We start from the raw sequence: 57,038 nt of genomic DNA on the forward strand, positions 1-57,038 counted from the left end.
TTTTTAATAGCCAAGCCGAATTTGCCCAAGATCTCGGCACTGGTTGATTACAACCCTAAAACACCATTGCGTATCTATACAGCTGACAAAGTTCTAATTGGGGAGTTTGGGGAGGAGCGCCGTAAGGTAATTCCTTTAAACGAAATCCCAATGAGTATGCGCAATGCAGTTTTAGCCATTGAAGATGATCGCTTTTACTCTCATGGTGGAGTGGATTACGTCGGCATCCTGAGAGCTACGCTCACCAATTTACGCGGCAATCTTTCCCAAGGTGCCTCAACCATCACAATGCAGGTGGCACGGAACTTCTTCCTCAGTAATGAGAAAACTTTCAGTCGTAAGATTTACGAGGTTCTCTTAGCCTGGGAAATTGAGTCCCAATTAAGTAAAGATAAGATTCTGGAGATTTATATGAATCAGATCTTTTTGGGGCAAAGAGCTTATGGATTTTCTAGTGCAGCCCAAATCTACTTTGGTAAAGAGTTAAAAGACATTACGATCGCTGAATCAGCGATGTTGGCCGGCTTGCCAAAAGCACCATCGGCATATAACCCTGTGAGCAATTTCCGGCGTGCCAAAATTCGACAGGAATATATTTTGCAGCGCATGCGTGATTTATCGTACATCACGCCTGAGCAATATCAAATCGCCATGGCTGAAGAATTACATATCCGCGGCCTTGGCAATGAATTTAGTACTCGCGCAGATTTTCCTGCTGAGATGGTTCGTCAGCTTCTGATTGCGCAGTATGGCGAGGCAATCTATTCGCAGGGAATAGATGTTTACACCACAATCTTGAAGGCGGACCAAGATGCCGCGTACAAAGCGGTACGACGCGGTATTTTTGAATACGACTTACGTCACGCATATCGTGGTCCTGAGGGATTCATTGATTTGCCAGAAGATACAGTGAAACGTCAACGTGCAATTGATGAAGCTTTGTTGGCTTACCCGCAATTGGATGATTTGCAGTCCGGCGTTGTGCTCGATATCAAGCCAAAAGAAATGCAGGTAATGATTTCTACTGGGGATACGATCACCATAAAGGGTGAGAGTATGAAGCTTGCCGCCGCCGCTTTAACTGATAGCACTCAACCAAAAAAACGTTTGCGTCCTGGTGCAATCGTTAGACTGCTTTCCGAGGGTGGGGTCTGGAAGTTGGCGCAGTTACCTCAAGTTGAAGCTGCCTTTGTTTCAATGAATGCCGAGACGGGTGCGATCCTCTCTTTAGTAGGCGGCTTTGATTTCCGCCGAAATAAATTTAATCACGTCACTCAGGCCCAGCGCCAACCGGGCTCCTCTTTCAAACCATTTATTTATGCCGCAGCGATCGAGAAAGGCTTTTCTCCAAGCACGATGGTGAATGATGCCCCGCTATCTATAGGCGGCCTAGAAACAGGGAGTCAAGCTTGGGAGCCAAAGAACTACGATGGCAAGTATGAGGGTTTAATGCGTTTACGCACTGCATTAGCAAAATCAAAAAACTTGGTTTCAGTGCGACTAATTCGTACTATCGGGCCATCTTATGCTCAAGACTATATTCAACGTTTTGGGTTTGAAGCAGAGAAGCATCCACCTTATTTGACAATGGCCTTAGGTGCAGGCTCCGTCACACCTTTGCAAATGGCATCTGCTTACAGTGTTTTTGCTAATGGGGGCTATCGTGTAGATCCTTACTTAATTAATAAGATGACAGACTCAAAAGGCGCGGTACTGTTCGAGGCCAAGCCTACTCATGCGCGTGAAGATGCTCCCCGCGTGTTAGATGCAAGAACTTCTTTTGTGATGGACAGTATGCTGCAAGAAGTTACGAAAACCGGCACTGCAGCCAGTGCGAGAGCAAAATTAGGCCGGAATGATATCGCTGGTAAAACAGGTACTACCAATGAGTCGCACGATGCTTGGTTCGCGGGATATAACCCGAAGGTAGTTGCAATTGCTTGGATTGGCTTTGACAAGCCTGCAAGTTTGGGTGATCGTGAAACTGGTGGGGGCCTCGCTTTACCAATGTGGATCTCCTATATGAGTACTGCCTTGAGGGATGAGCCACAACAAGCACGCGAAGTGCCTGCGGGCGTTACCCAAGTGGATGGTGATTGGTTTATCCCTGAATTTTCAAATAATGGCGGTGTGCGCGAACTGCAGTAGTTCGTTTTTGTAATGGCAAGGCAAGCGCGCACCATCATTCCCGGTCAAGCGATGCATGTCATGGTCCGCGGCAATAATCGAGAAATACTTTTTTTTGGTGATGCTGACCGCCGCATCTATTTAGATTGGTTAAGAGAGGCTGCCAAACAATTTGCTTGTTCGGTACATGCATTTGCCTTGATGCCAAATCATGTGCATCTCTTAATGACCCCCCAGAATGCAGACTCGCTTGCAAAAACAATGCAATCCCTAGGTAGGCGTTATGCCCAGTATTTCAATCAGCAGCAGCGGCGGTCGGGAACAATTTGGGAGGGACGCTATCGCTCTTCCTTAATAGATCCAGAGTATTTTTTACGCTGCCAACGCTTCATTGAACTCAATCCTGTGAGATCTGGTTTTGAATCAAGCTCACAGGCTTCGACATGGACTAGTTTTGCTTCCCACATTGGCGACAATGCAGAGCCTTGGCTGGTTGACCATCAGCACTTTTGGAGCTTGGGTAATACTCCTTTCGAGAGGCAAATGACTTGGGCTGCATTTGTGAAAGAGGGTGCGCCTCACTGGGAAGATCGCCAAATTACCGAGGCTTTGGTGAGATCTAAGCCGTGGATAAGCGATGCTTATGCAAAAAAGCTATTTAAAGACAATCCTGAGCAGGTATTAATACGGCGTCGTGGGCGACCTAAAAAATTAATTTCAACTAATTCAATAAGTTAGAGCTTATATAAGATGTTTTGCCTCTAGCCTAATCGCCAGCATATTATGACTATGTCCCTTTTATAGCGATTCCATTCGGATCCTCCCTAATTTAAATGGGACAGAGTTATTTTATTTCTATTGCTTCAATATGGGTATTCCCCTATATTAGATCCTCCAAAAGTAATCAGGCCCTTAGGGCAAGCGGAAATACTATGACTACACACATGAATACAGACCTTCGTCCAATCGCACAGGGTCTTTACGATCCACAAAATGAGCATGATGCTTGCGGCGTAGGATTCGTTGCCCACATCAAGGGTAAGAAGTCACATGAGATTGTTGCTCAAGGATTGCAAATTCTGGAGAACTTAGATCACCGGGGTGCTGTAGGTGCTGATCCGCTGATGGGCGACGGCGCAGGAATTTTGATCCAAGTGCCGGATACCTTATATCGCGAAGAGATGGCAAAGCAAGGTATAGAGTTACCGCCATTTGGTGAATACGGCGTTGGAATGATTTTCCTGCCAAAAGAACAGGCATCGCGTCTAGCTTGTGAACAAGAGCTAGAGCGTACAGTTCGCTTGGAGGGTCAAGTTGTTTTAGGTTGGAGGGATGTTCCGGTTGATGTAAAGCTGCCAATGTCTCCAACAGTGCAAATGACCGAGCCATTCATTCGTCAGATATTTATTGGTCGCGGCCGCGACATCATGACTACCGACGCACTTGAGCGTAAGTTGTATGTGATTCGTAAAACTGCAAGCCATGCAATTCAAGATTTGCATCTGAAGCACGGTAAAGAATATTTCGTTGCATCGATGTCAGCTCGCACCATTGTTTATAAGGGTTTGCTATTGGCTAACCAGGTAGGCGCGTATTACAAAGACTTACAAGACTCTCGCACTGTATCCGCATTAGCTTTAGTGCATCAGCGTTTCTCCACAAATACTTTCCCTGCTTGGGAGTTGGCTCATCCATATCGCATGATTGCGCACAACGGGGAGATCAATACTGTTAAAGGCAACGTCAACTGGGTCAATGCACGAGAGGGCGCAATCAGCTCCCCAGTACTTGGTGATGATCTTAAAAAATTATGGCCACTCATCTATCCAGGTCAATCTGATACAGCCTGTTTTGATAACTGTCTAGAGTTATTAGTCATGTCAGGTTATCCATTGGCACAAGCAATGATGATGATGATTCCAGAGGCGTGGGAACAGCACACATTGATGGATGAAAATCGTCGCGCATTCTATGAGTACCACGCCGCAATGATGGAGCCATGGGATGGCCCAGCAGCGATGGCCTTTACGGATGGTCGCCAGATTGGTGCTACCCTAGATCGCAATGGTTTACGTCCAGCGCGTTATTACGTCACAGATGATGACTTAGTCATCATGGGCTCTGAGGCTGGTGTTTTGCCAATTCCAGAAAGCAAGATCGTTCAAAAATGGCGCTTGCAACCGGGCAAGATGTTCATGATTGATATGGAGCAAGGCCGCATTATTGATGACGTCGAATTGAAGGATGCCGTCTCTAAAGCCAAGCCATATAAGAGCTGGATCGATGCAGTACGTGTGAAGCTCGATGAAGTCGATGCCAGCAAGGCAGATTTAGTAGATGAGAAAAATACTATTCGACCTGCGGCAAAATTATTAGATCGTCAACAAGCTTTTGGTTATACCCAAGAGGACATCAAGTACCTCATGGCACCAATGGCTATGAATGGTGAAGAGGCAATTGGCTCGATGGGTAACGATAGCCCACTAGCCGTACTCTCTAATAAGAACAAGCCACTGTATAACTACTTTAAGCAATTATTTGCACAGGTTACCAATCCGCCGATTGACTCTATCCGTGAAAACATGGTGATGTCTTTGGTGTCCTTCATTGGACCTAAGCCGAATTTGTTGGATACCAACAATATCAATCCGCCAATGCGCTTGGAAGTGAATCAGCCGATTTTAGATTTCGACGATATGACCAAGATTCGTCATATCGGTCACTACACCAACGGTAAGTTCCGCTCATATGAGTTGGATATTTGCTACCCAGCATCCTGGGGCAAGGCTGGTATTGAAGCTCGCCTAGCATCCTTGTGTGCTGAGGCTGCTGATGCTGTTCGCTCTGGTTACAACATCTTGATCGTGAGCGATCGTCAGGTTGATGAGCAGCATGTGGCTATTCCGGCATTATTGGCAACTTCAGCCATTCATCAGCACTTGGTTGAAAAAGGTTTGCGTACCAGTGTTGGACTCGTAGTTGAAACTGGTAGCGCGCGTGAGACACATCATTTCGCACTCTTGGCTGGTTATGGTGCTGAAGCGGTTCATCCGTACTTAGCAATGGAAACCTTGGCTGAGATGGCTAAAGGTTTGTCTGGTGACCTGTCGGCAGAAAAAGCGGTCAAGAATTTTGTGAAAGCGGTTGGTAAGGGATTACAAAAAGTAATGTCCAAAATGGGTATCTCTACTTACATGTCCTATACCGGCTCACAGATTTTTGAAGCGATTGGTTTAAATAAGGATGTGATTGATCATTACTTCAAAGGCACTCCATCTAACGTAGGTGGTATCGGTGTATTTGAGGTGGCTGAGGAAGCCTTGCGCATGCATCAGTCTGCATTTGGTAATGATCCTGTTTTGACCAACATGCTCGAGGCTGGAGGTGAATATGCCTTCCGTATCCGTGGTGAGGACCACATGTGGACTCCGGATACGATTGCGAAGTTGCAGCACTCCACCCGTGCCGGTATTGATAAGGGCTATCAAACTTATAAAGAGTATGCCAATCTGATTAATGACCAAACTAAGCGTCAGATGACCTTGCGCGGTTTGTTTGAATTCAAGATTGATCCAGTGAAAGCGATTCCATTGGACGAAATAGAGCCTGCTAAAGAAATCGTTAAACGTTTTGCAACCGGTGCGATGTCTTTAGGTTCTATCTCTACAGAAGCGCATGCTACTTTGGCAATTGCGATGAACCGGATTGGTGGCAAGTCTAATACCGGTGAAGGCGGCGAAGATCCAAACCGTTATGTGAATGAACTCAAAGGTATCCCAATCAAGAAAGGCGAAACCTTAGCGAGCATTTTGGGTGACGATGTTGTTGAAGCAAACATCCCTTTGTTAGACGGTGATTCATTGCGCTCCAGAATTAAGCAGGTTGCCTCCGGTCGTTTTGGAGTGACTACTGAATATCTGCGCTCTGCTGATCAAATTCAGATCAAGATGGCCCAAGGCGCGAAGCCTGGTGAAGGCGGACAATTGCCTGGTGGTAAGGTTTCTGATTACATCGGTAAGCTGCGCTTCTCAGTGCCAGGTGTTGGTTTGATTTCTCCTCCACCGCACCACGATATTTACTCGATTGAAGATATCGCCCAGTTAATTCACGATCTAAAGAACGTCAACCCAGCGGCTGACGTGTCTGTTAAATTGGTTTCTGAAGTCGGTGTCGGTACGGTTGCCGCCGGTGTTGCTAAAGCGAAAGCTGATCACGTAGTGATCGCTGGACATGATGGTGGTACAGGTGCATCACCACTCTCTTCTATTAAGCACGCTGGTTCTCCATGGGAATTAGGCTTGGCTGAAACTCAACAAACATTGGTGCTCAATGGTTTGCGGAGTCGTATTCGTGTGCAAGCCGATGGCCAAATGAAAACCGGTCGCGATGTAGTGATCGGCGCTTTATTGGGCGCAGATGAGTTTGGTTTTGCAACGGCGCCATTAGTTGTTGAAGGTTGCATCATGATGCGTAAGTGTCATTTGAATACCTGCCCAGTTGGTGTTGCTACACAAGATCCTGAATTGCGCAAAAAGTTCTCTGGTAAGCCAGAACACGTTGTGAACTTCTTCTTCTTTATTGCTGAAGAAGTACGCGAGATCATGGCTCAACTCGGCATTCGTAAGTTTGATGACTTAATTGGGCGCGTTGATCTTTTGGATACACGCAAAGGTATCGAGAACTGGAAAGTTCATGGCTTAGATTTCAGTAAGATTTTTGCTGAGCCTAATGTGCCTAAAGATACTCCCCGCTACCAGATCTTGACTCAAGAGCATGGCTTAGGTAGTGCGCTGGATAATATCTTGATTGAGAAGAGTGAGCCTGCATTACAAAGTGGCGAGAAAGTTTCCTTCATAGTTCCTGTGAAGAACGTGAACCGTACTGTTGGTGCAATGCTCTCCGGAGAAATCGCTCAGCGTTATGGTCATGCTGGTTTGCCGGATGACACTATTCATATTCAATTGAATGGTACTGCTGGTCAAAGTTTCGCTGCCTTCTTGGCACGCGGTATCACCTTGGATTTAGTTGGTGATGGTAATGACTATGTTGGTAAAGGCTTATCTGGTGGACGTGTGATTGTGCGTGCGCCACATGAATTCCGTGGCGATACATCCAAGAACATCATTGTTGGTAATACCGTTCTCTACGGAGCAATCGGTGGTGAAGCATTCTTTAACGGCGTTGCTGGCGAGCGTTTTGCAGTTCGTAACTCTGGCGCTACAACTGTTGTTGAGGGTACGGGTGATCATGGTTGCGAGTACATGACTGGTGGCACTGTAGTGGTGTTGGGTGCAACTGGTCGTAACTTTGCGGCAGGCATGAGCGGTGGTATTGCTTATGTTTATGACGAAGATGGTCTCTTTGAGAAGCGTTGTAATACCAGCATGGCAACTTTGGAAAAAGTATTGCCTTCCGCTGAGCAGATTGCCAAGATGCCTCAATCACAGTGGCATGCCCCTGTTGATGTGAAGGATGGTGGCGAGCGTATGACTGATGAGCAAATTCTGAAGGGCTTGATCGAGCGTCATTTCCGCCACACTGGTTCAGAGCGTGCAAAAGCACTCTTAGCCGATTGGGAAAATGCTCGCGGTCGCTTTGTGAAGGTGCTGCCTACTGAGTACAAGCGTGCTCTAGGTGAGTTGTGGGAGAAAGCACAAAACAAAACTATTGCAGCTTAATCAATATAGATATTAAGAAAAGATACTGAGGATTCGATATGGGTAAGGTCACTGGATTTATGGAGTTTGAGCGCGTAGATGAAACCTACGAAGCTCCCGTTAAGCGCCTCCATCATTACAAAGAGTTTGTTGCGGCACTGACAGATGACGAGGCTAAGGTGCAAGGTGCACGTTGCATGGATTGCGGCATTCCGTTTTGCAATAACGGATGTCCTGTAAACAACATCATTCCTGACTTCAATGATTTGGTATTTCATGATGACTGGAAGAATGCATTAGATGTTTTGCAATCCACCAATAACTTTCCTGAGTTCACTGGCCGTATCTGTCCTGCGCCTTGTGAGGCTGCCTGTACTCTGGGAATCAATAGCGATGCAGTTGGTATTAAGTCTATCGAGCACGCCATTATTGATAAGGGCTGGGAAAATGGTTGGGTTAAGCCACAGTTACCTAAAACTAAAACGGGTAAAAAAGTTGCTGTCGTTGGTGGTGGACCTGCTGGTATGGCGACTGCGCAGCAATTGGCGCGCGTTGGTCATGATGTCACCGTATTCGAAAAGAATGATCGTGTCGGTGGATTATTGCGCTACGGCATTCCTGATTTCAAAATGGAAAAATGGCTGATTGACCGTCGTGTAGAGCAAATGCAAGCTGAGGGTGTGAAGTTTGAGACGGGTGTATTTGTTGGTAAAGAGGCGATTGGTGCTGAAGTAAAAAATTACTCCACAAAAACAGTTTCACCTGATCAGTTGATGAAAGATTTTGATGCCGTTGTCATTAGTGGTGGATCAGAGCAGCCCCGTAATTTACCAGTGCCTGGTCGTGAGTTGAAGGGTGTTCACTATGCCTTGGATTTCTTGATTCCACAGAATAAAGAAAATGCAGGTGATTTGAAAAATGAAATTTCTGCAGCTGGTAAGCATGTGGTCGTGATCGGTGGCGGTGATACTGGATCTGATTGCGTAGGAACATCTAATCGTCATGGCGCTGCCAAGATTACCCAGTTTGAATTGCTACCGCAGCCACCGGAGACTGAAAATAAGCCTTTGGTATGGCCATATTGGCCAACTAAATTGCGCACATCCTCTTCGCACGAAGAAGGTTGTGAGCGCGATTGGTCTGTTGCGACTAAGCGTTTTGAGGGTAAGGACGGCAAACTTGAGAAGTTGATCTGTGTGCGCTTGGAGTGGAAAGACGGCAAGATGACAGAAATGCCAAACTCTGAATTCGAAATTAAGGCCGATCTAGTGTTCTTAGCCATGGGCTTTGTATCCCCGGCAGCCCAAGTTCTCAATGCCTTCGGTGTTGAAAAAGATGCTCGTGGCAATGCAAAAGCTACTGTTGATGGCCAAAATGCTTACCAAACCAATGTTCCCAAGGTATTTGCTGCTGGCGATATGCGTCGTGGGCAGTCTTTAGTGGTTTGGGCGATTCGTGAAGGCCGTCAAGCTGCCCATGCAGTAGACGAGTATTTAATGGGGTCATCCGTTCTGCCACGATAATATCGAGGATATGAACAGTGGCCACGCCAACTCGGTGGAAGTAAAGCAAAAAACCTCTAGCGGTGGCCATGGCGAAGTTGTCGTTTCAATTAAGGACGTCAACTTCTCTTATGCCCCTGGCGAGCGGCAAATTCTATCCGGACTCAATATGGAGTTCCGTCGCGGCCAAGTAGTTGCCGTGATGGGTGGCTCTGGTTGCGGCAAGACGACTATTCTCAGACTCATTGGTGGTCAGTTCACTGCACAGTCTGGGCAAGTATTATTTGAAAACTATGACATTGGCAAAATGAACGGTGCCCAATTAATGGCTGCTCGTCGTCGTATGGGTATGCTTTTTCAGTTTGGTGCACTCTTTACTGACCTCAGTGTTTTTGAAAACGTCGCCTTTCCCTTACGTGAGCACACGAATTTAAGTGAAGCGCTTTTACGCTCTTTAGTACTCATGAAACTCAATGCAGTGGGTCTGCGTGGCGCACGCGATTTAATGCCGGCTCAAATTTCCGGTGGCATGGCACGCCGAGTTGCATTAGCAAGAGCAATTGCACTTGACCCTCCATTGATCATGTATGACGAACCCTTTGCTGGCTTGGATCCGATTTCATTGGGAATTACAGCGCGTTTGATTCGGGATTTGAATCAAGCTCTGGGCGCAACCAGTCTTTTGGTTACGCATGATGTGGAGGAAACTTTTGAGATTGCCGATTACGTCTATTTCATTGCCAATGGTCGCATTGGTGCACAAGGCACTCCGGCAGAATTAAGCCGATCTACCGATCCCTTTGTTCGTCAGTTTTTAGATGCCTCGCCAGATGGCCCAGTGCCGTTTCACTATCCAGGACAAAGCCTTGAAGAAGATTTTGGGGTGAGCCTCAAATGAGCATACTGCGTAAAACTATGGATCTCTTTGGTGATCTTGGATTCTTCATTCGTGCAAACTTAACCAGTCTTGGGCTTGCTGCACGCATGTTTGCTGCAGTGATTTGGCGTTCTGGCTTGTTATTAAAGAGGCCTCGTTTAGTTTCTGACCAAATTTTATTTTTGGGTAATTACTCGTTTGTGATCATTGCGGTCTCTGGTTTGTTTGTTGGTTTTGTTTTGGGTTTACAGGGTTATTACACCTTGAATCGTTATGGTTCAGAGCAGGCTTTAGGTTTATTGGTGGCTTTATCGCTCACCCGAGAATTGGGTCCAGTGATCACTGCTCTCTTATTTGCTGGTCGGGCCGGTACATCGCTTACCGCTGAGATTGGCTTAATGAAAGCTGGTGAACAACTCAGTGCCATGGAAATGATGGCGGTAGATCCGCTAAGTCGTGTCATTGCCCCGCGATTGTGGGCGGGCATTATTGCGATGCCGATTTTGGCGACGATTTTTACGGCGGTTGGTGTAATGGGTGGCTACTTTGTTGGCGTGCCCCTCATTGGGGTCGACTCTGGCGCCTTTTGGTCGCAGATGCAGGGAGGGGTGGATCTATTCTCCGATATTGGCAATGGCTTAATTAAAAGCTTGGTGTTTGGTGTAGCAGTAACTTTTATAGCCCTGTATCAGGGTTATGAGGCTAAGCCTACGCCAGAGGGTGTATCGCAGGCAACTACCAGAACTGTAGTGATCTCCTCATTATCGGTTTTAGCATTAGATTTTTTGCTCACCGCGATGATGTTCTCGAATTAGAAAGAATAAACTGGGACTCTTATGAGAAAAAGTGCAATTGATGTTTGGGTCGGAATCTTTGTAGCCATTGGTTTGTTAGCTGCATTGTTTTTGGCATTGAAGGTTGGCAATATGAATGCGGTTTCGTTTGCGCCTACTTACAAAATTTCTGCGCGTTTTGACAATATCGGTGGATTAAAGCCTCGTGCGCCAGTAAAAAGTGCTGGTGTGGTTGTGGGCCGTATTGCGAATATCTCATTTGATGACAAAACGTACCAAGCAACTGTCACCATGACTATTGAGGATGCATATCAGTTTCCTAAAGATTCTTCTGCAAAGATTTTGACCTCAGGTTTATTGGGCGAGCAATACATTGGGCTTGAGGCCGGCGGCTCCGATGATATGTTGGTTGCTGGAGATAAGATTACCCAGACTCAGTCTGCAGTAGTTCTAGAGAACCTCATTAGCCAGTTCTTGTATAACAAGGCTGCCGATAGTGGTAAAGACAAAGGCGCTGAAAAATAATGCAGTGGCTTGTCAAACTGAAACGTTTCGTGCTACTTAGTTTGGTAGCGGGCATGGTGGGTTGTGCCTCCATTCCTGCCGGCGTAGAGCCTTCCCCGCATGATCCTTGGGAGCCATTTAATCGCTCTGTCTTTGAGTTCAATGAAGGCTTAGATACCTATCTACTCAAGCCAGTAGTGGCTGGCTACCGTTTTGTCTTGCCAGAGTTTGTGCGTGACGGTATTTACAACTTTTTTAGTAATTACAGCGATATCTACACTGCATTGCAGAATCTTTTGCAGGGCAAGCCCGACTATGCCTTTAGCGATCTGATGAGGGTGGTGGTCAATACCACCTTTGGTTTAGGTGGCTTAATTGATATGGCAACTCCAGGGGGTCTACCAAAGCATAAGGAAGATTGGGGTCAAACCTTTGGTGTTTGGGGTATTCCTTCTGGCCCTTACGTAGTTCTACCGTTCTTTGGGCCAAGCAATGTGCGAGATACCTTTGGTACTGCCGCTGACCTAGAGTCTGACTACCTATTTAGATTGCTGCCAGATGTTGCTTTGCGAAACAGCTTGACTGGCTTGCGTGTGGTTAACGCGCGTAATACCTATTACGAAGCGGGCGACTTATTAGATGGGGCTGCAATCGATAAATATAGCTTTGTGCGGGATGCCTACATTCAGAGACGTGCTTATCAGATCAATGAGGGGCGCGACGATGAAGAGCCTCTGATGCCAGTTTATGAGAACCCTTACCAATAAAACGTCTGAGCCTCACGGGATTTGCTGAAGGAGCTAAAATGAGCTTCAATGATTAGCGTTGATCGAGGACTCATGAAAAGCCATAAAACCATTCAAAAATATTTTTCTGCATTGCTATCAAGCTTGTTTTTGTTGGCTAGCAGCGCCTCTGCTCAGGCAGTAGATCAGTCCACGCCAGATGGTTTGATTAAGACGGTGGTTTCTGATGTAATGGCTTCTGTAAAGTCTGATCCAGAAATTCAAAAGGGGAATATCCCGCGCATTGTAGATTTGGTAGAAAAGAAAATTGTTCCCTATACCGATATGCGTCGTACTACTGAAATGGCCATGGGCCCTAATTGGAAAAAAGCGACTGCAGAACAGCAGGCTCAGTTAGTTTCTGAGTTCAAAAATTTACTGATTCGTACATACTCTGGCGCTCTAAGCCAACTGCGTGATCAAACAATCCAATTTAAGCCTTTGCGTGCAGCTCCCGACGATAAGGAAGTGGTTGTAAAAACTGTAGTCATTGGTCGTGGCGATCCGGTACCGCTTGATTACCGCCTTGAAAAAACAGCCAATGGCTGGAGGGTCTACGACATGAACATTATGGGTGTCTGGCTAGTTGAGGCTTATCGCAATCAGTTTGCCAATCAAATTAGCCAGAATGGCGTTGAGGGTTTGGTCAAGTTCTTGCAGGATCGCAACAAGCAGCTTGCTGCTGCAAAACCAGCAAACTAAAGACCGAACAAGATCAATCAAAGATAAATATTAGATGCCATTTTTATTACCCACTTCGGTGACGCAAGACAATGTTTTGCAGTTAGAGAAAGATGGCCTCTTAAATCTTGCGACATTAAGAGCAATAGATTGCCGCAATCTCCAGGATTTTGACTCTACCGTGCTAACGGTCTTGTTGGCATGGCAGAAGAAATTACAAGCCGATGGTCAGCAGATTGTCGTGCAAAATGCACCTGAAAAATTAATCGTATTAGCCGGCGTATATGGTGTAGCTCCGTTGCTAGGTTTGTCATAGCATGCACGCCGCAATATCAATTAAAAACGTATCTAAAAATTATGGCGCACTTCAAGCGCTAGATGATATTTCTTTATCTATTGAGCCAGGTGAGTTCTTTGGCCTGCTGGGTCCCAATGGTGCCGGCAAGACAACACTCATATCTATATTGGCAGGTTTAGTTACTGCAGATGGCGGTCACGCTGCAATCATGGGCGCGGATGTTCAAAGTCAATTCCGTGATGCTCGCCGGATGCTGGGCGTCGTGCCGCAAGAGTTGGTGTTTGATCCATTCTTTACGGTTAGAGAAACGCTGCAATTTCAGTCAGGTTATTTTGGGATTCGTCATAACGATGCTTGGATTGACGAGATCATGGCCAATTTGGATCTCACCAATAAAGCTGACAGTAATATGCGTTCCTTATCTGGTGGCATGAAGCGCCGAGTATTGGTGGCGCAGGCCTTGGTTCATCGGCCGCCAGTCATTATTTTGGATGAGCCTACTGCTGGAGTTGACGTAGAGTTGCGGCAATCGCTTTGGCAATTTATTAGTCGTCTCAACCAAGATGGTCATACCATCGTTTTAACAACCCATTACCTTGAAGAGGCTGAGGCATTGTGTCAACGCATTGCCATGCTCAAGCAAGGAAAGATTGTGGCTCTAGATACCACTGCTAATTTACTGAGTCAGCATGGCTCGGTTAAAAAAGATGGTGAAGGTAAGACGGATCTCGAAGATGTGTTTGTCAACATCATGTCGGGAGGTGCTCGATGAAACCTATTTTAAATAAACTACCAATCGCTTATGGGAGTGGTTTTCCAACGCTCTTGCGAAAAGAAATCAAACGTTTTTATAAGGTAGCTTTCCAGACGGTTGCCGCGCCAGTGCTTACTGCTGTTCTGTATTTAATGATCTTCGGACATGTGCTCGAGGGAAAAGAGGTGTATGGCCGCTTAAATTACACGGCCTTTCTGATTCCTGGCTTAGTGATGATGAGCGTGTTACAAAACGCATTTGCTAATACTTCTTCATCCCTCATTCAGTCTAAGGTAACCGGCAACCTAGTCTTTGTCTTGCTAGCCCCTTTTAGTCACTTAGAGTTTTATGCTGCCTATGTCTTGGCTGCAGTGTTTCGTGGAATTGTTGTGGGCGCTGGCGTATTACTAATTACCGCATGGTTTGCCATGCCATCTTTTGAATATCCTCTGTGGATCATGGCATTCGCTTTGTTGGGCGCCGCAATTTTAGGAAGTATGGGTTTAATTGCGGGCATCTGGGCAGACAAATACGATCAATTGGCAGCCTTCCAAAATTTCATCATCATGCCGGCAACAATGCTATCAGGTGTGTTTTACTCCATTCATTCTTTGCCGGCTGCGTGGCAAGTGGTATCGCATTTCAATCCATTCTTTTATATGATCGATGGCTTCCGTTATGGTTTCTTCGGAGTGTCAGATATCTCTCCTTGGAATAGCTTGGCGATTGTTGCCTGCTTCTTTGTCACAGTCTCAGTTATTGCTTTGCGTTTACTGCAAAAAGGCTACAAGCTTAGGAACTAAGTGCGTAAAGCTTGCTTCAAAATTAGCATTTAAGAATATTGAAAAATTAGAAATCAGGAGATTGTGATGTTGCCAACCCCAGAGCAAATTGAAGGCTATATTCAGCAAGGCCTCTCATGTACCCACGTTAATGTTGAGGGTGATGGTCAGCATTTTTTTGCGACGATTGTGAGTCCAGAGTTTGAGGGTAAGCGTTTGATTCAGCGTCATCAATTGGTATATGGCGCTATGGGTGATCGTATGAAGGCGGAGGTGCACGCTTTATCAATTAAGGCATTCACTCCTGAAGAGTTCGCACAAAACACCCCAACTTAAAATACGACATTAGATTGTTACTGGAATAGATTCATGGATAAATTACGGATGGTTGGCGGCACCCCCTTGATGGGTGAGGTACTGATTGCTGGCGCTAAGAATGCAGCCCTACCAATCTTATGCGCTTGCTTGCTAACGGATCAACCGATTACTTTGCGTAATGTTCCAGATTTGCAAGATGTGAGAACCATGCTCAAGCTCCTCCAAGAAATTGGAGTAACTGTCACTTTCCCAGATCCCGGCAATCGAAATCATGTAGTGCTTAACGCGGCCAATATTAAGAGCTCTGAAGCAACTTATGAGATGGTCAAAACCATGCGTGCTTCTATTTTGGTTTTAGGCCCATTGCTTGCCAGAATGCATAACGCTAAGGTTTCACTGCCAGGCGGCTGTGCTATTGGCGCGCGTCCAGTGGATCAGCATATCAAGGGCTTAAAAGCTATGGGTGCCACGATCAAGATTAAGAGTGGTTATATCCAGGCAGAAACCAAATCTGCCACAGGTCGCTTGCAGGGCGCTTCCATCTTGACTGACATGATCACCGTAACCGGTACAGAGAATTTATTGATGGCCGCTACTTTGGCTTCAGGCACAACCATATTAGAGAATGCGGCACGCGAGCCTGAAGTAGGGGACTTAGCTGAGTTGCTCGTCAAAATGGGCGCGAAGATTACCGGTATCGGTAGCGATCGCTTGGTGATTGAGGGGGTTGAAAAGCTCCACAGTGCAGAACATGCTGTGATTGCTGACCGGATTGAAGCTGGCACATTCTTATGCGCAGTTGCTGCTGCTGGTGGCGAGGTGCTGGTTAAGCACTGCCGCCCAGATACCCTAGATGCGGTGATCGTCAAACTCAAAGAAGCTGGCTTAGAAATGGAAGTTGGTCCTGACTGGATCAAGGCTTCCATGAGGGGTCGTCCCAAGGCGGTCAGTTTCCGCACCTCTGAATATCCAGCCTTCCCGACCGATATGCAGGCACAACTCATGGCAGTGAATGCGATTGCAGAGGGTAACGCCACTATTACTGAGACCATCTTTGAAAATCGCTTTATGCACGTTCAAGAGATGAACCGTCTTGGTGCGGATATTGCAATTGAGGGGAATACGGCAATTGCTCAGGGTGTGGAGAAGCTATCTGGCGCTATTGTGATGGCTACTGATTTGCGTGCTTCTGCCAGCCTAGTGATTGCCGGCTTGGCCGCCCAAGGAGAAACCCAGGTAGACCGGATTTATCACTTAGATCGGGGATATGACCGCATGGAGCAAAAGCTGACCCTCTTGGGGGCTAACATTCAGCGGATCAAGTAAGCCTGATGGATAATTAGTCCATGAAGTTAACTCTAGCCCTCTCGAAGGGGCGCATCTTCGAAGAAACCGCTGAGATCTTATCTAAGATCGGTATTCGTCCGCTTGAGGACCCAGAAAAGTCACGCAAACTCATTATTGAGACCTCCAATCCTGAGGTCCGCCTGATCATTGTGCGCGCTTCAGATGTGCCGACCTACGTTCAGTTCGGCGGTGCAGACTTTGGTGTTGCAGGTCTCGATGTCTTAATGGAAAACGGCACTGATGGTCTATATGTTCCATTCGACTTGAACATTGCAAAATGCCGTATGTCTGTTGCCGTTAAAGAAGGCTTTGATTACGCAGCAGCTGTAAAACAAGGCTCTCGTCTGAAAGTTGCAACAAAGTACGTTAATTGCGCTCGTGAACACTTTGCTAATAAAGGTGTTCATATTGATACGATTCATTTGTACGGCTCGATGGAGCTAGCCCCCTTGGTTGGATTGGCAGATGCGATTGTGGATTTGGTGTCTACCGGCAATACCTTGCGCGCTAACGGCTTAGTTGAGGTTGAGCCCATTGCTGATATCAGCGCACGCTTAGTGGTTAATCAAGCTTCTTATAAGCGTAAGCGTACACAGCTCCAGCCATTCTTTGAGTTGCTGAAGTAAAGAAAAAATTCCTATGTCAGCAGACGTCAAAGTAAAACGCCTTAATAGCAAAGATGCCGGGTTCAAAGAAACGCTACTGTCTAGCCTTTCTTTGCCGATGGCCGATGATGAGGCGATTGATGCTGCGGTAGTCAAAATCTTGGCACAAGTAAAAGCGAATGGTGATGCTGCGGTACTAGATTTCACAAAGCAGTTTGATCGTTTAAATGTAGCTAGCGTTAATGAGTTAGAGATTTCTCAAGCAGAATTAAAAAAAGCCTACGACGGTTTATCGGCTGAGCAAAAAAATGCGCTTGATATTGCCGCGCAGAGAGTGCGGGCATATCACGAGAAACAAAGAATTGAAGCAGGTTGTCACTCTTGGGAGTATGAAGAGGCTGATGGCACACGCTTAGGTCAAAAAGTTACTGCCTTAGATCGTGTTGGCATTTACGTTCCAGGTGGTAAAGCGGCTTATCCCTCTTCTGTTCTGATGAATGCGATTCCCGCAAAAGTTGCTGGTGTTAAAGAAGTCATCATGGTAGTGCCTACTCCAGATGGCGCTCGCAATGCTTTGGTCTTGGCTGCCGCCTACTTATCCGGTGTTGATCGCGTCTTTACGATTGGTGGTGCGCAAGCAGTTGGTGCTTTAGCTTATGGCACGCAGACTATTCCTGCGGTCGACAAAATTGTTGGCCCTGGTAATGCCTATGTAGCAGCTGCTAAGCGCAGAGTATTTGGTACCGTTGGTATCGACATGATTGCCGGCCCATCAGAAATTTTGGTTCTTTGTGATGGCTCCAGTAATCCCGACTGGATTGCAATGGATTTGTTTTCTCAAGCGGAGCACGATGAGTTGGCACAATCTATTTTGCTTTGCCCGGACAAGCAATTCATTGATCAAGTGCAAGCAAGCATTAACAAGCTATTGCCTGAGATGCCGAGAAAGAAGGTGATTGAAACATCACTTACCAATCGCGCTTTATTGATTCAGGTAAAAGATATGGGTGAGGCCTGTGAGATTGCCAATGCTATTGCTGCTGAGCATTTAGAGATTTGTGCTACTGAGCCGCGCAAGTGGGCTGAGTTAATCCGTCATGCTGGCGCCATCTTTATGGGCAACTACACCAGCGAATCTTTGGGTGATTATTGCGCAGGCCCAAATCATGTCTTACCAACAGCACGCACTGCGCGCTTTTCTTCTCCCTTGGGTGTGTATGACTTCATTAAGCGCTCGAGCATGATTGAAGTAAGTGAAGCAGGTGCTCAAACCTTAGGTGCTGTTGCTAGCACTCTCGCACACGGTGAGGGCTTAACAGCTCATGCCCGCGCTGCTGAGATGCGCCTAAAGAAATAATTTAAGCGCTAGCTAAAATTTCTTTCAGGGCGGCAATCAATTCATTCGTTTGATCATCGGTGCCGATAGTGATGCGTAGAAATTCTTCAATGCGTGGCGACTTGAAGTGGCGCACAATCATTCCACGATCGCGTAAAGATTGATAGAGCTTTGCTCCAGTATGTTTCGGATGACGCGTAAAAATAAAGTTCGCGGTTGATGGCAAGGTATCAAAGCCCAATGAAGCCAATTCTGAAACTAAGCGCTCGCGAGTTTGAATCACTTTTTTACTCGTCGATTCTAAATGGGCTTGATCTTGTATTGCAGCAATTGCTCCCGCTTGAGCTAAGCGACCTAGCGGGTAAGAGTTAAAACTATTTTTTACACGCTCTAGACCTTCAATGAGGGCTGGATGCCCCAATGCAAATCCAACGCGAAGTCCTGCTAAGGCGCGAGACTTAGATAAAGTGTGTATGACTAAAAGGTTTTCTGGGCAAGCACTACCACGAAGCAGAGGAACACAAGACTCCGTACCGTAATCCACGTAGGCCTCATCGATCACCACTACGGAATCTGTATTTCTGCTGAGTAGGGCCTCGATATCTGAACGGGGGATAGCTCGACCAGTTGGAGCATTGGGATTGGGGAAAATAATTCCGCCATTGGGGGTTTTGAGGTCTTGGGTTTGGATCTCAAAATCAGAACCTAGGGGCACTGTTTGATAGTCAATACCAAATAACTTGCAATAGACCGGGTAGAAGCTATAGGTAATATCTGGAAATTGGACTGGTTTAGCTTGTTTTAGCAGGCCTAAAAATACGTGAGCCAGAACCTCATCGGAGCCATTGCCTAAAAATACCTGCTTTGGGTCCAGACCATGTAAATCGGCAATGGCTTGTTTAAGAGCTGCTCCTTCAGGGTCTGGATAAAGTCTTAAATCATCGGTATTTTGCTGACTTATGGCTGCTAGGGCCTTAGGGGATGGGCCATAAGGGCTCTCATTCGTATTGAGCTTTACCAGCCGCGCCATCTGCGGTTGCTCCCCAGGAACATAAGGGGTCAGGGTCTTAACAACGGGGCTCCAAAAGCGGCTCATGAGGGACTCTAGTCAAAAATCAGCAAAAGTGAATAAACGCTAGCAATCAAAATCAGCATTTATATCTGTATTAGGAATGATATTATGAGGCTTCAATCAACACTTCGCCTCGCGGCGCACTGAAGCATGCGGCAAGCCGACGTTACCCGAAATACTTCGGAAACCAAAATTCAAATTGCTATCAATTTAGATGGCACAGGTAAAGCTGAGCTGGCCTCAGGCGTACCTTTCTTGGACCATATGCTGGATCAAATTGCCCGTCACGGCATGATTGACCTCAAAGTAATCGCAAAAGGCGATACCCATATTGATGACCACCATACCGTTGAGGATGTAGGAATTACTCTGGGACAAGCGTTTGCTAAGGCAGTTGGCGATAAAGCGGGTATTACCCGCTACGGCCACTCCTACGTCCCTTTAGATGAAACCCTGTCTCGCGTAGTGATCGACTTTTCTGGTCGTCCAGGGCTGGAGTTCAACGTGCCATTTACCCGTGCACGCGTGGGTGACTTTGACGTGGATCTCAGCATCGAGTTCTTCCGTGGTTTTGTAAACCATGCTGGAGTCACTTTGCATATTGATAACTTGCGTGGCATTAATGCTCACCACCAGATTGAAACCGTGTTCAAGGCCTTTGGCCGCGCATTACGTATGGCTTTAGAGATTGATCCACGCGCATCCGGTGTTGTTCCTTCCACTAAGGGCAGCCTCTAATCTAGAAAATTTCTAGCATTGAGTAGAAGACTGTCAAAAAACTACAGAACATAGGCAACCATTGGCGCAAACCATTGCGATCGTTGATTACGGAATGGGTAACCTACGTTCCGTATATCAGGCCTTTCATCATGTGGCACCCGATGCCAATGTTCTGATTGCGCACACTCCCGAAGAAATCCTCACCGCAGAGCGGGTAGTTCTTCCAGGTCAGGGTGCTATGCCTGATTGCATGAAACATCTAGAAGAGTCGGGTTTATTGGAAGCCTTGCTTGATGCCGCAAAAAATAAGCCTTTATTAGGTGTTTGCGTGGGTGAGCAGATGCTGTTTGATCAAAGTGCTGAAGTACGGGGAAATTCCAGTAGGGCCTGGACCCCTTGCTTGGGGTTGATTCCGGGTGAGGTGCGGCGTTTTGAGTTGGCCGGCAAACTACAGCCAGATGGTTCCGCCTATAAGGTTCCCCATATGGGCTGGAATCAGGTTCGTCAGGATCGCCAGCATCCGCTTTGGAGTGGTATTCCGGATTTGACCAGTTTTTATTTTGTGCATAGTTATTTTGTTGTGCCGCAGCGTAAGGAAGATGTTGCCGGCTCAACAGAATATGGCGATTGGTTTACTTCTGCTGTTGCAAGAGATAATATTTTTGCAACACAATTTCATCCAGAAAAAAGTGCAGAATACGGATTAAAGCTCTACAAAAATTTTGTTTCTTGGCAACCTTAATACTTCTCTAATCTACCGCTATGCTGCTCATTCCCGCGATTGACTTAAAAGATGGTCACTGTGTTCGACTCGAACAAGGTGACATGGACAAAGCCACTGTGTTTTCTGAGGATCCAGGCGCAATGGCTGCGCATTGGATTAGTAAGGGAGCACGGCGTTTACATCTGGTTGATTTGAATGGTGCGTTTGCTGGAAAACTCAAAAATGAATCTGCTATTAAATCTATTTTGAAAGCAGTGGGTGATGAGATTCCAGTTCAGCTAGGTGGCGGTATTCGTGATCTTGAAACTATTGAACGTTTATTAGATGACGGCATTAGCACGGTAATTATTGGCACTGCTGCGGTGAAGAGTCCTGGCTTTGTGCAAGATGCTTGTACTGCTTTCCCAGGCCAGATCATGGTTGGCTTAGATGCGCGGGATGGCAAAGTGGCAACCGATGGCTGGAGCAAGATTACGGGTCATGAAGTTATCGACCTTGCAAAGAAATTTGAAGATTACGGTGTCGAAGCCATCATCTATACCGACATTGGTCGCGATGGCATGATGAAGGGTATCAATATGGATGCCACGATTAAATTGGCACAAGCTATTCGGATTCCGGTAATTGCTAGCGGTGGTTTATCAAATAACCAAGATATTGAAGCCCTGTGTGAAGCTGAAGCTGAAGGCGTTATGGGTGTCATTGCTGGGCGCTCAATTTACGCTGGTGATTTAGATTTAACTGCAGCGCAAAAATATGCTGATGAGTTAACTCTCAAGTTTGCCAAGAAAATTATCTAAAGTGCTGACCAGTGCTAACTAAAAGAATTATTCCTTGCCTTGATGTCACGGCAGGGCGCGTTGTTAAAGGCGTGAACTTTGTTGGTCTGCGTGATGCAGGTGATCCAGTAGAGATTGCTCAGCGCTACAACACTCAAGGTGCTGATGAGCTTACCTTTTTAGACATTACTGCTACCTCTGATGGCCGTGATCTGATATTGCACATCATTGAAGATGTTGCCTCCCAAGTATTTATTCCTTTGACTGTGGGCGGCGGTGTGCGCGCAGTAGCGGATGTGCGTCGTTTACTCAATGCGGGCGCTGATAAGGTCAGCATGAACTCTTCTGCAGTGGCCAATCCAGATTTAGTTTCTGATGCGGCTGCGTATTACGGTTCACAGTGCATCGTAGTAGCCATTGATGCTAAAAAAACTGAAGCGGGTAATTGGGAAGTTTTTACCCATGGCGGCAGAACTGCCACCGGCATGGATGTAGTTGCATGGGCTTCTGAAGTTGCCAAACGTGGCGCTGGAGAAATTCTGCTCACCAGCATGAATCGCGATGGCAGTAAAGATGGTTTTGATTTAGAGCTAACTGCAGCTGTGAGTGATGCGGTAAGTGTTCCGGTTATTGCCTCAGGTGGCGTTGGTAACTTACAGCACTTAGTAGATGGCATTACCAAAGGCCATGCCGATGCAGTTTTGGCGGCAAGCATTTTTCATTATGGTGAATACACTGTAGGCCAGGCAAAAGAATTTATGGCGAGCCAAGGCATCCCTGTTCGTATTTGAGTCCAGATAGATCTACTAAGAAAATAATCCTAAGATGACCATCAAAAATACCTTTACTCCAATTGAGTCTCTAGAGGCGGGAGTATGGCTTGATACTGTTACTTGGAATGAGCAAGGTCTGGTCCCAGTAATTGCTCAGGAAGTCGGAAGTAAAGATATCTTGATGATGGCCTGGATGAACCGGGATGCACTATTGGCAACACTGCGCTTGGGCGAGGCAGTGTATTGGACCCGCTCAAGGCAAAAGCTATGGCATAAGGGTGAAGAATCTGGCCACATCCAAAAGGTAAAAGAAATCCGTCTCGATTGTGATGGCGACACCATTTTGCTCATGGTTGAGCAAAAAGACGGTATTGCTTGCCATACTGGCGAGCACAGCTGTTTCTTTCTGCGGTGGGATTCTGGTAAATCTGCCTGGGTGGATGAGTCTAAGGCTCACTAATAAGACCCCTTGAGTCTACCCGGTAATAAAAGACATAAAATCACTTAATGACTAGTCCAGCACAAAACCCTACTAATTTAGATTCCGCTTTGGCTCATTTGGCCGATGTGGTGGATCAGCGACGTGATGCGTTCAAGGCTGGGGAGGGAGATCCCAAGACTTCTTATACTGCTTTACTCTTTTCGAAGGGTGATGATGGGATTTTGAAGAAAATTGGTGAAGAGGCCACTGAAGCGGTGATGGCGGCTAAGGATGCGCGTAACTCCAATCTAGAGCCTGAACAGCAAAAGCTTTTGGTGGGTGAGATGGCCGACCTTTGGTTCCACTGCTTAATTGCACTCTCCCAGTTTGGCTTGCGTCCAGAAGATGTGATTGCTGAGTTAGAGCGCCGTCTCGGTACTTCAGGCATTGAAGAAAAAGCCGCCAGAAAAGCGGCTAATAAGGAGTAATTGATGTCACATGACCCTAATTGCCTATTTTGTAAGATTTCCCAAGGGTTAATCCCATCTCAGAAGGTCTATGAAGATGAAGAAATCTACGCTTTTAAAGATATCAATCCAGCCGCACCCGTACATTTTTTGATGATTCCTAAAAAACATATCCCCATGCTGGAGTCTGCAGAAGTAGCAGATGCGCCATTGCTAGGTAGAATGATGGAATTAGCACCGCGTCTAGCCAAAGAGCAGGGTTGCCGTCCCGGAAAAGATGGTGGCTTTAGATTGGTGGTGAACAATGGTGCAGATGGTGGGCAAGAGGTTTATCACTTGCATTTGCATGTGATGGGCGGTCCGCGCCCCTGGAAAAAATAGTCCGAGGAGATTAAAAATGGGTTCATTTAGCATTTGGCATTGGTTGATTGTTTTGGTAATCGTGATGTTGGTATTTGGTACCAAAAAATTGCGCAATATCGGTACAGACTTAGGTGGGGCTGTTAAAGGTTTCAAAGATGGCATGAAAACGCCTGAGGGTACTGAAGAGTCGCAAGATAAAGCCAAGGAACAAATTCAGAGCGCTGCTACATCAACGGAGAAAACTGTAGATGTTCAGGCAAAAGACATCAATAAATAATTGTTGATAGAAATAATGCGCAGCTGCAATGATTGATCTCGGAGTTTCAAAGCTTGCACTTATTGCAGTAGTTGCATTAGTGGTGGTTGGTCCCGAACGTCTTCCAAAAATTGCCCGTATGGCGGGTAATTTATTCGGACGTGCACAACGCTATATGGCCGATGTCAAATCTGAAGTTAGCCGACAGATGGATGTTGAGGAGTTCAAGAAACTCCGTGAAGAAAGTGTCTCCGCCTTTAAAGATGTTGAGAGCTCACTTCAGTCTACCGTTCAAGAGGCGGGCGCCAATCTAAGTGATCAAGCTGACATCTTTGAAAATAATTTCACCAGAGCACCTCTTGACGAAAAAGAGGTACTTCGTAAATCGATACGCCAAGGCCGTAAGAGTTGGGGTGTCAGGCGTGCAGCCAGGCCAGTTTGGTTTAAGCATTCCACTGGGATGCGTACAAGAGTGCAATCTGGTGCAGCTCGCATGAAGCGCTTTCACCATAGCGCTAATAAGTAAGCAATAAAAGAATAAAAACTACAAGAATATAAACATCCACGCATGACTGAAAAGAACTCAACAGAAGATTCCGGCCTACAAGAATCTTTCTTGTCTCATTTATTTGAGTTACGTGATCGCATTATTAAGTCTGCACTAGCAATCATTGTGGTGTTCGTCTGCTTGGTGTACTGGGCGCCGGATATTTTTCATTTGTTTTCACAACCATTGTTAAATGCCTTGCCCTCTGGCGGTAAGATGATTGTGACCGATGTGACGGGTTCATTCTTTGTGCCGATGAAGGTCACTATGTTGGTAGCTTTCTTAATTGCACTGCCCGTTGTGATGTATCAATTATGGGCTTTCATTGCTCCTGGGCTATATCAGCATGAGCGCAAACTGATTGTGCCTTTGGTGGTGAGTAGCTATAGCCTCTTTATATTTGGCATGGCATTTGCCTACTTCTTAGTATTTCCGACGGTGTTTGAGTTTATGGCTAGCTACAACGCTCCTTTGGGCGCAGAGATGTCAACGGATATTGATAAGTACCTTGGCTTTGCCATGAATACCTTCCTAGCATTTGGGCTTACTTTTGAAGTGCCCGTTGTCGTTGTGGTTTTAGTGCGCATGGGTATGGTTCCCCTGGCAAAGCTCAGAGAGATTCGCCCCTATGTCATTGTGGGGGCATTTGTGGTCTCTGCCATCGTTACGCCACCCGATGTTCTCTCACAATTGCTACTAGCAATTCCGATGACTATGCTTTATGAATTAGGGCTTTTGATTGCGCGCTTTTATGTGCCAAAACCGTCAGATGATGACTCTGATACAACTACAAAGCCAGATACTCAAGCTACGACTTGATTTTGTCCGAAGGTGCTAGCAAGCCACTCCGTTACTCGATCAAATCGATAACGTCTTTGCCTTAGATTTCCCTCCAAGTCTGCATCGCTACTCGCAAATACTTTTCCCGCTGCAAGCAATGAGCGACGCTGCTGAGTGGTATCAATCTGAATTAATCTAGGCAGAATCTTTGGCAGCTCATGGCGAATATCGACAACGACACAATGTTCATGTTGTAGTTGACCGACTTCACACAGTAACAACTCTGCTTTGCTCAAGTTAAATTGGTTGGCAACAATGAGTCGGTGGCATAGCAAGATCCACTCCTCATCCAATTGATGCTCTGCATGATGATTTAACGCTTTTTCAGCATAAGTGGCCAATTCAAACCAATCATTATTCTTGGGGCTGGCAACATTCTCTAGAACTTTACTAAGCAATTCTTTTGCTTCAGGAACGCCTTGTTGGTGAGCTTGCCAAATCCAATAGGAAGCTTGAAGTCCGCGTACCCTCTCTTCTACTTTTTCACGTTTGCGCCAGAGGTTTGCGCCCCTTCTAAATTGAGCCACAGGATGACCCAAATCAGCTGCGCGATCAAAGCACCGATCACTTTCACTGGCGTTATATCCAGAGAACTGTGGGCGACGATAAATCTCACCAAGTGCAAACCAGGCGTCCCGATCTCCATCTTTTGCAGCAAGACCTAACCAGTAGGCAGCTTTCTTAAGAGATGCATTCGATTTGACGCCACTAACCCCAATCGAATCTTTCGTATCAGAACCCACTTCATTCAATTGAGCAAGACGTAAACCCAAGGTGAGTTTTGCAATCGTCATGCCAAGTTCTGCTGCCTGTACTAGTGCACCTTCGTTCTTTTCTGAGAGCCAAGCGCTCCACAAGGAGGAGAGTGCTTCATCTTTAGGTTGGAGCTTAATCAAAAGCTCTTTGGCTAAATTGGTGAAGGGTGTTTCTGATTCTGCTAGTTGAAGAAGAAATTCTTTTGCAGTTTTTTGTAGGGCGGATATATCGAGATCACTCTCCTGCTTTAAGAGCCACTCAGCAAGCTCTCCTTGAAGCACTTTTTTACTGGGATCCAGCAGTAGTTCAGCAAGTTGCCATTGCGCAGCATTGCTTACATCGATATCTGCTTTAGCTAGCTTCCAGAAAGATTCCCAGCCAAAAGAAAAGGCTGGTGAATTAAAGGTAAGTCCCAGGGGAACCAAGGAAATTTGCTTCAAAATTCCCAGCATTTCTGGGGAGAGTGCATCTAGTCCAAGTAATTTAGTAGCTTCTGCGCTGGAATTGTTAGCTACTTGATTTGTAATGGATAAATAGGATTTCTCTAGCCAAATCAATGAATTAGCTGGCTGAATTGGAGTTTTAAATGCCCCTGTTAAGTAAGCAGAGGCCAAGTTTTGTTGTGCGGATACATCACCTAATCGAGCAGATTGAAGGATTTTTAAGAATTCACGGCTTGCCATATGACAATTTTGGCATCTAAGACCCTAAAAAGACAGAAATCAAAGCCCTTGTTGCCCTGATACAACGAAGAAAGCCAAAAAACTGCCTTTCCACAAGCAAAAACAGCCTCTAAATGCCCTGAACCCCTGCCTAGCAATGCAAAACAAGCAAAATTCACAAGTCCCGAATTTATTTGGGCATTACTTTCAATTTATGGAGATTTAAAGAATGAAAAAATCGCTACTAGCAGTTGCAGCAATCGGCGCGTTTGCGTCAGCAGCTCAAGCTCAGTCATCAGTGACTGTATACGGTATCTTGGACGTTGGTTTCCAAGGTGTTTCAACACGTGGTCCTTTGGGAACTGTTGCCGCTGGTACTAACGGTGCTGCTGCAGGCCAGACTTTCAGTAACGTGCCTACAAATGCTAACTACACACGTTTTAACGGCGAAGGTGCTGAGACAACTTCACGTTTAGGCTTCCGTGGTACTGAAGATTTGGGTGGCGGTACATCAGCATTCTTTACTGCTGAATTTGCCTTAGCTCCAACTGACAACCGTTTGGGTGGTGATGCAAACAACGGTATCTCTAATCGTCAAACTTTTGTTGGTTTGAAGAAAAATGGTATTGGTCAAGCAGCAATCGGTACTCAGTACACACCAATCCACACTGCAGTTGGTCGTACTGACCCAGGTCAGCAAAACAACATGGCTGGTAACGTGATCTACGCAACTAATACATCACAAGGCCAAGGTGAAACAACAACTTCTTACACAGTTCGTTTGAATAACTCATTGACATTGCAAACTGAGCGTTATGCTGGTTTTCAACTCAATGGTATTTATAACAATCAATCTGCTTCATCTAACAACACCCTTACAGGTATTGCTACATCAACAAACGTAGGTGGAACTGCTGGTACTGGTTATGGTGCTGGAAACCAAATCGCTTATGGTCTAGGTTTAAATTATGTTTGGCAAAAACTGAACGTTGATGCAGCGTTCCAGACATTGAAGAATACAAACTTTGGTTCGAATGTTCAATTAGCTTCAACGCTTCCAGCGAATGCAACTGCTGCTTCACCTGGCGCTGCTAGCATTTTTGGTACCTCAGTTGGTCAAGATCAGTCTTATGTTGGCGCAACTTATGACTTTGGTATCTTGAAAGCTTACGCGCAGTATGTAAACAATAAAGTTACATCTAACTTAAACTCCAATAACTACTTACAACGCTCTGCTCAGCAGATCGGTGTTCGTAGCTTTGTAACTCCAGCAATTGAAGTTTGGGCATCTGGTGGTACAGGTCGTGTGAATGCTGGCGTAAACCAAGGTGGCGGTAACGTTGCTGGATCAGTTCTTCCTACTGGCCAGTCTACACAAAACTTCACTGGTTACCAGTTGGGTTCAAACTACTTGTTGAGCAAGCGTACAAACTTGTATGCTATCTATGGTTCAACACAAGTATCATCCACTTCAGTTAACATTTCTGAAGGCCGTAGCAGCTACGGTGTTGGCTTGCGTCACACTTTCTAATTTAACGCTAGCGTAAGCTAGCATCGAATTAGAAATGAGTTGTAAATTAGACCCACTGTGGTAACACGGTGGGTTTTTTCTTTTTGCTAGATGATTCTTAAAGATAGCAGTTGGACTAGTCCATTAATTAGATTCTGAATTTCTGTTCTTAATTATTTAGTAAATTCTTTGCAATAGAGTTGCTATAGATCGCTTGGTAGCTTCGAGATAAAGCTAACCAGCATTTCTGATTAGAACTACTTTCTCAAGCTATCCCGAATTTCTCTCAACAAGACCACATCTTCTGGTGTGGGTGGTGTTGGAGGAGCATCAGTTGTTCTTACTTTATTGACGACTTTGACCATCTGGAAGATGACAAATGCCAGAAGGATGAAGTTGATGGATATAGTGATGAAGTTGCCATAAGCAAAAATGGGTACACCTGCCTTCTTTAGGGCATCAAAGGTCCTGGGAACTCCATCTGGTACATTGCCAAGAACTAGAAATAGGTTGGTGAAGTCAATATGACCCCCCAATAGGGTGGAAATCACTGGCATCACGATGTCATTGACGAGGGAATCCACAATCTTCCCAAAAGCCCCGCCAATGATCACGCCAACCGCTAAATCAATGACATTGCCCTTGACTGCAAAGTCACGAAATTCCTTTAAAACAGCCATAAATACCTTTCATTTTGCTTGGATCGGGATTAACTCAAAATTAACCCCATAACTTTGATGAATAGCCCATTTTTACTTTAAAATCTCACCTTTAAGTATTTTTACCTATAAATGCTCTTTCGAGGAATTTTGTAAATGAGTGACAAGCCCAGTATGGATAAGGATCGCCGTAATTGGTTGATCGCCACTTCAGCGGTCGGCGGTGTTGGTGCGGCCGCAGCCCTTTACCCTTTTGTGGACAGTTTTCAGCCTTCTGAGCGCGCCAAGGCCGCTGGAGCTGCTGTTGAGATCGATATCTCTGGTATGCAGCCAGACGAAATGCGCATGGTTGAGTGGCGCGGTAAGCCAGTTTGGGTGGTTCGCCGTACTCCTGAACAAGTTGCCGAGCTTTCCAAGATTGATGCAGAGCTTGCAGACCCTGATTCTTTAAGGGATCCAGCTCAATTTACCCCGCCTTATGCCCAGAATCAATGGCGCTCAATTAAGCCTGAATATATGGTTGTAGTTGGTATTTGCACCCATTTGGGATGCTCCCCTACGCCTAAGTTTGAGGCAGGTCCTCAACCTTCTTTGCCAAACACATGGCAGGGTGGTTTCCTCTGCCCATGTCATGGTTCAACCTTTGATATGGCCGGCCGCGTATTTAAGAACAAACCAGCCCCAGACAATATGGAAGTGCCGCCACATATGTATTTGAGCGACACCAAAATTCTGGTTGGCGAAGATAAGAAGGCCTAAGGAGAAATAAATGGCATTTCAAGAAAAAGAAGTCCCAGCAAACGCTTCCGTCGCAGTGAAGTTAATGGCTTGGGTGGATTCGCGTTTACCGGTGACAGATGCATTTAAGCGTCACATGAGTGAGTATTACGCTCCTAAAAACCTGAATTTTTTCTATATTTTTGGCGCTCTAGCGATTGTAGTTTTGGCAATCCAGATCATTACTGGCATTTTCTTGGTAATGAACTACAAGCCAGATGCAGCGAAGGCTTTCGAATCTGTTGAATACATCATGCGCGAAGTTCCATGGGGCTGGTTAATCCGCTACATGCACTCCACTGGCGCCTCAATGTTCTTTGTAGTGGTTTACATGCACATGTTCCGTGGCTTGATCTACGGTTCATACCGCAAGCCACGTGAGCTCATTTGGATCTTTGGTTGCGCAATCTTCTTATGCTTGATGGGTGAGGCGTTCTTCGGCTACCTACTCCCATGGGGTCAAATGTCCTATTGGGGCGCTCAAGTGATCGTAAACTTATTCTCTGCAATTCCATTGGTTGGTCCGGACCTTTCCTTATGGTTGCGTGGTGACTACGTAGTAGGCGATGCAACACTCAATCGCTTCTTCGCATTCCACGTGATTGCTATTCCATTGGTATTAATTGGATTAGTTGCAGCTCACATTCTTGCATTGCATGAAGTGGGTTCTAACAATCCAGACGGCGTAGAAATCAAAAATACATTAGATGCCAATGGTCATCCGGTGGATGGCATTCCATTCCACCCTTACTACAGCGTTCATGACGTCATGTACCTAGGCGGCTTCTTAATCATTTTTGCCTCGATTGTTTTCTTTGCCCCAGAAATGGGTGGATATTTCTTGGAAGCGAATAACTTCATTCCGGCAAATCCATTTGTTACTCCGACACATATTGCACCAGTTTGGTATTTCACGCCTTTCTATTCAATGCTACGTGCAACAACGTCTAACTTCTTATTGCCATTATGGATTTTCTTGGCAGTAATTTTGTCGATGTTCGCCCTGAAGTCTAATGATCTCAAAGTCAAAGGCGCATGTGTGGCAATTGCCTTGGTCTTGGCTGCCGGTTTTTATGCCTTTGATGCGAAGTTCTGGGGTGTTGTGATTATGGGTGGGTCCGTTGTGATCCTCTTCTTCCTGCCATGGTTGGATCATTCTCCAGTCAAATCGATTCGTTACCGCCCGCCGTTCCATAAATATATTTATGGCATCTTTGTCTTGACCTTTGTGATCTTAGGTTATTTGGGTATCGAGCCGCCATCACCAGTATTTGAAAAGATTTCTCAGATTTGCACTATTTATTATCTGGGCTTCTTCTTGGCGATGCCTTTCTGGAGCAGGCTTGGTACTTTCAAGCCAGTTCCAACTCGCGTTACTTTTAAGTCCCATTAATTCAGATATCCGAGAAATTAGGAACTAGTATGAAACGAATTTTGCACACTGTGATGGGCGTCTGCCAGGCGACAGCCTTGATTGCCGCTCTTGGTTTTGGTTTAACTGCAAATGCAAGCGAGGGCAGTTTCCCATTGGAGACTGCACCAAATCGCGTTAGTAATAATGCTTCTTTGCAAAACGGCGCCAAGATATTTGTGAACTATTGTTTGAACTGCCATTCAGCTACTAGCATGCGTTATAGCCGCTTACGTGACATTGGTTTGACAGATCAGCAAATCAAAGATAACTTGATCTTGTCGGACGCTAAAGTTGGTGACTTGATGACCATCTCCATGTCACCTAAAGACGGCAAGGCGTTCTTTGGTAAAACTCCCCCAGACTTGTCAGTAGAAGCGCGTGCGCGTGGTACGGATTGGCTCTATACCTACTTCCGCACTTTCTACAAAGATGACACTACTCAAACCGGGTGGAATAACTTAGTATATCCAAACGTTGGTATGCCTCATGTTCTCTGGCAGTTGCAGGGTGAGCGCGCTGCAAAGTTTGAAGAGCGTCCAGATCCGCACGATGCAAGCCGTGTAGAGAAAAAGTTTGTTGGATTTGAGCAGTTGACTCCAGGAACAATGAAGTCACAAGAGTACGACGACAACATCGCTGACCTAGTTGCCTTCATGTCATGGATGGCTGAGCCAGTACAACTCGAGCGCAAGCGTTTGGGTGTGATCGTATTAATTTTCTTGGCAATTTTCACGTTGGTAGCTTCGCGTTTGAATAAGGCCTACTGGAAAGACATTCACTAAGCCAAGGTTTTTAAGAGTTAAAGTCGCAGTTGTTTGTGCGTTTGTTGTATTGAAGTAGATATTTAAGGAAATAAATTTATGATGGTGTTGTACTCGGGCACAAACTGCCCATTCTCGCAACGCTGCCGTCTGGTGCTTTTTGAAAAAGGCATGGACTTTGAAATCCGTGATGTGGACTTGTTTAACAAGCCAGAAGACATCTCGGTCATGAACCCTTATGGCCAAGTTCCAATCTTGGTCGAACGTGATTTGATTTTGTATGAGTCAAACATCATTAATGAGTATATTGATGAGCGCTTTCCTCACCCGCAATTGATGCCGCCTGATCCTGTTGCTCGCGCACGCGCACGTCTCTTCCTCTTCAATTTTGAAAAAGAGTTGTTTGTGCATGTAGCTGCATTAGAGAATGAAAAAGGTAAAGCAGCTGAGAAGGCTCATGAAAAAGCACGTTTAGCTATTCGTGATCGCTTAACTCAGCTTGCACCGATTTTTGTGAAGAATAAATATATGCTGGGTGAAGAGTTTTCTATGCTGGATGTAGCAATTGCTCCTTTATTGTGGCGTTTGGAGCATTACGGTATTGATCTCTCGCGTAATGCAGCTCCTCTCTTGAAATACGCTGAGCGTATTTTCAGCAGACCTGCCTACATTGAAGCATTGACTCCATCAGAAAAGGTAATGCGTCGCTAAGCGGCTCATTACTCAGGCTGGCAGAATAAGCATGTCTGATATCCCAAGCAATAAACCTTACCTAATCCGTGCCCTACATCAGTGGTGCACGGATTTTGGTTTTACGCCCTTCATGGCGGTCTTTGTGGACTCTAGCGTTGAAGTGCCTATGGAGTTTGTCAAGAAGGATGAAATCGTTTTAAATCTCTCTCTTGAGGCCTGCCATCAACTGAATTTGGATAATGATTGGATCAGCTTTCAGGCAAGATTTGGCGGAGTCCCAAGAAAAATTATGGTTCCCGTAAGCCATGTTTTAGCAATCTATGCACGAGAAAATGGTCAGGGCATGTCCTTTTCCTTTGATGCCAGCCAGGTCGGCAAGCTCAAAGATACAAGCCCCGAGAATGCTGAAAAGCCAAAAGCCAGCAGACCTGCCTTGACGATTGTGAAATAGGTTAAAATGTTATCCGTTGCCCCTTTAGCTCATCTGGTAGAGCAACTGATTTGTAATCAGTAGGTGGTCTGTTCGAGTCGGACAAGGGGCACCAATTTCCTTTCTCAGTAAGCCCAGTATGAGTACCAACCCATACAATTTTTGGCCCTTACGTGAGTCCTAGCAACCTCAATATCCCCAAACAATAAAAAATAATGATTTTTCGAGTATTAGGGTTTTTTAAATGGGCTGTTGTGCATATTTGAGACTGGATATGCTCGTTTGATAAATAATTGGATTGCTGACGACTAGAGCAGAGTCATTTTTGATAAATATATTGCAGCCCGTAATTAATCTGAAGTCAACTCTTAATTGACAACTAGAATCAAACAATAAAACTATTCATTTGTTGTATGTGAACCCTTTGATCTCGATATGCATTATTAGTTTGTATCCGCTGTCCTTAATTTAAACGAGCTATTAGCAATTTTTAGATGCATAGAGAGAAAAATTAGTTTTTATCGATAATTACCTACTCAAAGGTAACTTTATACTAGGCGAAACCCAGCAGATAAGGTCTTAAACTTCCCTGAGATTGGTGGTAGAGGCCGATTGGTTGCTGAATTGGCTGGTACTTCAGGGACATCTTTTTGTTTGCAGAATATCAGATGGGTGGATTGGCTTCAATAGACCGTAAAATTCTGAATTATGGATATCGGCTCTCAAATACTTCTTGAAAATTCTTTGCAACTTATTAAAACTGGCGAGCTAGAAAAAGCTCAGGATCTGCTAGTTAAGGGGCTCAAATCTTTACCAAACAGCCCCGATTTTTTAAGGCTCTCGTCAGTTGTGGCTGCTATGCAATTTGATTTTTCAAGTGCACTAAACCTAATTGATAGGGTTATCGATTTGGCGCCAGATTACGCTATTGCTTATAGTAACCGAGGAAATATACTTAAAGATCTTGGCCGATATGAAGAGGCGCTATCAAGTCTAAATAAAGCGATTTCACTGCAACCTAATTATGCTGAGGCTTATTGCAATATAGGTAATGTCCTCCAAGATCTCCATCGCAACGAGGAAGCTTTAAGCTGGTATGACAATGCTATAGCGCTTGACCCTAATTATGCTGGAGCCTACAACAATAAGGGCAATGCGCTCGTAAAACTTAAGCGTTATCAGATAGCGACTGAGAGCTATAACATCGCAACAGCGATTAATCCAGGATATGCCGAATGCTATTATGCAAAGTCAATGCTCCAACTCTCTACTGGTAACTTTAAGGAGGGGTGGAAAAACTATGAAGCACGTTGGCACCTGAATCATCCAGTTAAGTTTCAATTTTCTGATTTGGTGCGACTGGAGCATCTTCAGGATATTTCTGGAAAAAATATTCTTATTTGGGCTGAGCAGGGCCTTGGGGATAGCATTCAATTTTCCCGGTACATAGAGCCTTTATGCAGTTTTGGTGCAAAGATTACTTTTCTAGTCCCTGATTTATTAATTAATATTTTTGCACCCCTAAGAAAATTCTGTACCTTGGTTTCCAGCATTGAAAATCAGACCAAATTTGATTTTCATTCTCCATTACTTAGTTTGCCAATGCTGTTTGATACTACCCTTGAGTCAATACCTTCTAAGAATCCATATTTAATGGCCGATCCAAATATGAGGGACATATTTAAGGGGAGATTGGGTGATACCAATAATTTTAAAGTTGGAGTAGTTTGGAGTGGTGGTTTTAGGGTTTATCGACCGGAGTTATGGTCGTTTAATAAGCGTCGTAATATTGAGCTTGAAAGAATTGCAAAGCTAAAAGATGTTTCTGGGATTAATTTTTATAGCTTACAAAAAGGTGATCCTGCTGAGTCAGAGTTAATTGCCAAAGGGCCTGAGCTTTGGCCGAATATTATTCATTGTGTAAAGTGGCTAGATGATTTCTCAGATACGGCTGCGTTGATTGAAAACTTAGACTTAATAATCTCGGTGGATACATCTACCGCTCATCTCGCAGGCGCGCTAGGCAAACCCGTTTGGATTCTGAATCGGCATGACTCCTGCTGGCGTTGGTTGAGTGACAGATCTGATAGCCCCTGGTACCCAACTGCAAAGATTTACCAGCAATCTGATCCAGGTAATTGGGATGGTGTTTTGGAGGAAGTAAAAACTGATTTAAGTGCGTTAGCACTTAAGCATCTAAATCAGTGAGATAAATTGCTTTGATTTGTCTCTGGCAAAAACATTATTGCAACCAAAGCTCCGCTTGCTAGAAAAAGAGTCGGATACCAAAGCCCTGCAATATCGCTAGCCCATTGTTGATTTAGCCAAGTCACGATTAAAGGTAGAAGCCCTCCAATCCAACCTGCGGCTAGATTATGCGGAAGTGTAGCGGCACTATTTCTAGTTTTTGTTGGAAATAGTTCTGCAAGTAATGCAGTTTGTGGACCCACTACTAATGACAGTATTCCCGATAACCCAACTAGAATAGCGGTAATGAATATCATTGAGTGGCTAGTAGCTTGTTGAAGAAAATGAAAAGCTGGCAAGATAAGCGTTGCCCCTAAAATAAGGCCACTGACAACCACAGGTTTTCTGCCAATCTTGTCTGAGAGCCATCCCGCAAATACTGTCAAAGGCAATAACGCAACTGTTGCATAGACATTGAGCTGATCTACTAACTGAGGGGCAAGCCTTACGGTAGTCTTTAGGAAGACCGAGGTATAAACCTGTACACAGAAAAATAGCACTGCACCACCAGCAGAGATGCAGAAGAAAAGTAAAAACATTCTCTTTCTAGTTTCCGGATCTTTCAGGTTGTCACGCAGAGGGCTTTTAGAATGGGCCTCTGTTTTACTGAGTTGCAAATAGATCGGCGTCTCTTCAAGAGCCATGCGAGCTTTAAATGCAATCAAGAGGAGAATGATTGAAACCCAAAACGGCACACGCCAGCCCCAGGATAAAAATTCTTCTTGGGTAAGATAGGTTTGTAGCAAGGCAATTTGGAGTGTGGATACCAAGATGCCAAGTGGCCCCATGAGTTGTAAGAAGCTGGTCTTATAGCCTCGATTGGTATCTCCAGCATGTTCCGTTAGATAGACCGCACTGCCCCCAATTTCTCCTCCTGCCGAGAGGCCTTGAAGTAGTCTGAGGCTCACGAGCAAAATAGGTGCCCAGATTCCAACCTGAGCATAAGTCGGCAAAAAGCCAACGCACACCGTAGCAATTCCCATGAGGGTAATCGTGATCATAAAGACGGGGCGCCGCCCAATGCGATCGCCAATACTGCCAAATATCGCTGCTCCAATGGGCCTGACCACCATGCCAACACCAAAGGTTGCTAGGCTGGCTAACAAGGCCGTACTAGGATCGCTTGAGGGAAAAAAGAGGGGGCCAAAAACTACAGCCAGAGTGGCAAAAGTAAGAAAGTCATACCACTCAAGAAAGGTTCCAAAGCAAGCTGCAATAGCTACTTTTCTATAGGAGGGTGATGAGGTCTGTATTTCTGATACGTGCGTAGCTTTCAATTTTTATTCAGAGTCGGTTGACGATTCAATTAAGGGCGTAGATAAATTTTTACTAGGCTTAACGCCGAGTTCGCGCACTTTTTCCGCAGAACGAATCAGGTTGCCTTTACCAGACTTCAGTTTATTAAAGGCATCGTGATAACTCGTTTGTGCTTGATCTAGACGTTGACCTAGTTTTTCAAGGTCATCAACAAAGCCAACAAACTTGTCATAGAGCGTTCCACATTGTTTGGCAATTTCTAGAGCATTGCGATTTTGGTGATCCTGGCGCCAGAGATGCGCAACAGTTCTAAGGGTGGCCATCAAAGTACTTGGGGATACGAGCACAATATTCTTGGCTAGTGCCTCTTGGTACAAATTCGGTGCTGTCTTCAAGGCTAGCAGGAATGCAGGCTCAATGGGCACAAACATCAATACAAAGTCTACCGAGCCAATGCCATACAAAGAGCTGTAGTTCTTACTTGAGAGTCCTTGAATGTGTTGGCGAAGGGACTGAATATGAGCGGCTAATTCTTGCTCTGAGACCGTCGGATCAGTTGCTTGCGCATGACGTGAGTAGGCCGTAATTGAAACCTTACTATCAACCACTAAGCTTCTACCCTCAGGCAGTTTAACCACTACGTCAGGCTGAAGACGTGAGCCATCAATTTGCGTGTGGCTATCCTGAACTAGATACTCTTCGCCCTTTCTTAGGCCTGAGGACTCTAGGATGGACTCTAAAACCAATTCACCCCAATTACCCTGCACCTTAGAGTCGCCCTTCAGCGCTTGGGTCAGCGAACGCGTCTCATCTGACATGCGTAAATTCAGATTGGCTAGACGCTCGATCTCGCTCTTGAGGGCAAAACGCTCACGTGCCTCGTTACCGTAGGAAGTATTTACCTGCTCTTTAAATTCCGAAAGCTTAGTTTGTAGCGGCTTTAGAAGAGCATCTAAACTAGCAACGTTTTGTTCGGTAAAGCGCTTAGACTTATCTTCCAAAATTTCATTGGCAAGATTTTTGAATTGGCTAGTCAGCGCCTCTTTAGCCTCATTAAGGGATTCAATTCTTCCTAAGCCCTGTTTACGCTCGGAGTCTAGTGCTGCCTCAAGTCTAATAGCATTCTGTAATGCCTGGTCACGCTCTACTCGTAAGCTGGTAGTAAGCGCAGCATCATGTTGATTTTGTTGTTCAGCTCTAGTGAGGGCTGAGCGTAAATTGAGCGCATAGACTAAAAGGCCTGCACATAAACCAAATGGTAGGCCAAATAGTAAAAGAGAGCTTAAGTCAAAATTCACAAATATGAGTTTTGCAGATTTTGTCTAATTAGCCTTGTACAAGTTTTTTCAACTCACCGCTTTGGAACATCTCAGTCATGATGTCTGAGCCACCAATGAATTCACCGTTGATGTAGAGCTGAGGAATAGTTGGCCAGTTAGCAAATTCCTTAATGCCCTGGCGAATTGCTTCATCTTCCAAAACGTTAACAGTGTGAAGATTCTCCACACCACTAGCGCGCAAAATATTGATCGCGTTACCGGAAAAGCCACATTGCGGAAATTGGGCATTGCCCTTCATAAACAAAACAACGGGATGGCTAGTAACGATTTCTTGAATTTTTGCTTGAGTATCCATATTTTTCCCTGAATTTATGTCATATAAAGATAATGATTTACTGCTAATGGTGAGCTAATTTTAAGGCTATCTTAAGAAAAGGGTTAATCCCCTTTGATGGTTTTAGAGTCTTTTTCGTCCAGAAGCTACTCGGCAGTGGCCTGCCAAATCGAGATGCGCCTGCACGTCTATTAAACCTGCAACTTTCATAAGCCCTATCACAGCCTCAGATTGATCAAAGCCATGCTCGACGGCAATTAAGCCGCCCGGTTTTAGGTATTGATCTGCACCTGCAATAATGCTTTCTAAGCAGCTCAACCCGCTAGCGTAATCAGTTAGGGCGGATACAGGCTCAAAACGGAGATCCCCTTGAGTGAGGTGAGGGTCTTGATGGGCGATATAGGGCGGATTACTCACAATCACATCAAATTGGCTTGGTTCGGTCAGGGCTACATACCAACTACCTAGTAAAAACTGGACTTGATCTAAGAGGCTCAAAGAATGCGCATTTTGCTTTGCAATAGCTAAAGCCTCGGTCGATTGATCTGTTGCAATCACTGATGCTAGGGGCGCAGCGCTCGCGATAGAAAGTGCAATAGCACCAGAGCCGGTGCCCAGATCTAATACTCTTATATGTTTGTTAAGTTTGGTAATTTCAGTAAGGGCAATCTCTACGAGCAGTTCAGTTTCTGGGCGGGGAATGAGGACCCCAGGCCCAACGGCTAACTCAATTTGATGAAAACCCTTCTTACCTAAGATATACGCAATGGGCTCTCCCAGAACCCTTCTGGAAACCAGTCTTTCCCATTCCAGAAAAGCTTGCTCATTCAAACTCATATCATCACGAGACAGTAGGGCAGAACGGGGGAGTTGGTAGTGCTTCTCTAGAATGAGGGCTAGTAATATCCGCGCTTCATTCGCTGGCAATGCACAGTTGCTAATTAATTTGCGTAAGGGCTGGCTGACACTCATCCTGGGGTGGAATTAATTATCGCCAAGTGCTGCAAGAAGCTCCGCCTGATGTTCAGACGCAAGGGCATTGCATAGCTCGTCTATATCACCATCCATCATGGCATCAATTTTGTATAGTGTGAGATTGATGCGGTGATCGGTAATACGGCCCTGTGGAAAGTTGTAAGTCCGAATACGATCACTACGATCACCAGTGCCAACTAAAGACTTTCTGGTCTGAGCTTCTAGCTGATGTTTTTCACGTTCACGGGCATCCATGATGCGAGAGACAAGAACCTTCATTGCTTGTTCACGATTGCGGTGCTGACTGCGATCATCTTGGCACTCAACCACAGTGCCAGTTGGTAAATGGGTAATACGAACAGCGGAGTCCGTTTTATTAATATGCTGACCACCAGCCCCTGAAGCTCTAAAAGTATCAATGCGTAATTCAGCAGGGTTAATTTTGACCGCTTCTAATTCATCGGCCTCGGGCATCACAGCTACTGTACAAGCTGAAGTATGAATACGTCCCTGTGTTTCTGTTTGGGGAACGCGTTGCACACGATGGCCGCCAGACTCAAATTTGAGGCGTGAATAGACAGACTGACCTACTAAGCGCAGAACAACTTCTTTATAGCCACCAAGATCAGATTCGGCAGCATTCACCACTTCTACTTTCCAGCCCTGACGTTCTGCAAAGCGCGTATACATTCGGAGTAGGTCGCTAGCAAAAAGTGCACTCTCATCACCGCCTGTACCCGCCCGAATTTCTAAGAAGACATTGCGTTCGTCGTTGACATCTTTGGGTAGAAGTAGTTTTTGAAGTACACCCTCAAGCTCTTCCATAGTGGCTTGAGCTTGTTTCTGCTCTTCATCAGCAAAGTCCTTCATATCAGGATCCTTGTGCATCTCTTCTGCAGCTTGAGCATCAGCCTCAGCTTGTTTATATAAGCCAAATTGCTCCACTATCGTCGCAATATCAGAATGCTCACGTGTGAGCTTCCGATAGTTGTCCATATCCTTGGTGGACTCTTCGGTAGTTAATAAAGAATTGAGTTCGGCTAAGCGCGTGTCTAGGTGGTCTAGCTTAGCCCGCATGCTGGGCTTCATCTAATGGTCTTCTGGCTTGGAGTGCGAGGCGAATAATTTGGGAAGCAACTTAATCAGGGCGTCACGCTCAGCGCCATTGGAATGTTGTAAAGCATGCAATGAGCCATGCAAGAACTTATTAGTTAAGCCTTGCGCCATTGCATTGAGAACCTCTTGGGGATCATCACCACGCATCAATCGCTTCATGGCACGATCCAGTTCAAGCTGCCTGAGATGCTCACCTTGTTGCTGAATATCCTGAATGAGTGGCACAGTCTTGCGACCTTGCATCCAGTGCATGAAATTACCAACACGATCTTCAATGATCGCTTCAGCCTGACTCACTGCTGCTTGACGTAAGGAAGCACCCGTCTGAATCATCACGCCTAAATCATCGACTGTATATAAGTAGATGTCATTTAAGCGGCTAATCTCTGGCTCAAAGTCACGGGGAACCGCTAGATCAATCATAACCATGGGTTTACGACGACGTTGCTTCAAAGCACTCTCTACCATTCCTAATCCGATAATCGGCAGTGATGATGCTGTACTTGAAATGATGATGTCAAATTCATGTAATCGACTTGGCAGATCTGAGAGCTTGAATGATTCTGACTCAACATCTTGAATAGAAATCGAATCTGCTAATTCTTGCCCGCGCTCAATCGTGCGATTAGAAATTGCCACTGCTTTAGGCTTACGTGCCACGAAATGGGTGGCGCATAAAGTGATCATGTCGCCAGCGCCAATAAATAGAACGCGTTGATCAGTAATACTTTCAAAAATGCGTTCAGCCAATCGAACTGATGCGGCTGCCATCGAGATTGAGTGAGCACCAATTTCTGTAGAGCCGCGAACTTCTTTTGCGACTGCAAAGGTTTTCTGAAAGAGTTGATTGAGATAAGTGCCAAGGACGCCCGCATCATTTGCAGTACGTACAGCATCTTTCATCTGACCCAAGATTTGGGTTTCGCCAATCACCATGGAGTCCAACCCACAAGCAACTCTAAAGGCATGACGGACTGCATCCGATTGCGGTAGCGAATAAATATGGGGCTCCAAACTGCTTGGAGCAAGTTGTTGGGTTTTAGCTAACCAGTCAAACGTCGCTTCATGTAACAGGCTGGCTGCATCTGCATCGTTAGCAGCGCAGTAGAGTTCAGTTCGATTGCAAGTGGACAGGATTGTGGCCTCCGGCAGGCCGGCCTGATTCGCACCAACGAGATGTTGGCGAAGATCGTGCAACGCTTCTTGAAGAAATTCAGGGTCAAAGGCGACCTTTTCCCGAATGGCGACCGGCGCTGTGTGATGATTGATGCCGAGTGTCAACAACTTCATAATGGTGATTATAGATTTGATGGCAGCAACAATGGGGGTGGCAATGGGGTTTTTAGCTTTTCTGGTGATCGGTGGCTTAACTGGTGTATTTGCTTTGGTTTTTTACCCAGGAAAACGTCAATCTAAGCCCGGGGCTAAGAAATTCCTCATGGCAGTCTTACTTGGCAGTATTGCTGCCCTAGCTGGCTCCTATATAGGGCAATTTGCAGGTTTATTTCAGTCCGGTCAGATGCTGGAGTGGCTTTGTGCCATGGGTGCTTCTTATCTGGCTGGCGCTCTTTACGCTGGCCTCGCTAAGTAAGTAATCAATCAGGAGCCTGTTCCGTATCTAGAAGGATTTGATCTAGAAAATCCATCAAATCAATGTTGGCGCGATCTGCGGATGACGCTAGCGCAGATTGGCGTCGATATTCCTCAATCAGCTCTACTGAGGTTGCGGTGTCATTATTGATGGTTTTTGGGCTGTTTGATAGCATTTTTGACCGTATTTAACCATGAATTTTAATATTTCAAGTTAACTACGTAGCGAAAATAAGTCCTTATCCGTATGACTTGCATGGCTATCAACCCACTGAATCGGTGACTGCTGTTTTGCAATTAGCCACTCATTGGCTTTAGTGAAGTGCCCACAGCTTGCCTTTGCACTGGGCTCTAGAAAAGGCTTCTCTGTTTTATAGACCCCCAGCCCAGAAGGGTGGGAGGATTGCAGAATCAATTGATCTTGGGTAGCCTCAATCAGGGGTAACTTAGATTGGGCATGACCGCCCCACAGCATCCAAACCAGATGGGGTTTTTGCTGTGCTAAAGCGCTTATCAGTCTATCAATGAGGGATTTCCAGCCTAGGTTGGCGTGACTACCTGCTTCACCCAATTTGACGCTCAGAGCGGTATTGAGAAGCAGGACACCTTGCTTAGCCCAAGGGTGAAGATCACCGTTGGGAAGAGCGCCAAAACCTTCCAGCGCCAGCGCTTTACTGATATTGCGTAAGGAACTCGGAAATTGACGGGAATTGGTCGGAATATTGCTCGGAATAGAAAAAGCCAAGCCCTGGGCTAGCCCAGGAGAGTGATACGGGTCTTGCCCCAAGATAACAACCTTGACTTTGGTAAGCGGGGTTAATGTCAGCGCTTTGAAGAAATTTTGTGGCTCCGGACGAATCTGCTCACCCTCTTTATTGAGCTCAGTTCTCAGATTGGTCTGCAGTATTTGCCACTCAGGAGATTGAAAATAATCTCCGAGTAGGGCGCGCCAATCTTCTGGAATATCAGCTGCAGAAAATGAATGCATTACTCAGCTGGTGTGAGTATGTACTGGGCTGGAATTTGATCATCCTCAAGAACAGTCATGCACTCATGCTCTAAGTCATCTCGGTAAAAGCAAATATGAATGATTTGCCCTGTGATCAAGCTAGACAACACCTTATCCCAGCGCGTAGCAGTAATACGCTCACCATTAATGCTAGACAGCAGATCTCCAGCCGCTAGACCTGCGAATTGAGCAGCTCCACCATCGAGCACATGCGTTACCTTTAACCAGCCATTGCTATCACTATGGCGCATTCCGAATTGCAGTTTTATTTGCTCTAGTTTGGAATGTTTTTTTTGTTTAACCGTAATGAATTTGGAATCAATCCATTTCTGAATTGGAATATCTTCAGTCCCAAAAATATAACGAGATTTAAATTGATTCCAAGTGGCATTAAATCGCGCACCTAGAAGTGTTCGCATTAAGTCATCTAGACCATCTTCAGCAATCCCATCAAGCGTGACTCCATGTATTTTCCAGATGAGGCGCATTAAGTCATCCAGGGATTTTTGATTGTTTGTGAATGCGCGAATCTTGAGATCTAAACCTAAAGCAAGCAAGGCCCCTTTACCGTAATAACTCACGACTGCATTCGGCGTATTCTCATCGGCTTGGTAGTACTTGGTCCAAGCGTCAAAAGAGCTATCTGCAAGACTTTGCTTCAATCTTCCTGGGCCACGCAAAATACCATTCCAATTATTAGCAACTAACTGAAGGTAGGTTTTTAGATCAATACGTTTACTGCGAAATAATTGCAAGTCATCGTAGTAACTCGTAAAGCCTTCAAATAACCACAGCAAACGAGTATAGTTTCTGCGATCAAGTTGATAGGGTTGAAAGGCTTTTGGCTGAATACGTTTAACTAACCATGCATGGAAGTATTCATGGCTACAAAGGCCTAGAAATTCACGATAGGATGCCTCATCAAGCGGGGAATGTATTTGGGGAATTTGATCGCGACGGCACAGAAGAGCGGTGCTGTTGCGATGCTCTAGTCCACCATATCCAGAAAGGACCGCATTGACCAAAAATAAATAATTCTGGAAAGGCGCTTGCTTAGTTTTTGGTTCAAAGAGATTAATAGTGCAGGTACAGATTGCCTGAAGATCTGTTGCTAGGCGTTCAAGATCGACTTCATGGATGCAGCCTTGAATGGCCATGGTATGTGAGACACCATTTGATTGCCAATGAGCAATCTGAAATTCACCCATCGCAATGGGATGATCTAAGAGATCATCATAATTTTTGGCGAGATAAAAGCCGTAACCTTGATCATCTACTTTGGCTGGCTGTAAGCCCGTCTGCACAGTCCAGGAGTTTGCGCAAGTATCCTTAGGAGGAATCAACACTACAGCACACGGTAAAGACTCCTGTCCCATGACCGCTAAACACAAACTACTTGGGTTGATAAATGCACGCTCAGTATCAAGATAGGCAGCCCGCACAGAAGAATCAAATGCATACACCGTTGTGAGAATTTCTACCGGACCAGTTACTTTGGGTAGGCGCCATTGATCGTTATCAATCCGCTCTAAGACTAGGGCTTCATTCGGCTTACTGAGTGCAAACCCTTCAATCGTTTCGATTTGTTTGCTGAAGTCGCGTATTAAATAACTTCCTGGAATCCAGGCGGGCATTTGCAGAATTTGCCCACTCGGCAATGGATTTTCAATGCGCAACTTCACATGAAAGCGGTGACCATACAAATCTGCCGACCAAATGGTGTACTGGATTGCAGGTAGTTCAGAAGTATTTATTTTATTCATCAGTTTAGGCTGCTACTTCAGACTGCTAAATTTCTTTTCAATATCGGTGATTTGAACTGCGCCAGGAAAGCGGCTGCCATCAGCAAAGAAAATAGTTGGAGTCCCTGTAATTCCGTAGGTTTTGGCAAAGGCCATATTTTTATCTAAAGGCGTGCTGCAGTCATTCTTACCACTAGGTGCAATACCATTAATCATCCAATCAACATAGGCTTTCTGGGGATCTGCGGCACACCAAATTTGTTTCGATTTTTGCGCGGAGTCGGCTGACAGAATCGGGATAAGGTAGGTATAGACCGTCACATTATCTAGCTGCTGCAAGGATTTTTCTAAACGCTTGCAGTAGCCGCAATTCGGGTCAGAGAAAATGGCTAACTGTCGACTGCCATTGCCGCGTACGGCTTTTAAAGCATTTGATAGATTAAGTTCAGTCCATTTGATGCGATTGAGATCTGCCTGTTTTTGTTCGGTAATATTTTTCCCGGTAGCGATCTCAATAATTTCGCCTTGGATTAAATATTTACTATTGGCATCAGTATAAAAAACCTCATTTCCAACCAATACTTCGTATAAGCCGGAGATAGGCGATTGAGAAACACTTTTGATCTTTGTGTTTGGGCCAATTTTCTTTTGGAGCTCAGAGCGGACTTGCTGCTCCGATTGTGCGTTGACCACTCCCGCTAAAAATATAAGAGAGCAAGCTAGGACGAGAGTAGAAAGTAATTTATTCAAAATCAGCATCTCCGAGAGCGCGTTCAATGAGGCGCCGTTTAATGAAGTGACTACGATTGACCATGCCTAGCCCCCAATTACGTAATTGCCTTTCAGTGCTACTGCTCCCTGAGAAAAGCTTTTTGAGTTTATCTGTTACCCAGAGTAATGCGCTGGTGTCGCCTTGACGTTGGCGCTCGTAGCGACGCAGCAGCACGATGTCATTCGGTGGTCGAAAAGATTCTCGTTTACTCAGCACATGAAGCAGTGATGCAACATCTCTGAGGCCTAAATTCAATCCTTGCCCTGCTAGTGGATGCATGACATGAGCCGCGTCTCCAATGAGAACAACTTTGGGATTTTCTGCTGGGCCAATAAAGCGACTCGCCTGAATTTTTCTGAGGGGAAAAGTGGCTGGTGTTGAATTGAGCGTGAGCGTACCAAGTTGAGCAGCTATTGCTCCATTAGCAATCGAGGAAAACTTTTCAGCCCATCCTGAAAAATCCAGCCTTAAAAGATCTGCCGCACTTTCTGGTGAGCTTGACCACACCATCGACACTTGTTTATTTGGAAGCGGCAACATTGCCACAATATCGCCACCTGGCAAAAACCACTGATAAGCAGTTTCTAAATGGGCGCTACTGCAAATCCAATTTGCTACTACGGCATTCTGTGAGTAACTTTCCTCTTTTGCAGGAATGCCTAACTCTGAACGGATGGGTGAATTAGCGCCATCAGCGGCAATCAGGAGTTGGGCTCTCAAGCTTGAGCCATCTTGCAGATGGAGTAGGACCCCATCAGCAATCACTTGAATGTTTTCAACTGCGCCATTAATGCGCTCTAATTTACTTTGGAAGCGTGAGGCTTGATCAAGGGTATGCTCGATCACATTCGATTCACCAATCCAGGCTAGCTGGGGCGTACCTGCTTCAAATGCAGATAGATGTAGCTGATCCTGGCTTTCACCTCGATCACCAAAAATCCGCATATCCCGAACAGCTTGTAAGCGACTGTGATCAACAGCGTCCCAAACCTGTAGATGGGCCAATAATTTTTGGGTGCCAGGAGAAAAAGCATAAATACGTTGACCCCATTGACTGCCCTCGGGAGTCAAAACTACTTGCCCTAAGTCGGGAGCAATCTGAACCGTTTGTAGCCCAAGTTGCGCTACACCTAAAGCGCAAGCCTTGCCCACTATGCCTCCGCCGACTACGGCAATATCTACATTCCGTATCTGAGAGGTATTTTTGGGTAATTTGACCAAGGAATTTGGGTGAACTTCTGACATATCTCGATGATATCGAAACTAGCCCTTTACAATACAAGCATGTCTTTGAAATGTGGCATCGTCGGCCTGCCTAACGTCGGCAAATCTACCCTCTTTAACGCGCTTACCAAGGCTGGAATCGCGGCAGAAAACTATCCTTTTTGCACAATCGAGCCTAATGTAGGTGTGGTCGAGGTTCCTGACCCCCGTCTTGCCGCCTTGGCTGAGATTGTGAAGCCTGAGCGCATCCTGCCTGCAGCTGTCGAATTTGTCGATATTGCGGGACTGGTAGCTGGTGCCTCCAAAGGTGAGGGGCTAGGGAATCAATTTTTAGCCAATATTCGTGAAACTGACGCCATTACCCATGTGGTGCGCTGTTTTGAGGATGCTAATGTGATCCACGTGGCCGGAAAGATTGACCCAATCTCTGATATCGCCGTGATTGACACCGAATTGGCTTTATCAGATTTAACTACGGTTGAAAAAACGCTGCAGCGCTCAAGCAAGGCGGCTAAGTCAGGTAACGACAAAGAGGCCGCAGCCTTAGTAGCTGTGCTGACCAAAGTACAGGCTCACTTAGATCAAGCCCAGCCAGTACGCAGCATGAAGCTGACTGAAGAAGAAAACTTGCTCTTAAAGCCACTCTGCTTAATCACAGCAAAGCCGGCAATGTACATCGCTAACGTCAAAGAAGACGGTTTTGAAAATAATCCCCATTTAGAGGCAGTGATTCAGCATGCGGCCAAAGAGGGCGCACCAGTAGTAGCGGTATGCGCCGCAATCGAAGCTGAGATTGCTGATCTAGATGATGCTGATAAAGTGGAATTTCTTGCTGATCTAGGCATGGAAGAGTCTGGATTAGATCGCGTGATTCGTGCAGGTTATAAGTTATTGGGGCTACAGACCTACTTTACTGCTGGCGTTAAAGAGGTTCGCGCTTGGACTATTCATCAAGGTGACACAGCTCCTCAAGCTGCAGGGGTTATTCATACGGACTTTGAGCGTGGCTTTATTCGTGCGCAAACTATTGCATTTGAAGACTTTGTTCAATTCAAGGGTGAGTCTGGTGCCAAAGAGGCTGGCAAGATGCGTGCCGAAGGTAAGGAGTATGTTGTTAAGGACGGAGATGTCTTAAATTTCCTCTTTAACGTCTAGAGCATTAGCCCCAAAGAAAAAGCCCTTACTACTAAGGGCTTTTTTGTTTTCTTGGAGGAATAAATCAACCCGCTTTGACAGCCTTTTCTAGGCACTTGGAAATTTCTTCATAGCGCTTGATGGCGACCTTAGTTGGTACTACTTCTTTTTTGCGCCCATCTTCATTGGCAGCCATCTTGATATAGCCCATGGCGCTCAGATTTTTCAGTCGCCCGTGCAACGTGGCTTGAGAGCCAAGCTCAGACAGAGAAATTAAATCACCGACCAACAAGGATTGCTTGGCATGAAAGCTCAGAATAATTTTATCCAGCAGACTTTCTTCAATGGAGTCGAGTTTTTTCCCAGGATTGATGCGATCTAGTACATCAATCAAATTCAGAAAACGAATATAGCAAGATGATTTAATTGTAGACATGGATTTGTGCATTAAGTATGAGTAGTTAGCCCTAGGGTTAGTATTATTGTAGACCCATTAATCTTGTTCGCAACTTGTATGTATTCATAAAATCAACCATACTCGCAACAATGGATAAAACAAGTCGCGAATGGATAGTTGGATTTATCGTGAGCGTGCTTGCTTACTCAAGCCTTTTTTATATCAACGCTTGGCTTACAACGCATCTGAGCTATGGCCTTGGCGTGAATTGGATTTATCTCCCAGCCGGCTTACGTTTATTTTTGACGCTCATCTTTGGCTTATCTGGCGCCCTTGGTATTGCTATTGCTTCATTCGTAATTTGTTTTTCTGGGCAATTTCCACCCGAGCTGATTACTTGCATAGGTATCGGCTTAATATCTGGCTTTGCGCCCTATCTAGCAAGACTCTTTGTGATGAGTAATATCAGCATCTCATCTGATTTAAGTAACTTGAGCTTACAGAAGCTAGCAATTTGTATTTTAATTTACGCTGCCCTAAGTTCAGGCTTACACCAATGGTGGTTCGCAGTTCGAGAGCTTGATGAGGCTGGAACTCTCAATCATTTCTTGGTCATGTTGACTGGCGATGTACTCGGAACAGTAGCTATGATCGGGCTAGTTAAATACGGCTTAGATCTAATGAGACCTTCTAAATCTAATTAACCAAATAGCTTGCCCAAAGCTAGCCCTGGATCATCCGCTCTCATAAAGGCTTCGCCTACTAAGAATGCATTGATTTGATGATCGCGCATCAATTGCACATCTGTACGATTCATGATTCCAGATTCGGTCACCAGGGTTTTGCCAGCGGGAACCATTGATAGCAAGGACAGGGTTGTTTGAAGGGTAACTTCAAAAGTCTTCAGGTTGCGATTATTAATTCCAAGCAATGGTGTTTTTAATTCAAGAGCTTGCTCCAATTCAGGGGCATTATGAACCTCAACGAGGACATCAAGACCAAGTTCATGAGCACAAGCTTCTAGCTCCTTCATTTGATTGAGTTCTAAGCACGCCACAATGAGCAAAATAGCATCGGCACCTATTGCCCTTGCCTCATAGACTTGATAGGGGTCGATCGTAAAGTCTTTACGTAAGACTGGAATGTTGCATGCAGCTCTTGCAGCCTGAAGGTAGACATTAGCCCCCTGAAAATAATCTTTGTCTGTAAGGACAGACAAACAGGCCGCTCCGTTTTTTTCATAGGATTGAGCAATCTCAGCTGGCTGAAAATTCTCTCGCAGGATTCCCTTGCTAGGACTGGCTTTCTTAATCTCGGCAATGACGCCGGCTTTACCTGCTGCAATCTTTCCTTCGATAGACCGAATAAAGCCTCGCGGTTTTAATTTCGTATCACGATTATTTTCTTCAGCTTGATCACGTTGATTAGCTAAAGAGATCTTTTTCAAATCAGCGGCGATCTCAATTTTCTTGGTAGCAACAATTTTGTCGAGGATATCGCTCATGAAGATCTTAGTTAGTTTTGGGTTGCTGCTACAAATTGGTCTAGCTTTTGACGGGCGGCACCAGATGCAATGGCTGCTTGCGCCATCTGAACGCCGCTAGTAATGCTTGGCGCTACATCAGCTACATACAGTACCGCACCAGCATTGAGGCAAACAATGTCACTTGCTGGACCAGATTTTTTATTGAGCACATCTAGAACAATCGCTTTCGATTCTTCGGCATCAGCCACCTTAAAGCTGCTGGTAGGTGCTGTATTTAAACCAAAGTCTTTTGGATGAATCTCATATTCACGAACCTGACCCTCTTTTAATTCGCCTACGAGAGTGGGACCCTCGAGAGAGATCTCATCTAAGCCATCGCGGCCATACACTACCATGGCATGATCCATTCCCATGGCTTGCAATACACGCGCCTGAATACCAACTAAGTCTGCATGGAACACGCCCATCAGGATGCGCTTGGCATCTGCTGGGTTTGTAAGGGGTCCTAGGATATTGAAAATCGTGCGCACACCCAAATCTTTGCGAATCGGCACAACATTCTTCATTGCAGGGTGATGGTTTGGTGCAAACATAAAGCCTGCTCCTACATTAGAAATGCATGTTGCAACCTGCTCGGGTGAGAGTGAAAGCTTAACGCCTAAAGATTCCAGAATATCTGCGCTACCTGATTTGCTACTCACGCTGCGATTACCATGCTTGGCAATTTTTGCACCAGCAGCCGCAGCGACAAACATAGCAGCTGTAGAAATATTAAAAGTGTGAGCACCATCTCCTCCTGTGCCCACTACATCGACTAAATTTTTTCTATCTTCCACGTGTACAGGTGTCGCAAATTCACGCATGACTTGCGCAGCTGCGGCAATTTCACCAACAGTCTCCTTTTTGGTGCGTAGGGCAACAAGTAGGCCGGCAACCAAAGTTGGCGGCATCTCACCACTCATGATCAGACGCATCATTGCAGTCATCTCGTCATGAAAGAGTTCACGATGTTCAATACAACGCTGTAATGCTTGCTGTGGAGTAATAGACATAGGGGTCGACTTCGTACCTGTGATTTATTTGGCTTGCAAGAAGTTCTTCAGTAATGCATGACCATGTTCTGAAAGAATCGATTCTGGATGGAATTGCACGCCTTCTACTGCAAGCTCTTTGTGGCGTACGCCCATAATTTCACCATCAGAAGAAGTGGCTGTTACCTCAAGAACTGCTGGTAATGAACTCTTTTCAATGGCAAGCGAGTGATAACGCGTTACTTTGAATGGGTTGAGCAAATCTTTGAAAACACCAACGCCAGTATGGTGAATATCATCAGTCTTGCCATGCATGACTTTCTGGGCGCGAATAATTTTTCCGCCGAATGCTTCACCAATGGCTTGGTGTCCAAGGCAGACGCCTAGGATTGGAATCTGTCCGGCATAGCGTTGAATCGTAGCCACTGAAATCCCTGCTTCAGCTGGACTGCAGGGCCCTGGTGAAATGCAAATACGTGCAGGATTAATCTTGGCGATCTCTTCAACGGAAATTTCATCATTACGGAGGACCTTTACCTCTTCGCCAAGTTCTGCAAAATACTGAACGAGGTTGTAGGTAAATGAATCGTAGTTATCAATCATGAGGAGCATCGAGTCCCCCTTGCACTAAATCGGCCGCCATTAAAACTGCTCGAGCTTTCACTTCGGTTTCTTTCCATTCGGCAGTGGGGTCAGAGTCTGCTACTACACCAGCACCTGCTTGAGAATGCAATACGCCATCACGAATTACGCCTGTACGAATGGCGATCGCTACATCCATATCTCCAGAGAAGGAGAGGTAGCCTACCGCACCACCATAAACCCCGCGTTTCACAATCTCCATCTCATCAATAATTTCCATCGCCCGAATTTTTGGGGCGCCTGATAAAGTGCCGGCAGGAAAGGTTGCGCGCAGAACGTCCATATTGCTCATATTGTCTACTAGCTCGCCTTCAACAGAGCTAACGATATGCTGTACGTGAGAATACTTTTCAATCGACATCGAATCTGTCACTTTGACAGTGCCTGTCTTGGCAATGCGACCTACATCGTTACGCGCCAAGTCAATCAACATCACATGTTCTGCAATTTCTTTTGGATCGGCAAGCAATTCTGTCGCAAGGCGCTCATCTTCCTTAGGTGTTGCGCCGCGAGGACGTGTGCCAGCTAATGGACGAATCGTCACAATCTTTTGACTCTCACGTTGTTCTTGGCGCACTAAGATTTCTGGTGATGAGCCCACTACCTGCAGATCACCAAAGTCATAGAAGTACATATAAGGTGATGGATTCAAAGAGCGTAATGCACGATAGAGAGCAAGCGGTGAATCTGTAAATGGTTTACTAATGCGCTGGCCAATCACCACCTGCATGCAGTCGCCAGCCAATATATATTCTTTGGTTTTGAGAACGGCATTTTCAAAGTCTGCTGCCTTGAACTTGCGGATCAATTCTGTTTTAGTGCTTGGTAATGAGGCTGGCATGCTCACAGGTTTGCTTAAGCAAGCAAGCAATTCTTTTAAACGCGCTTGGCCCTTATCAAAGCTATCTGTCACGCTGGGGTCTGCATAGACAATTAAATAAATGCGACCTGCAACGTTATCAACAACTGCTAACTCTTCGGTGAGCATCAATTGAATATCGGGCACACCCAATTCATCTGGCAGATGATGTTTTGCTAAACGTGATTCAATGTAACGAACCGTGTCATAGCCAAAGTAGCCAGCAAGACCACCACAGAAGCGTGGGAGACCGGCTTGTACTGCTACTTTAAAGCGCTTGAAATAAGCGTCTACAAAATCCAATGGGTTGTCATGATTACTTTCAATCACCTTGTCATTGAAGAGCACTTCAGTAAGTGGTGCATCAGGCGTACCCACTGTTCTCAAAACAGTTTTTGCAGGTAGCCCAATAAATGAGAAGCGCCCAAAGCGCTCACCACCTAAGACAGATTCAAGTAGATAGGTATTCTTTTGTCCAAAGGCCTGAGTGAGCTTGACGTATAGCGACAGCGGCGTCTCTAGGTCTGCTAAAACTTCTTTCACTAATGGAATGCGATTGAAACCCTGTTTTGCGAGGGCAAGAAATTCATCGTGCTGCATTAAGCTTTCCCTGACGTCGCTAGTTCTGCGCGCATCGCTTTAATGACGTCTGCATAATTTTCTTTGCCAAAGATTGCAGAGCCAGCAACAAAAGTATCTGCACCAGCTTTAGCGACTTCTGCAATGTTATCAACCTTAATTCCGCCATCTACTTCAAGACGAATATGGCGACCACTCTCTTGTTGATAACGATCTAGGCGCGCACGCACTTGAGTAATCTTATTTAGAGTACTAGGGATAAATGATTGACCACCAAAGCCTGGGTTTACGGACATGAGTAACACAAGGTCGAGCAGCTCCAATGTGTGGTCGAGGTGATCAAGCGGTGTTGCTGGGTTTAAAACCAATCCAGTTTGACAGCCTTGATCGCGAATCAAATTAATTGTGCGGTTCACATGAGGACTTGCCTCTGGATGAAAGCTAATCAGGTTTGCACCTGCTTTTGCAAAATCTGGAATGAGGCGGTCTACTGGTTCCACCATAAGGTGCACATCAATCATCGCCGGCTTGCCATCTTTTGTTGCATGAGGGCGAATTGCCTCGCAAACCAAGGGGCCAATAGTCAGGTTCGGAACGTAGTGGTTGTCCATCACATCAAAGTGAATCCAGTCTGCACCCGCCATGAGAACATCTTGAACTTCCTTGCCCAGGCAGGCAAAGTCAGCCGACAAAATGGAGGGGGCAATGACAAACTGGCTATTTGAGGGTGATTTCTGGCTATCCATCCCTAGATTCTAGCTTGCAGTTGGGCTTAGGATGGAGCAGAATTCGAGCATGAATCCTCATGAAATCAGCATTACAGTCAAAACCCAGTATTTGGCCGATCAGTCTGACCCTGATAACCGCCAATTTGCGTTTGCTTATACCGTCACCATCAGAAATACTGGTACGGCTAGTATTCAGGTCATTGCCCGTCATTGGTTCATCACGGACGGCGACAATGATGTCCAGGAAGTGCGTGGCTTGGGGGTGGTGGGCCAACAACCCCTTTTGCGGGCGGGGGAGCAATTTGAGTACACCAGCTGGGCCACTTTACCAACGCCGGCGGGAACAATGCGTGGAGAGTATTTCTGTGTCACGGAGGAAGCTCAGTTTTTCCAGGCCCCAATCCCTGAATTTGCCTTGGTGATGCCGAGAACCTTGCACTAGGTTCTCAAAAACACTATTTTTTGCCTTTACCAGTCCAAAAGACGATAAAAAGCAGTAGGGCTAAGGCTAGGCCACCCTCCAAGGCAAACAAGATCATCGGGTATTCATCGAGTAAATTGGCAATCATGATTTCTATGTCCAAATTAATAAGTCGCGAGACTGCTTTGCGGATTCTTCTCTGCAGTGTATTCGTTATCAGCATTGTCAGCTTATTGGCTGCTTGCTCTACGCCTTCTACCCGTGGATCTGCTTATCGATCTAGTGCCGCAGCCCCAACTAGCTATAGCTCCTCGATCGCCAGCTTCCGATCTGTTTCTTGGCAAGACTTACCTGGTTGGCAGGAGGATGACTTAACTCAGGCTTGGCCAGCTTGGCTCAAAAGTTGTGATGCCCTGCGTAAACGCAATAGTGAAATGAATTGGCGCCAGGCATGCGCTCAAGCCGGCAACGTTTCAGGTCGTGATGAACGTGCAATTCGTCAATACTTTGAGGGAAATTTTCAGGCATACGAAGTACGTAATAGTGCTACAGGCAACGAATCTGGACTAATCACAGGTTATTACGAGCCTGTCATGAATGGCTCCCAAACCCGCACAGCCACTTACTCTATTGCCTTGTACGGCCTGCCAAATGCCTGGAAGGGCTCAAAGCCAAGCCCTGCGCCAACACGTGCAGAACTCATGAGTTCTGGAGTGCTGCGAGGTTCAGAAATCGCCTGGGTGCAAGATCCTGTAGCTGCTGCTTTTATGCAAATTCAGGGCTCTGGAAAAATTCGTTTAGAAGATGGACGTGTATTGCGACTTGGGTATGCCGGCACCAATGATCAGCCGTTCAAGTCTTTTGCCCAGTGGTTGCTCGATCGCAAGGAGATCACGCGCGGTGAAGCAACGATGCAGGGTATTTCTGCATGGGCTAAGCGCAACCCAGGCCGAGTAGAGGAGATGCTCAATGCCAACCCTCGCTTTGTATTCTTTAAAGAGTTGCCGAGTAATGTCAGCCCTGACCTTGGCCCTAATGGTGCTTTAGGAGTCCCTTTAACAGCCGAACGTAGTATTGCCATTGATCTGAAGGCGATGCCCTTAGGCGCCCCAGTCTTCTTGAGTACTACCAAACCCTTGAGTAGCCAAATCTTGCAAAAGTTGGTGATGGCCCAAGATACAGGTAAAGCCATTGTGGGCGGGGTACGAGCAGATTACTATTGGGGATCAGGAGATTCTGCAGGTGAGTTAGCGGGACGCATGAAGCAAGATGGCAAGATGTGGTTATTGCTACCACGCTGAACAAATTATTTTTTGAAAGAGATTGATGACCTACAACACTATATTGACTGAAGTGGATGGCAAAGTTGCCGTCATTACCCTCAATCGCCCTCAAGTATTAAATGCCCTGAATGATGAGTTAATGAATGAGTTAGGTAAGGCCTTGTTGGGTTTTGATGCTGACGACAATATTGGTTGCATCATCGTCACCGGAAGTGAAAAAGCTTTTGCTGCCGGCGCAGATATTGCAACAATGGCGAAGTATGGATTTGCTGATGTTTATCGTAGCGGCTTTATCTCTCGTAACTGGGAAGAGATTAAAAAAGTACGCAAGCCAGTGATTGCGGCAGTGTCTGGATATGCGCTTGGCGGTGGGTGTGAGTTGGCCATGATGTGCGACACTATCATGGCAGCGGATAATGCGAAGTTTGCTCAACCAGAGGTGAAGCTGGGAATCATCCCTGGCGCCGGTGGTACACAACGTCTACCACGTGCAGTCTCAAAAGCAAAGGCAATGGATTTGGCGCTGACCGGCCGGATGATGGATGCGACTGAAGCCGAGCGCTCTGGTCTTGTTGCCCGTATTTTCCCGCAAGCAGATTTGCTAAAAGAGGTGAAAGCGATTGCTAAGACTATTGCAGATATGCCACTGCTGACTGCGATGATGGTGAAAGAAGCAATTAATGCCGCATATGAAACTACGCTATCAGAGGGTATGCACCTTGAGCGTCGATTATTCCACTCTTGCTTTGCAAGCAATGATCAAAAAGAAGGCATGGCAGCTTTTATGGAAAAGCGCCCAGCTCAATTTACGAACTCGTAAAAACTTCAGCGCTCAGAGTAAATTATTTTTGTAAGTAGCGTTGGGCTAGCTTGACCCAGTAGCTAACACCTACTGGGATCAGTGCATCATTAAAGTCATAAGAAGGATTATGAAGATGGCATGGACCCATGCCATGACCCACCGAGCGGTGATCGCCATCACCATTACCTAGAAACACATAGCAACCAGGTTTCTCTAGCAGCATGAATGCAAAATCTTCTGCGCCCATTGTTGGGTCGATAGCGGTATTGACGTTTTGTATCCCAACCAGCTCGCTCATGACCTCGCTTGCAAAATTCACTTCCTTGTCATGATTGATGAGTGGAGGATAGTTGCGAGCAAAACTGACTTCTGCTTGACAGTCAAATGCGCTAGATACACTGTGTGAGATCTCTCTCAAGCGTTGTTCAATTAAGTCTAGGACTTCGATGGTAAATGTGCGAACTGTTCCGCCAATAAAAGCGCTATCCGGAATGACGTTGCTCGTCTCGCCTGCATGGAACTGCGTTACCGATAATACAGCTGCGTCTACTGGGCGCTTATTGCGGGTAATGATGCTTTGTAGTGCTTGCACAACTTGAGTGCCGGCAAGTACAGGGTCAGCACTATTGTGTGGCAAGGCGGCATGTCCACCCTTACCTCGAATGGTGATTTCAAAAGTATTACTAGAGGCCATCATCGGGCCAGACGTCACGCCAAAATGCCCTTCGGCAAGTCCCGGCCAGTTATGTAGACCAAAGACAGCATCGCAAGGAAATTGCTTAAAGAGTCCATCATTAATCATCTCTTGCGCGCCAGCACCACCCTCTTCTGCTGGCTGAAAAATGAAAATGACCGAACCGGTAAAGTCTCGATGATTAGATAAGTATTGAGCGGCACCCAAGAGCATGGCAGTGTGGCCATCATGGCCGCAGGCATGCATCTTGCCGGGATTCTTTGAGGCATGTTCAAAGTTATTGTGTTCTTGTAATGGCAGTGCATCCATGTCGGCACGTAATCCAACCATCTTGCCTGAACCTAATTCCCCATCTAACCTTCCAACCACACCAGTTTTTCCGAGGCCGCGATAAACCGTAATTCCCCAGCTCGAGAGTGCTTCAGCTACCAGATCAGATGTACGA

Annotated in this window: 60 protein-coding genes and 1 tRNA gene (2 of these 61 cut by a window edge); 40 read left to right on the forward strand and 21 right to left on the reverse strand. The window is 45.7% G+C overall.

What is annotated here, in order from left to right:
• The 16 genes from ICN27_RS00625 to hisD form a co-directional block, all read left to right on the forward strand.
• Positions 1-2,148, forward strand: partial view of a penicillin-binding protein 1A gene (locus ICN27_RS00625; protein WP_216268574.1) — the 3' portion only. Its footprint begins 189 nt before the window's first position; the window shows 2,148 of its 2,337 coding nt (coding positions 190-2,337); the start codon falls outside the window, past its left edge; the stop codon is at positions 2,146-2,148.
• 12 nt (positions 2,149-2,160) lie between these two features.
• On the forward strand, positions 2,161-2,865 hold the full coding sequence (locus ICN27_RS00630) for a transposase (RefSeq protein WP_216268575.1): 705 nt from the start codon (positions 2,161-2,163) through the stop codon (positions 2,863-2,865).
• Between the two features lie 194 nt (positions 2,866-3,059).
• Positions 3,060-7,805: a glutamate synthase-related protein gene (locus ICN27_RS00635; protein ID WP_216268576.1), complete on the forward strand. Its 4,746-nt coding sequence runs from the start codon at positions 3,060-3,062 to the stop codon at positions 7,803-7,805.
• Positions 7,806-7,843: 38 nt separating this feature from the next.
• Complete coding sequence (locus ICN27_RS00640) at positions 7,844-9,307, forward strand: glutamate synthase subunit beta (RefSeq protein WP_216268577.1); 1,464 nt, start codon at positions 7,844-7,846, stop codon at positions 9,305-9,307.
• Between the two features lie 10 nt (positions 9,308-9,317).
• On the forward strand, positions 9,318-10,184 hold the full coding sequence (locus ICN27_RS00645; protein ID WP_216861210.1) for an ABC transporter ATP-binding protein: 867 nt from the start codon (positions 9,318-9,320) through the stop codon (positions 10,182-10,184).
• Positions 10,185-10,201: 17 nt separating this feature from the next.
• Positions 10,202-10,978 (forward strand): lipid asymmetry maintenance ABC transporter permease subunit MlaE, encoded by a 777-nt coding sequence (gene mlaE / locus ICN27_RS00650; protein WP_216269213.1) that lies wholly within the window; start codon positions 10,202-10,204, stop codon positions 10,976-10,978.
• 21 nt (positions 10,979-10,999) lie between these two features.
• Positions 11,000-11,482, forward strand: coding sequence for an outer membrane lipid asymmetry maintenance protein MlaD (mlaD, locus tag ICN27_RS00655; protein ID WP_215308724.1), 483 nt, complete (start codon positions 11,000-11,002; stop codon positions 11,480-11,482).
• Positions 11,482-12,228: a VacJ family lipoprotein gene (locus ICN27_RS00660; RefSeq protein ID WP_216268578.1), complete on the forward strand. Its 747-nt coding sequence runs from the start codon at positions 11,482-11,484 to the stop codon at positions 12,226-12,228. Before mlaD ends, ICN27_RS00660 begins: the two co-directional genes overlap by 1 nt.
• Positions 12,229-12,300: 72 nt before the next feature.
• Positions 12,301-12,948, forward strand: a complete 648-nt coding sequence (locus tag ICN27_RS00665; protein ID WP_216268579.1) for a phospholipid-binding protein MlaC — start codon at positions 12,301-12,303, stop codon at positions 12,946-12,948.
• 34 nt (positions 12,949-12,982) lie between these two features.
• Positions 12,983-13,243, forward strand: coding sequence for a lipid asymmetry maintenance protein MlaB (locus tag ICN27_RS00670; RefSeq protein WP_216268580.1), 261 nt, complete (start codon positions 12,983-12,985; stop codon positions 13,241-13,243).
• A gap of 1 nt (position 13,244) precedes the next feature.
• Positions 13,245-13,997, forward strand: a complete 753-nt coding sequence (locus ICN27_RS00675) for an ABC transporter ATP-binding protein (RefSeq protein ID WP_215308731.1) — start codon at positions 13,245-13,247, stop codon at positions 13,995-13,997.
• The gene (locus ICN27_RS00680) at positions 13,994-14,782 is read left to right on the forward strand and encodes an ABC transporter permease (RefSeq protein WP_216268581.1); all 789 of its coding nucleotides are present in this window, start codon (positions 13,994-13,996) and stop codon (positions 14,780-14,782) included. The genes ICN27_RS00675 and ICN27_RS00680 overlap by 4 nt, the downstream gene beginning before the upstream one ends.
• Before the next feature lie 66 nt (positions 14,783-14,848).
• On the forward strand, positions 14,849-15,097 hold the full coding sequence (locus ICN27_RS00685; protein ID WP_215308734.1) for a BolA family protein: 249 nt from the start codon (positions 14,849-14,851) through the stop codon (positions 15,095-15,097).
• Positions 15,098-15,130: 33 nt separating this feature from the next.
• Positions 15,131-16,405, forward strand: coding sequence for a UDP-N-acetylglucosamine 1-carboxyvinyltransferase (gene murA, locus ICN27_RS00690; protein WP_216268582.1), 1,275 nt, complete (start codon positions 15,131-15,133; stop codon positions 16,403-16,405).
• 20 nt (positions 16,406-16,425) lie between these two features.
• Entirely contained in the window at positions 16,426-17,052 is a 627-nt protein-coding gene (gene hisG, locus ICN27_RS00695; protein WP_216268583.1) for an ATP phosphoribosyltransferase, read from the forward strand.
• A 13-nt stretch (positions 17,053-17,065) separates the two neighbouring features.
• Positions 17,066-18,388: a histidinol dehydrogenase gene (gene hisD / locus ICN27_RS00700; RefSeq protein WP_216268584.1), complete on the forward strand. Its 1,323-nt coding sequence runs from the start codon at positions 17,066-17,068 to the stop codon at positions 18,386-18,388.
• A gap of 1 nt (position 18,389) precedes the next feature.
• On the opposite strand, the gene hisC is transcribed toward hisD, so the two are convergent.
• A complete protein-coding gene (gene hisC / locus ICN27_RS00705) occupies positions 18,390-19,463 on the reverse strand; it encodes a histidinol-phosphate transaminase (RefSeq protein ID WP_216268585.1) in 1,074 nt (357 codons plus the stop codon).
• 126 nt (positions 19,464-19,589) lie between these two features.
• Between hisC and hisB the strand changes: the two genes are divergently transcribed.
• The 10 genes from hisB (at position 19,590) to tatC (ending at position 25,308) form a co-directional block, all read left to right on the forward strand.
• Positions 19,590-20,177 (forward strand): imidazoleglycerol-phosphate dehydratase HisB, encoded by a 588-nt coding sequence (gene hisB / locus ICN27_RS00710; RefSeq protein ID WP_215308741.1) that lies wholly within the window; start codon positions 19,590-19,592, stop codon positions 20,175-20,177.
• Positions 20,178-20,238: 61 nt separating this feature from the next.
• Entirely contained in the window at positions 20,239-20,901 is a 663-nt protein-coding gene (gene hisH / locus ICN27_RS00715) for an imidazole glycerol phosphate synthase subunit HisH (protein WP_216268586.1), read from the forward strand.
• A 20-nt stretch (positions 20,902-20,921) separates the two neighbouring features.
• The gene (hisA, locus tag ICN27_RS00720) at positions 20,922-21,683 is read left to right on the forward strand and encodes a 1-(5-phosphoribosyl)-5-[(5-phosphoribosylamino)methylideneamino]imidazole-4-carboxamide isomerase (protein WP_215308744.1); all 762 of its coding nucleotides are present in this window, start codon (positions 20,922-20,924) and stop codon (positions 21,681-21,683) included.
• A gap of 11 nt (positions 21,684-21,694) precedes the next feature.
• Complete coding sequence (gene hisF / locus ICN27_RS00725; RefSeq protein ID WP_216268587.1) at positions 21,695-22,453, forward strand: imidazole glycerol phosphate synthase subunit HisF; 759 nt, start codon at positions 21,695-21,697, stop codon at positions 22,451-22,453.
• Between the two features lie 34 nt (positions 22,454-22,487).
• Positions 22,488-22,895 (forward strand): phosphoribosyl-AMP cyclohydrolase, encoded by a 408-nt coding sequence (gene hisI, locus ICN27_RS00730; RefSeq protein ID WP_216268588.1) that lies wholly within the window; start codon positions 22,488-22,490, stop codon positions 22,893-22,895.
• A 47-nt stretch (positions 22,896-22,942) separates the two neighbouring features.
• On the forward strand, positions 22,943-23,344 hold the full coding sequence (locus ICN27_RS00735) for a phosphoribosyl-ATP diphosphatase (protein WP_216268589.1): 402 nt from the start codon (positions 22,943-22,945) through the stop codon (positions 23,342-23,344).
• Between the two features lie 3 nt (positions 23,345-23,347).
• A complete protein-coding gene (locus tag ICN27_RS00740) occupies positions 23,348-23,704 on the forward strand; it encodes a histidine triad nucleotide-binding protein (RefSeq protein WP_216268590.1) in 357 nt (118 codons plus the stop codon).
• 16 nt (positions 23,705-23,720) lie between these two features.
• Positions 23,721-23,963 carry a Sec-independent protein translocase subunit TatA gene (gene tatA, locus ICN27_RS00745; RefSeq protein ID WP_216268591.1) on the forward strand — a complete coding sequence of 81 codons (243 nt, stop codon included), beginning with the start codon at positions 23,721-23,723 and terminating at the stop codon, positions 23,961-23,963.
• Positions 23,964-23,991: 28 nt separating this feature from the next.
• Entirely contained in the window at positions 23,992-24,468 is a 477-nt protein-coding gene (tatB, locus tag ICN27_RS00750; protein WP_216268592.1) for a Sec-independent protein translocase protein TatB, read from the forward strand.
• A 42-nt stretch (positions 24,469-24,510) separates the two neighbouring features.
• Complete coding sequence (gene tatC / locus ICN27_RS00755) at positions 24,511-25,308, forward strand: twin-arginine translocase subunit TatC (protein WP_216268593.1); 798 nt, start codon at positions 24,511-24,513, stop codon at positions 25,306-25,308.
• Here the strand turns inward: tatC and ICN27_RS00760 are convergent.
• Complete coding sequence (locus tag ICN27_RS00760; protein ID WP_216268594.1) at positions 25,293-26,768, reverse strand: tetratricopeptide repeat protein; 1,476 nt, start codon at positions 26,766-26,768, stop codon at positions 25,293-25,295. The genes tatC and ICN27_RS00760 overlap by 16 nt on opposite strands.
• 208 nt (positions 26,769-26,976) lie before the next feature.
• Here ICN27_RS00760 and ICN27_RS00765 point away from each other — a divergent pair, with 208 nt between their 5' ends.
• Positions 26,977-28,278, forward strand: a complete 1,302-nt coding sequence (locus tag ICN27_RS00765) for a porin (RefSeq protein ID WP_216268595.1) — start codon at positions 26,977-26,979, stop codon at positions 28,276-28,278.
• A gap of 236 nt (positions 28,279-28,514) precedes the next feature.
• Here ICN27_RS00765 and mscL read toward each other — a convergent pair whose 3' ends face one another.
• Complete coding sequence (gene mscL / locus ICN27_RS00770; protein ID WP_216268596.1) at positions 28,515-28,937, reverse strand: large conductance mechanosensitive channel protein MscL; 423 nt, start codon at positions 28,935-28,937, stop codon at positions 28,515-28,517.
• Positions 28,938-29,072: 135 nt separating this feature from the next.
• On the opposite strand from mscL, the gene petA reads away from it, so the two are divergent.
• The 7 genes from petA (at position 29,073) to ICN27_RS00805 (ending at position 35,199) form a co-directional block, all read left to right on the forward strand.
• Positions 29,073-29,675 carry a ubiquinol-cytochrome c reductase iron-sulfur subunit gene (petA, locus tag ICN27_RS00775; protein WP_215308765.1) on the forward strand — a complete coding sequence of 201 codons (603 nt, stop codon included), beginning with the start codon at positions 29,073-29,075 and terminating at the stop codon, positions 29,673-29,675.
• A 10-nt stretch (positions 29,676-29,685) separates the two neighbouring features.
• Entirely contained in the window at positions 29,686-31,086 is a 1,401-nt protein-coding gene (locus ICN27_RS00780) for a cytochrome bc complex cytochrome b subunit (protein ID WP_216268597.1), read from the forward strand.
• Positions 31,087-31,115: 29 nt separating this feature from the next.
• The gene (locus ICN27_RS00785; RefSeq protein ID WP_216268598.1) at positions 31,116-31,889 is read left to right on the forward strand and encodes a cytochrome c1; all 774 of its coding nucleotides are present in this window, start codon (positions 31,116-31,118) and stop codon (positions 31,887-31,889) included.
• Between the two features lie 78 nt (positions 31,890-31,967).
• A complete protein-coding gene (locus tag ICN27_RS00790; protein ID WP_215308771.1) occupies positions 31,968-32,579 on the forward strand; it encodes a glutathione S-transferase N-terminal domain-containing protein in 612 nt (203 codons plus the stop codon).
• A 31-nt stretch (positions 32,580-32,610) separates the two neighbouring features.
• The gene (locus tag ICN27_RS00795) at positions 32,611-33,012 is read left to right on the forward strand and encodes a ClpXP protease specificity-enhancing factor (RefSeq protein ID WP_216268599.1); all 402 of its coding nucleotides are present in this window, start codon (positions 32,611-32,613) and stop codon (positions 33,010-33,012) included.
• Positions 33,013-33,030: 18 nt separating this feature from the next.
• A tRNA-Thr gene (locus ICN27_RS00800) sits at positions 33,031-33,106 on the forward strand.
• Positions 33,107-33,699: 593 nt separating this feature from the next.
• Positions 33,700-35,199 carry a tetratricopeptide repeat protein gene (locus tag ICN27_RS00805; RefSeq protein ID WP_216268600.1) on the forward strand — a complete coding sequence of 500 codons (1,500 nt, stop codon included), beginning with the start codon at positions 33,700-33,702 and terminating at the stop codon, positions 35,197-35,199.
• Here the strand turns inward: ICN27_RS00805 and ICN27_RS00810 are convergent.
• The 6 genes from ICN27_RS00810 to hemA all read right to left on the reverse strand — a co-directional run bounded on the left by ICN27_RS00810 (position 35,193) and on the right by hemA (position 41,490).
• A complete protein-coding gene (locus ICN27_RS00810) occupies positions 35,193-36,515 on the reverse strand; it encodes an MFS transporter (protein WP_216268601.1) in 1,323 nt (440 codons plus the stop codon). The two genes, ICN27_RS00805 and ICN27_RS00810, sit on opposite strands and share 7 nt — an antisense overlap.
• Before the next feature lie 3 nt (positions 36,516-36,518).
• Positions 36,519-37,793 carry a DNA recombination protein RmuC gene (gene rmuC, locus ICN27_RS00815; RefSeq protein WP_216268602.1) on the reverse strand — a complete coding sequence of 425 codons (1,275 nt, stop codon included), beginning with the start codon at positions 37,791-37,793 and terminating at the stop codon, positions 36,519-36,521.
• 28 nt (positions 37,794-37,821) lie between these two features.
• Complete coding sequence (grxD, locus tag ICN27_RS00820; RefSeq protein ID WP_215308779.1) at positions 37,822-38,130, reverse strand: Grx4 family monothiol glutaredoxin; 309 nt, start codon at positions 38,128-38,130, stop codon at positions 37,822-37,824.
• A 102-nt stretch (positions 38,131-38,232) separates the two neighbouring features.
• On the reverse strand, positions 38,233-39,081 hold the full coding sequence (gene prmC / locus ICN27_RS00825) for a peptide chain release factor N(5)-glutamine methyltransferase (RefSeq protein WP_216268603.1): 849 nt from the start codon (positions 39,079-39,081) through the stop codon (positions 38,233-38,235).
• 12 nt (positions 39,082-39,093) lie between these two features.
• Entirely contained in the window at positions 39,094-40,173 is a 1,080-nt protein-coding gene (gene prfA / locus ICN27_RS00830; protein WP_216268604.1) for a peptide chain release factor 1, read from the reverse strand.
• Positions 40,174-41,490 carry a glutamyl-tRNA reductase gene (hemA, locus tag ICN27_RS00835; protein WP_216268605.1) on the reverse strand — a complete coding sequence of 439 codons (1,317 nt, stop codon included), beginning with the start codon at positions 41,488-41,490 and terminating at the stop codon, positions 40,174-40,176.
• 19 nt (positions 41,491-41,509) lie between these two features.
• On the opposite strand from hemA, the gene ICN27_RS00840 reads away from it, so the two are divergent.
• A complete protein-coding gene (locus ICN27_RS00840; RefSeq protein WP_255534913.1) occupies positions 41,510-41,791 on the forward strand; it encodes a hypothetical protein in 282 nt (93 codons plus the stop codon).
• Between the two features lie 4 nt (positions 41,792-41,795).
• On the opposite strand, the gene ICN27_RS00845 is transcribed toward ICN27_RS00840, so the two are convergent.
• From ICN27_RS00845 to ICN27_RS00865, 5 genes are read right to left on the reverse strand one after another with little or no spacing between them, the layout of a single operon-like run.
• The gene (locus ICN27_RS00845; protein ID WP_216268606.1) at positions 41,796-41,966 is read right to left on the reverse strand and encodes a hypothetical protein; all 171 of its coding nucleotides are present in this window, start codon (positions 41,964-41,966) and stop codon (positions 41,796-41,798) included.
• A gap of 38 nt (positions 41,967-42,004) precedes the next feature.
• Complete coding sequence (locus ICN27_RS00850; protein WP_216268607.1) at positions 42,005-42,778, reverse strand: uracil-DNA glycosylase; 774 nt, start codon at positions 42,776-42,778, stop codon at positions 42,005-42,007.
• Positions 42,778-44,562: a M61 family metallopeptidase gene (locus ICN27_RS00855; protein ID WP_216861211.1), complete on the reverse strand. Its 1,785-nt coding sequence runs from the start codon at positions 44,560-44,562 to the stop codon at positions 42,778-42,780. The genes ICN27_RS00850 and ICN27_RS00855 overlap by 1 nt, the downstream gene beginning before the upstream one ends.
• Positions 44,563-44,574: 12 nt before the next feature.
• A complete protein-coding gene (locus ICN27_RS00860) occupies positions 44,575-45,318 on the reverse strand; it encodes a DsbC family protein (RefSeq protein WP_255534914.1) in 744 nt (247 codons plus the stop codon).
• Positions 45,284-46,558: an FAD-dependent monooxygenase gene (locus ICN27_RS00865; RefSeq protein WP_216268608.1), complete on the reverse strand. Its 1,275-nt coding sequence runs from the start codon at positions 46,556-46,558 to the stop codon at positions 45,284-45,286. Before ICN27_RS00865 ends, ICN27_RS00860 begins: the two co-directional genes overlap by 35 nt.
• A 39-nt stretch (positions 46,559-46,597) precedes the next feature.
• On the opposite strand from ICN27_RS00865, the gene ychF reads away from it, so the two are divergent.
• Positions 46,598-47,692 carry a redox-regulated ATPase YchF gene (ychF, locus tag ICN27_RS00870; protein ID WP_215308802.1) on the forward strand — a complete coding sequence of 365 codons (1,095 nt, stop codon included), beginning with the start codon at positions 46,598-46,600 and terminating at the stop codon, positions 47,690-47,692.
• Between the two features lie 64 nt (positions 47,693-47,756).
• Here ychF and ICN27_RS00875 read toward each other — a convergent pair whose 3' ends face one another.
• Entirely contained in the window at positions 47,757-48,107 is a 351-nt protein-coding gene (locus ICN27_RS00875; protein WP_215308804.1) for a hypothetical protein, read from the reverse strand.
• 110 nt (positions 48,108-48,217) lie between these two features.
• Between ICN27_RS00875 and ICN27_RS00880 the strand changes: the two genes are divergently transcribed.
• Positions 48,218-48,772 (forward strand): hypothetical protein, encoded by a 555-nt coding sequence (locus ICN27_RS00880; protein ID WP_216268609.1) that lies wholly within the window; start codon positions 48,218-48,220, stop codon positions 48,770-48,772.
• Here the strand turns inward: ICN27_RS00880 and trpC are convergent.
• From trpC to rpe, 5 genes are read right to left on the reverse strand one after another with little or no spacing between them, the layout of a single operon-like run.
• The gene (trpC, locus tag ICN27_RS00885; protein ID WP_216268610.1) at positions 48,769-49,572 is read right to left on the reverse strand and encodes an indole-3-glycerol phosphate synthase TrpC; all 804 of its coding nucleotides are present in this window, start codon (positions 49,570-49,572) and stop codon (positions 48,769-48,771) included. The genes ICN27_RS00880 and trpC overlap by 4 nt on opposite strands.
• Positions 49,573-49,583: 11 nt before the next feature.
• Positions 49,584-50,606: an anthranilate phosphoribosyltransferase gene (gene trpD / locus ICN27_RS00890; protein WP_216268611.1), complete on the reverse strand. Its 1,023-nt coding sequence runs from the start codon at positions 50,604-50,606 to the stop codon at positions 49,584-49,586.
• A gap of 24 nt (positions 50,607-50,630) precedes the next feature.
• Complete coding sequence (locus ICN27_RS00895; RefSeq protein WP_216268612.1) at positions 50,631-51,197, reverse strand: aminodeoxychorismate/anthranilate synthase component II; 567 nt, start codon at positions 51,195-51,197, stop codon at positions 50,631-50,633.
• The gene (trpE, locus tag ICN27_RS00900) at positions 51,181-52,686 is read right to left on the reverse strand and encodes an anthranilate synthase component I (RefSeq protein WP_216268613.1); all 1,506 of its coding nucleotides are present in this window, start codon (positions 52,684-52,686) and stop codon (positions 51,181-51,183) included. Before trpE ends, ICN27_RS00895 begins: the two co-directional genes overlap by 17 nt.
• Entirely contained in the window at positions 52,686-53,411 is a 726-nt protein-coding gene (gene rpe / locus ICN27_RS00905) for a ribulose-phosphate 3-epimerase (RefSeq protein WP_216268614.1), read from the reverse strand. Before rpe ends, trpE begins: the two co-directional genes overlap by 1 nt.
• A gap of 49 nt (positions 53,412-53,460) precedes the next feature.
• On the opposite strand from rpe, the gene apaG reads away from it, so the two are divergent.
• The 3 genes from apaG to ICN27_RS00920 all read left to right on the forward strand — a co-directional run bounded on the left by apaG (position 53,461) and on the right by ICN27_RS00920 (position 55,917).
• Positions 53,461-53,835: a Co2+/Mg2+ efflux protein ApaG gene (gene apaG / locus ICN27_RS00910; RefSeq protein ID WP_216268615.1), complete on the forward strand. Its 375-nt coding sequence runs from the start codon at positions 53,461-53,463 to the stop codon at positions 53,833-53,835.
• A gap of 134 nt (positions 53,836-53,969) precedes the next feature.
• Positions 53,970-55,115: a murein transglycosylase A gene (locus ICN27_RS00915; protein ID WP_216268616.1), complete on the forward strand. Its 1,146-nt coding sequence runs from the start codon at positions 53,970-53,972 to the stop codon at positions 55,113-55,115.
• A 25-nt stretch (positions 55,116-55,140) separates the two neighbouring features.
• A complete protein-coding gene (locus tag ICN27_RS00920) occupies positions 55,141-55,917 on the forward strand; it encodes an enoyl-CoA hydratase (protein ID WP_216268617.1) in 777 nt (258 codons plus the stop codon).
• A gap of 22 nt (positions 55,918-55,939) precedes the next feature.
• Here ICN27_RS00920 and ICN27_RS00925 read toward each other — a convergent pair whose 3' ends face one another.
• Positions 55,940-57,038, reverse strand: the 3' portion of a protein-coding gene (locus ICN27_RS00925) for a M20 aminoacylase family protein (RefSeq protein WP_216268618.1). 95 nt of this gene lie beyond the right edge of the window; only the last 1,099 of its 1,194 coding nucleotides appear in the window; its start codon lies off the right edge, out of view; its stop codon occupies positions 55,940-55,942.

This window comes from Polynucleobacter sp. Nonnen-W13, from assembly GCF_018881735.1.
GTDB lineage: Bacteria > Pseudomonadota > Gammaproteobacteria > Burkholderiales > Burkholderiaceae > Polynucleobacter.

Bases quoted from the DNA above. Each gene is read 5' to 3' on its own strand.
- ICN27_RS00630 (WP_216268575.1), top strand. From the start codon at position 2,161: ATGGCAAGGCAAGCGCGCACCATCATTCCCGGTCAAGCGATGCATGTC.
- ICN27_RS00635 (WP_216268576.1), top strand. From the start codon at position 3,060: ATGACTACACACATGAATACAGACCTTCGTCCAATCGCACAGGGTCTT.
- ICN27_RS00640 (WP_216268577.1), top strand. From the start codon at position 7,844: ATGGGTAAGGTCACTGGATTTATGGAGTTTGAGCGCGTAGATGAAACC.
- ICN27_RS00645 (WP_216861210.1), top strand. From the start codon at position 9,318: ATGAACAGTGGCCACGCCAACTCGGTGGAAGTAAAGCAAAAAACCTCT.
- mlaE (WP_216269213.1), top strand. From the start codon at position 10,202: ATGGATCTCTTTGGTGATCTTGGATTCTTCATTCGTGCAAACTTAACC.
- mlaD (WP_215308724.1), top strand. From the start codon at position 11,000: ATGAGAAAAAGTGCAATTGATGTTTGGGTCGGAATCTTTGTAGCCATT.
- ICN27_RS00660 (WP_216268578.1), top strand. From the start codon at position 11,482: ATGCAGTGGCTTGTCAAACTGAAACGTTTCGTGCTACTTAGTTTGGTA.
- ICN27_RS00665 (WP_216268579.1), top strand. From the start codon at position 12,301: ATGAAAAGCCATAAAACCATTCAAAAATATTTTTCTGCATTGCTATCA.
- ICN27_RS00670 (WP_216268580.1), top strand. From the start codon at position 12,983: ATGCCATTTTTATTACCCACTTCGGTGACGCAAGACAATGTTTTGCAG.
- ICN27_RS00675 (WP_215308731.1), top strand. From the start codon at position 13,245: ATGCACGCCGCAATATCAATTAAAAACGTATCTAAAAATTATGGCGCA.
- ICN27_RS00680 (WP_216268581.1), top strand. From the start codon at position 13,994: ATGAAACCTATTTTAAATAAACTACCAATCGCTTATGGGAGTGGTTTT.
- ICN27_RS00685 (WP_215308734.1), top strand. From the start codon at position 14,849: ATGTTGCCAACCCCAGAGCAAATTGAAGGCTATATTCAGCAAGGCCTC.
- murA (WP_216268582.1), top strand. From the start codon at position 15,131: ATGGATAAATTACGGATGGTTGGCGGCACCCCCTTGATGGGTGAGGTA.
- hisG (WP_216268583.1), top strand. From the start codon at position 16,426: ATGAAGTTAACTCTAGCCCTCTCGAAGGGGCGCATCTTCGAAGAAACC.
- hisD (WP_216268584.1), top strand. From the start codon at position 17,066: ATGTCAGCAGACGTCAAAGTAAAACGCCTTAATAGCAAAGATGCCGGG.
- hisC (WP_216268585.1), bottom strand. From the start codon at position 19,463: ATGAGCCGCTTTTGGAGCCCCGTTGTTAAGACCCTGACCCCTTATGTT.
- hisB (WP_215308741.1), top strand. From the start codon at position 19,590: ATGCGGCAAGCCGACGTTACCCGAAATACTTCGGAAACCAAAATTCAA.
- hisA (WP_215308744.1), top strand. From the start codon at position 20,922: ATGCTGCTCATTCCCGCGATTGACTTAAAAGATGGTCACTGTGTTCGA.
- hisI (WP_216268588.1), top strand. From the start codon at position 22,488: ATGACCATCAAAAATACCTTTACTCCAATTGAGTCTCTAGAGGCGGGA.
- ICN27_RS00735 (WP_216268589.1), top strand. From the start codon at position 22,943: ATGACTAGTCCAGCACAAAACCCTACTAATTTAGATTCCGCTTTGGCT.
- ICN27_RS00740 (WP_216268590.1), top strand. From the start codon at position 23,348: ATGTCACATGACCCTAATTGCCTATTTTGTAAGATTTCCCAAGGGTTA.
- tatA (WP_216268591.1), top strand. From the start codon at position 23,721: ATGGGTTCATTTAGCATTTGGCATTGGTTGATTGTTTTGGTAATCGTG.
- tatB (WP_216268592.1), top strand. From the start codon at position 23,992: ATGATTGATCTCGGAGTTTCAAAGCTTGCACTTATTGCAGTAGTTGCA.
- tatC (WP_216268593.1), top strand. From the start codon at position 24,511: ATGACTGAAAAGAACTCAACAGAAGATTCCGGCCTACAAGAATCTTTC.
- ICN27_RS00760 (WP_216268594.1), bottom strand. From the start codon at position 26,768: ATGGCAAGCCGTGAATTCTTAAAAATCCTTCAATCTGCTCGATTAGGT.
- ICN27_RS00765 (WP_216268595.1), top strand. From the start codon at position 26,977: ATGAAAAAATCGCTACTAGCAGTTGCAGCAATCGGCGCGTTTGCGTCA.
- mscL (WP_216268596.1), bottom strand. From the start codon at position 28,937: ATGGCTGTTTTAAAGGAATTTCGTGACTTTGCAGTCAAGGGCAATGTC.
- petA (WP_215308765.1), top strand. From the start codon at position 29,073: ATGAGTGACAAGCCCAGTATGGATAAGGATCGCCGTAATTGGTTGATC.
- ICN27_RS00780 (WP_216268597.1), top strand. From the start codon at position 29,686: ATGGCATTTCAAGAAAAAGAAGTCCCAGCAAACGCTTCCGTCGCAGTG.
- ICN27_RS00785 (WP_216268598.1), top strand. From the start codon at position 31,116: ATGAAACGAATTTTGCACACTGTGATGGGCGTCTGCCAGGCGACAGCC.
- ICN27_RS00790 (WP_215308771.1), top strand. From the start codon at position 31,968: ATGATGGTGTTGTACTCGGGCACAAACTGCCCATTCTCGCAACGCTGC.
- ICN27_RS00795 (WP_216268599.1), top strand. From the start codon at position 32,611: ATGTCTGATATCCCAAGCAATAAACCTTACCTAATCCGTGCCCTACAT.
- ICN27_RS00805 (WP_216268600.1), top strand. From the start codon at position 33,700: ATGGATATCGGCTCTCAAATACTTCTTGAAAATTCTTTGCAACTTATT.
- grxD (WP_215308779.1), bottom strand. From the start codon at position 38,130: ATGGATACTCAAGCAAAAATTCAAGAAATCGTTACTAGCCATCCCGTT.
- prmC (WP_216268603.1), bottom strand. From the start codon at position 39,081: ATGAGTGTCAGCCAGCCCTTACGCAAATTAATTAGCAACTGTGCATTG.
- prfA (WP_216268604.1), bottom strand. From the start codon at position 40,173: ATGAAGCCCAGCATGCGGGCTAAGCTAGACCACCTAGACACGCGCTTA.
- hemA (WP_216268605.1), bottom strand. From the start codon at position 41,490: ATGAAGTTGTTGACACTCGGCATCAATCATCACACAGCGCCGGTCGCC.
- ICN27_RS00840 (WP_255534913.1), top strand. From the start codon at position 41,510: ATGGCAGCAACAATGGGGGTGGCAATGGGGTTTTTAGCTTTTCTGGTG.
- ICN27_RS00845 (WP_216268606.1), bottom strand. From the start codon at position 41,966: ATGCTATCAAACAGCCCAAAAACCATCAATAATGACACCGCAACCTCA.
- ICN27_RS00850 (WP_216268607.1), bottom strand. From the start codon at position 42,778: ATGCATTCATTTTCTGCAGCTGATATTCCAGAAGATTGGCGCGCCCTA.
- ICN27_RS00855 (WP_216861211.1), bottom strand. From the start codon at position 44,562: ATGAATAAAATAAATACTTCTGAACTACCTGCAATCCAGTACACCATT.
- ICN27_RS00865 (WP_216268608.1), bottom strand. From the start codon at position 46,558: ATGTCAGAAGTTCACCCAAATTCCTTGGTCAAATTACCCAAAAATACC.
- ychF (WP_215308802.1), top strand. From the start codon at position 46,598: ATGTCTTTGAAATGTGGCATCGTCGGCCTGCCTAACGTCGGCAAATCT.
- ICN27_RS00875 (WP_215308804.1), bottom strand. From the start codon at position 48,107: ATGTCTACAATTAAATCATCTTGCTATATTCGTTTTCTGAATTTGATT.
- ICN27_RS00880 (WP_216268609.1), top strand. From the start codon at position 48,218: ATGGATAAAACAAGTCGCGAATGGATAGTTGGATTTATCGTGAGCGTG.
- trpC (WP_216268610.1), bottom strand. From the start codon at position 49,572: ATGAGCGATATCCTCGACAAAATTGTTGCTACCAAGAAAATTGAGATC.
- trpD (WP_216268611.1), bottom strand. From the start codon at position 50,606: ATGTCTATTACTCCACAGCAAGCATTACAGCGTTGTATTGAACATCGT.
- ICN27_RS00895 (WP_216268612.1), bottom strand. From the start codon at position 51,197: ATGCTCCTCATGATTGATAACTACGATTCATTTACCTACAACCTCGTT.
- trpE (WP_216268613.1), bottom strand. From the start codon at position 52,686: ATGCAGCACGATGAATTTCTTGCCCTCGCAAAACAGGGTTTCAATCGC.
- rpe (WP_216268614.1), bottom strand. From the start codon at position 53,411: ATGGATAGCCAGAAATCACCCTCAAATAGCCAGTTTGTCATTGCCCCC.
- apaG (WP_216268615.1), top strand. From the start codon at position 53,461: ATGAATCCTCATGAAATCAGCATTACAGTCAAAACCCAGTATTTGGCC.
- ICN27_RS00915 (WP_216268616.1), top strand. From the start codon at position 53,970: ATGTCCAAATTAATAAGTCGCGAGACTGCTTTGCGGATTCTTCTCTGC.
- ICN27_RS00920 (WP_216268617.1), top strand. From the start codon at position 55,141: ATGACCTACAACACTATATTGACTGAAGTGGATGGCAAAGTTGCCGTC.